This is a genomic window from Chloroflexota bacterium, from assembly GCA_014360825.1.
Taxonomy (GTDB): Bacteria; Chloroflexota; Anaerolineae; order UBA2200; family JACIWT01; genus JACIWT01.
The window spans coordinates 1-57,671 of sequence record JACIWT010000006.1; the positions used below are offsets into that span (position 1 = coordinate 1).

Below are 57,671 nucleotides of genomic sequence, written 5' to 3' on the forward strand. Positions count from 1 at the left end.
CGGGTTGTAACCCAACGCCACCAGCCCTCACGACAGTCGGCAAAAATGTCACTTCTTACACCGACACCAATAATAACAATGGTTTTGGCCCAGGAACTTGGGTTTATGAAATTAGACCGTTTAAAGATGGTGGTGCCGAACTAAATTGTTCTGATTATCCTAATGTGATTGCTACTCCAACCCCAACTTCTACCCCCACTCCCACTCCGGTTCCGGTTTGCACATTGATTCTTTCTCCGGATTCCTTGACCTTGGAAGAGGGGGGAGAAGGGCCGCAGGTAGCCAGTGTCACCACCAGCGGAACAGTTAACCGGGTTTGGTTTTTCTCGGAAAATACCGGGGTGGCAACCGTTGACCCGGCCAATGATTGGAGTAAGAGCAGCAAGGAGAGTCCATGAGCCAGGTATACATTGCACGGTGCACGGACTATACGTCAGAGCGGGTGGAGGCCGCGGTGCGGGCCAGCGTGGACGCATTGGGCGGTATGCGCGCCTTTGTGTCGGCAGGGCAGCAGGTGGTCCTCAAGCCCAACCTGCTGCAGGCCCAACCGCCAGAGCGGGCCATCACCACTCACCCGGCGGTGGTGCGCGCTGTGGCCCGTTTGGTGATTGAGGCTGGTGCCAAGCCCATTATCGCCGACAGCCCTATTGGGCCTCTCACTGTGCCAATTTTGCATCGCACTTACCAGCGCACTGGCCTCGCTCTCGTGGCGGAGGAAACCGGCGCGGAACTGAATTACGATACGAGCGCCGTGCGCCTCTCCCACCCCAATGGTAAGTTGATCAAAATGGCGGACATCCTGCGCGTTGTGGCCGAGGCTGACGCCATCATCTCCCTGCCAAAACTCAAAACCCACAACTTCACCGTCTTCACCGGCGCTACGAAGAACCTTTTCGGCACCATCCCTGGCATTGCCAAGGCTGGTTACCACACGGCTCTGCAAACGGTGGAGCGATTTTCGGATATGCTTCTGGATTTGATGGACCTCTGCCGCCCTGTGCTCACGGTTATGGATGCCGTGGTAGGAATGCACCGTGACGGCCCTTCAGGCGGTGAGCCAATCCAGATTGGCCTTATCCTGGCCTCTGCCGACGGCGTGGCACTGGATGTGGTCGCCACGACCCTGGTTGGTCTCTCACCATTGGATGTGCCGCCACTGCGAGCGGCTGTGGAGCGCGGGCTGACAGCCGGGCGAGTGGAAGACATCGAGGTGTTAGGTCTATCGTTAGAGGAAGCACGCGTGGAGGGCTTTGTTCCATCGCGCACTGGGATAGGAAGTAATGCTCTTGTCGCTCGACTGCCTGCAATAGTTCGCGACCGTGTCAGCCGTCAACTGGTCGCCACGCCCCGCGCTGGGCCGAACTGCATTGGTTGCGGCCTCTGTGCTCAAAACTGCCCGGTGGGGGCTATCACCATGGTGGGTGGCCGGGCGCGTATGAAACTGGACTCCTGCATCCGCTGCTATTGTTGCCACGAGGTTTGTCCCGAAAATGCAGTGGAATTGCATCGGCCCTTCCTGACGCGCGTGCTCAACCGGTAGCGGTGATTTCTTGCACCAGTCCGAGCACCCACTCCATCCCCTCTCGGAAGAAGGACTCGCTGTCGTTGTAAAGGAAATCGGGCTCAAAGACGATTGGGCAGCGCGGATGTATCTCCAAGACGATTCGCAGTACCGTCGGGATATCAATCCAGCCGTCGGCCGGATCGAGGGAGGGATGTACAGGTACATGGCGGAACTTGCGCCAGGCACTTATCCCCCGCGAGTTCCAGAGATGTAGCGCCCTGGTGTGTGGAGCCAGCACTTCGACTTCTTTGAGATAATCTGTGCCGTAGAGATCGGCGTGATGGAACAAGTGGCCAATGTCCAGACATATTCCGAGTGGCGGGAGGTCCTGCGCGATGGCAGCCCAATCCTCTGGTCTTTCGATGTCGGGGTCATAGCCCGCGTATTCCAGCAAAATAGGCACGCCGTATTCTTCCACCATCTCCGCTAACCGCTCGGCACTCCGCATAGCCAGGGACAGCGCTTTCCTGCGGCCTAAGTCGCCAGACACACCACCTCCGAAATGCAACACTACGTACCGCGCCCCCCAATCCTGCGCCAGGCTCAGGTTCTCCTCAATGAGCGCGAGGGCACGCTCGCGCACCTCCCGTTCGGGGTGGATACATAGACCCAGGAGAGGCGGGTGGGGATAATCGGGTGGGCAGGTCAATGGGTGGTGGATGCTAGTGGGCAGATGGTCAGTTCGTACGCGTTGTTCTAATTTTTCCAAAGCGGGAGGACGGAAATTGAAAGCCTCCCAATGATAGAGGCCGGGGTTGAGCACGTCTTCCATCGTGGCTTTGCTGCGGACAAAGGCCGGAAAATCGAAGTCCGGACCAGGCAAGCCGGCACCCAGATCATCGTGAGTGGTCACGGCCATCCCTCTGCCAGCGCCACGCACTCCCTCGCCGTCCCTTCCACCCGCACACCGCGTATCAGGTAGCCATCTTGTACTAGCCGGTTCACTGTAGCCTCGAGATAACTCTGCTCCCAGCCAAATAAGTGCACGAGTACCTGCTCTTCTACTGCCAGTACATTCTCCAGGTACTGCCGTAGGATAGTCTGCATCGCCTCGCGACCGCTGATGCGCTGGGCCTGTTCGACGACCTCGGGGAAGCGGCGAGTGAATAAATCATAGACGTAACAATAACCCCAAGCGTTTGCGTCTGAGATGCCCACTTTCGCGATCTTGAAATCGGCTTGCAATTCGCGGATGGCACGATCGAAGCGACTCATGTTCGTTTTCCCCGCCAGCAGTGCCTCCCGCCGCAACTGGCTGGTGGGCATGGCCCCGCCCTCTAATAGCGCCTCGTAGATCCGCCGCGCCTCGTCGCTCAGCCGGCCGTCGCGGTATTGCTGCAGGTACTCGTAGGGGTCGCCATAGTTCTCGGAGAGGGCGTAGAAATGGGGCAATAAGCGCAGGGAGATGAGCGTGGGTTTCTTGCGCACTACCTTGCCGTAGTAAAAGCACTTGCGCTCCGGCAAAGAATCCTTCCACGTCCAAGTCAGGTCAAGCGCGTAGTCGTTGTGATGGTCCGGCAGAGGCCGTTCGCTGCCGTTGATGGCTTCCCACAGGTTGGGCATAGGGGCGTACTCGTCAGGGAAGAGGGAGCAGAAGCCCACCTCATCCACAAAGCGAACAGCGTCGTCCTCAGTGCGCAGGGCGAGGTCAGGGCGACGGTGAAAACGTCGCTCGCGCCAGGCCGTGATCTGTTCAGCAGTGAGTTTCACGGTCATGACATCAGTCTAGCCGGACCAGGAATTCATACCTGACCTTACTCTTTGCACAAGATTAGGACGGAAAGTTGTGGCAAAACTCAACCTACAAATTCACCGATCAATGTCTTCCCCGCCAGTTCCTCGGGACTCATATCCTTGGCCCGGGAAATGGGCACGCAGGTCTCTTTGAAATGACGCAGCATCCTCGCCGGGGTGGGCAGGTCGTTGCGCCGACCGAACTGGGTGGGGCACGAAGAAAGAACCTCCACAAAGGCGAAGCCCTTATGCAGCAGCGCCTTCTGGAGAGCCTTGATGAGCGGACGGATATGCCAGACGGAATAGCGGGCCACGTAGGAGGCCCCCGCCGCAGCAACCAGTCTTGAGAGGTCGAAAGGTGGCTCGGGATTGCCCTTCGGCGTCGTGGCGGTCATAGCACCGAGGGGTGTAGTGGGTGTCACTTGCCCACCGGTCATACCATAGATACTGTTGTTAGCGCAAATCACAGTCATATCCAGATTGCGCCGTGCGGCGTGGATCAGGTGATTACCGCCAATAGAGGCGATGTCGCCATCACCGCCGATGACTACCACGTTGAGTTTCGGGTTGAACAGCACAGCGCCAGTAGCGAAGGCTACCGGACGGCCGTGGGTGACGTGTAGCGTGTCCGCATTGAAATGGGGGCTGGGTATCCAGCCGCCGCAACCGATGCCGGAGACAAAGAGCATGGAATCCATGTCCAATCCGAGTTCGTCAATGGCACGCAGGATGGCGCCCATCAGGATGCCGTGCCCACAGCCGGGGCAGAAAGGAGTTGGGAAAGATTTAGGGCGAATATACTTGAGAATGGATGCAGTAGAACCTAGTGGTACAACCATTAGCCCAAATTCCCCATTGCCACCAGGATTTCGTCCGACGTAATCACTTCGCCATCGGTTTTGTGATAGCCCACAGCGTTGGGGGCCACGCGCTGGACCTCGCGCAGCACTTGTCCCCGATTCATCTCTGCCACCAATACATAACGCGCTCCTGCGGCCGTCTGGCGCACTTCGTCTTCAGGAAAAGGCCACAGGGTTCGCAGCCGCAAAAGGCCTACTCGCCGCCCAGCCTCCCTTGCTTCCCGTGCCGCACCTAAAGCGCTGCGAGCGGTGAAACCGAAGGAGACGAGTAATACATCCAACTCTCCGTTGCAGAGATAGCGCTCGACGGCGGTTACCTCGTCTAAGTGATTTCGCACTTTACTGACCAATCGTTCTACCAGTGAGGCCTGGGCGTGGGCGTCTGAAGTGCGCCGGTAACCCCACTCGTCATGGGTGGAGCCAGTAACAAGCAACCGAGCCCCCTCGCCGAAAGCAGGCATGGGCGGCACCTCGGAACTCCCAAACGGCGGGCTCCCCACCTCTTTTTCGCGGTGATACACTCGCGTGAGCGGTGGCACCGCGAAATTCTCGCGCAAGTGGCCCACTGCTTCATCGCTCAGCAGGATCACGGGTACGCGGAACCGCTCCGCTAAGTTGAAGGCGCGAATGGTCTCGGTGTACATCTCGCTCACGGACCAAGGAGCCAGGACGATGATCTCGTAGTCGCCATGTGCGCCCCAGCGGGCCTGCATCACGTCACCCTGGGCGGGACGGGTGGCCTGTCCCGTGCTGGGCCCGGCGCGTTGCACATCCACTACCACGCAAGGAGTCTCGGTGATGAGAGCATAGCCGATGTTTTCCAGCATCAGGCTGAGGCCCGGCCCCGACGTGGCAGTCATAGCCTTCGCCCCAGCCCACGCTGCACCGATGACCGAGGCCATAGAGCCGATTTCGTCTTCCATCTGAATGAAGACGCGCCCCTCGAGATCCGCAAATCGGCGGCAGATGTGCTCCATGATTTCGCTGGCTGGGGTGATAGGGTATCCCGCGTAGTAATTGCAGCCGGCGGCGATCGCCCCTTCGGCGCAGGCCTCGTCGCCCTGCATGAAATGAGCGCCCGGCTTCAGAATGCTCGGCACTTCGGTCCAACCCACACTCAAGCCTCCTCAGTTACAGTGATGGCCAGGTCAGGGCAAAGCAGTTCGCACTGCATACAAGCGGTGCAGTCCTCGGGCCGGGCGACGACTACGGGATGGAAGCCGCGCAGGAAAGTTTGCTGGTCGGATTCCAGGACGTGGCGGGGGCAGACCTCGATGCAAATATGACAGCCTTTGCACCAGGCTGAGTTGATTTCGACCTTATTTGGCACTGAATCTACTTCTTCAGGCGTTTACGGAACTCCTCAGTCAGCGCCGGCACAACTTCGAAGAGATCGCCCACAATGCCGTAAGTTGCGACATTGAAAATGGGTGCCTCGGGGTCTTTGTTGATGGCCACGATGACCTTGGAAGTTTGCATACCTGCCAGGTGCTGGATGGCCCCCGAAATGCCACAGGCAATGTATAGGTCCGGGCGCACCGTGCGTCCCGTCTGCCCGACCTGATGGGCGTAGGGTATCCATCCCGCGTCCACTGCCGCACGCGAGGACCCGACGGCTCCACCTAACACCTCTGCCAGTTCACGGATGGGCTTGAATCCCTCGGGGCCGCCCACGCCGCGCCCACCCGACACGATGATCTTGGCGTCGGCCAGGTTGACTTCGCCCTCCTCGACAATGAAGTCCACCACCTTGCTGGCGATCTCCGCCTCAGACATCTTGGGCTTGAGGCGCACGATCTGGCCTTCGCGGGTACTATCCGGCTGGGGCATTTCGAACACGCGGTGGCGCACCGTGGCCATTTGCGGCCGGTGATTGGGACAGATGATGGTGGCCATAATGTTGCCGCCGAAAGCCGGACGGGTCTGTTTGAGCAGGCCGGTCTCGGGGTCAATTTCCAGCCCGGTGCAATCCGCGGTCAAACCGGTGAAAAGTTGCGTGGCTACCGCCCCGGCCAGGTCGCGCCCACGAGAACTGGCACCCAGGATGAAGATCTCTGGCTTGTACTCTTTCACCAGTGAGACCAGGGCGTCCGCGTAAGGCGCAGTGCGGTAAACGGCCAAACTGGGATCGTCCAACAGAAACACGCGGTCTGCGCCGTACCAGATGGCTTCTTTCGCTATGTGTTCTACGTCGCTGCCGAGTACGCAGGCAGTCAGCGCCGTGTTGCGCTGGTCGGCCAATTTGCGTCCCTGGCCCATCATCTCCCATGAGATGCTACCTGCCTGGCCGTTGAATTGCTCCACCCACACCCAGACACCCTGGTAGGCATCTAGCGAGGGAGCAGCGACCTCCGCGCGCTCAGGCAGGCTCAGTGCCTCAACAGGGCACTCTGGAATACAGGCTCCACAAGCCGTGCAGTTCTCGTTGGCTACGGCGACGCCATCTATCACTTTGACTGCCCCGAAGGGGCAAACGACTTCGCAGGCTCCACAGCCAGTGCAAAGGTCAGTATCTACTTTTAACAGGCTGCTCAACGCTGTCCTCCCTAAATGATTTTCTCTGCCAGGAGTTTATCGGCCAGTTTGGCCGCCTTCTCCTGAACGGTTTCGCCCTCAATGATCTGCACCTGCCCCCCGCGTTTGGGCGGGTTGAACACTTTGATCACCCGCGTGGGCGAGCCGTCGAGGCCGAATTTGGTGGTGTCGGCGCCTGGCAGGTCAGCGGCTGTCCAGATGGGTATCTCTGTTTTTGCCGCCCTGCGGATGCCAAGCAAAGTGGGGTAGCGAGGCTGGTTGATGTCCTTCACCACAGTGATGAGAGCGGGCAGGCTGGAGGTAACCACCTCACGACCCTCTTCGAGCAGACGTTCCACGGTGATGGTCTTTGCCGCGGGGTCCATTTCGCGGATCTTGAAGACGTACGTTAGTTGGTTGATGCCCAATTGACAGGCCACACCCGGTCCCACCTGGCCTGTATCGCCATCAATGGCTTGTTTGCCGCAGATGATGATGTCGTAGTCGCCGATCTTGCGGATGGCCTGGGAAAGGGTGTAGGCGGTGGCCCAGGTATCTGATCCGGCGAAAGCGCGGTCTGAGAGCAGGATGGCCTCATCGGCGCCCATCGCCAGTGCCTCTTTGAGTGCTTCGACGGCCTGGGGTGGACCCATAGAGAGCACGGTAACTTTGCCGCCGAATTTCTCCTTGAGCCGCAGCCCCTCTTCGATGGCGTAGGTATCGAAGGGGTTGATGATACTCGGCACACCCTCACGGATCAGCGTGCCGGTTTCCGGGTTGATCTTGACCTCGGTTGTATCAGGCACCTGTTTGATGCAGACAATGGCGTGCAAGTTCTCAGCCTCCTTGTAGATAGTGTGGTGTTCCAAGGCATGTCGGAAGCCCGACGCGGGGCGGATTATACAACGGATTTGGGGGGCGTGCAACTTTTTGGGGTGCCTGTTTGCAGACTATCGACCTTTTGCGTATAATGTTCGCCGTGTGTCTTCCCAAGCCACGGAACGGCAGTCTCATATCCGCCACAACCGAATACCTGGGACGTCTTCGCAGACAATTCTTGTGGAAAGGATCCATCGAGTATGAGCCAAAACGCTGATCAAGCCACTCCACTTGAGGCTACCCGCTCTGAGCCCTCACCACCCTGCGTGGTCGCGTGTCCTGTGCATACCGACGTCAGGGGCTACATCCACGCCATTGCCCGCGGTGATTTCGAGGCTGCGTACGCTATAGCGCGTGCGCCTAACCCCTTCGTGTACGTCTGCGGCCGGATTTGCGCCCAGCCTTGTGAGGAGCAGTGTCGTCGGGGCAAGGTGGATGAGCCCATGGCTATTCGGGCTCTGAAGCGCTTTGCCACCGAGCAACACGATCTGACGACTGGGCATGGTCCCCCACTCCCCCAGGTGGAGCGCAAAGGCGAGCGCATCGCCATCATCGGCGCCGGGCCCGCTGGGCTGACGGCTGCCCACGATCTGGCCCGCATGGGCTATCAGGTGACGGTCTTCGAAGCGCACGATGAGCCGGGGGGTATGTTGCGACTGGGGCTACCCAAATACCGCCTCCCCCGGGAGGTGATTGATCTGGAGGTCACCCATATCCTCCAACTGGGTGTGGAACTGAAAACCGGCGTGCGCATTGGGACGGATTTGACCCTCTCCGATATCAAGGCTCAAGGATACAAAGCCATTTTCATCGCTATAGGAGGGCACAAAGGCCGGGGCTTGCGCGTGGAGGGTGTGGAGTTAGAGGGCGTGCTCAATGGCGTGGATTTCCTACGCGCCATCAATACCGGCCAAGAAGTGAAACTGGGTAAGCGGGTAATCGTGATCGGCGGGGGCAATGTGGCCGTGGACGTGGCTCGCTCCGCAGCGCGATTGGCACCCTTTGGCGAGCGAGAGATCCTGATGATGTGCCTGGAGTGCCGCGAGGAGATGCCCGCCCACGAGTGGGAAATCGAGGAGGCCCTCAAAGAGGGCATTCAGATATATCCCTCCTTAGGGCCCAAGCGCATCCTGGGGCGCAATGGCCGAGTCACCGGCGTGGAAACCATCGTTTGCTGCTCGGTCTTCGATGAGCAAGGCCGTTTCAATCCCGCCTTTACCCCTGGCACGGAGTCCGTCCTGGAGGGTGATACAGTAATCCTCGCCATTGGGCAAGCCTCGGATCTTTCCTTTATCCATAAGGAAGATGGGATAGAGATTTCTCCTCGGGGCACCATCGTGGTGGACAAGACGACCCTGGCCACCACCGCGCCCGGCATCTTCGCCGGCGGAGAGGTAACCACTGGCCCAGATATTGCCATAAGTGCTATAGCCCAGGGCCACCGGGCGGCCAGATCCATTGACGCCTATTTGCGGGGCATAGACTCGGCAACGGTGCAGGTCCCGGAACCAGAGGAATTGGGTGCACTTTCAGACCAGACTATCTCCCACGTCCGGCCTGTGAAGCGAAATGCCATCCCCTCCCTGCCGTTGGAGAAACGCTCCAACAATTTCAATGAAGTGGAACTGGGCTATACAGAGGTCATGGCAGTGCGGGAGGCGTTGCGTTGCCTGACCTGCGGTGCTGGTGCAGTTGTGGACACAGACAAATGCGCCGCCTGCCTGACCTGTGTGCGAGTTTGTCCCTATGAGGTGCCCCGGGTGAAGACCAGCGCTGCAAACATCGCTGTGGAGCAGTGTCAGGCCTGTGGCATCTGCGCCAGTGAGTGCCCAGCCAAGGCGATCACTCTGAGAATCCAGAGCGAAGAGGAGATGGTAGATGGAATCCGCGCGGCTTTGAACACGGTGCCGTTAAACGGCAAGCCGCGGATCTTGGGGTTCGTCTGCCGTTATTGTGTTTACGGTGATGGCCAGCAGCCACAGTCCCTGAAAGTCCAGTTGCCTGACAATGTAGCCCTCTTGGAGGTGCTTTGCACGTGCAAGGTGGACGTGCGTCAACTGTTGAGAGCCTTCGAATTCGGTGCCGATGCGGTGTATGTGGTGGCTTGCCGCGAGGGTGATTGTCATCACACGACCGGCGCTCGCCGCACGCAGAACCACGTCTCCTATGCCAAGAAACTCCTGGGCGAGATCGGACTGGGCAGCGAGCGGCTGGATTTCTTCACTCCGGATAGTTCCCCAGACGTGATTCTGCAGGCAGCGGAGATTATGGCTCAGCGGGTTCTCGAACTGGGGTCCAATTCGCCCGGATTAGACCCTTCCGCTGGGTGAGGGCTAGGCAGGGGATTGGCAACGTGAGCGAGCAGCGGACCACTACAATGTTACCACCTGCCGACCGAGAACTGGACCTGCGTGGTGAGGTCTGCCCGTACACATTTATTAAGACCAAACTGATGCTGGAGCAAATGCAACCCGGTCAAGTGCTGCGGGTCATCGTGGATTATGAACCGGCAGTGCACAATATCCCGCGCAACTTGCGGGCGCAGGGCCAAGATACGATGGATGTTCGCGCGCTGGAAGATGGTCAATGGGCTATCACGGTGCGGGTGATGGCAGAGTGTAATGGTGGGTAGCCTGGCCAGTTGCCCTCGGTGAATGAGGGCGTCCTTATGTGTTGATGCGTGAAAGGGCGAACGCTAGCGATATGACAGTTAACCTTGGCTTCAGTGAGGAGCAGATACACCGCTACAGTCGCCATATTCTCCTGCGCGAAATCGGCGGTAAGGGCCAGCGGAAACTGATGGATTCTAGTGTATTGATCGTCGGCGCAGGGGGCCTGGGCTCATCGTCTGGCTTATATCTGGCAGCGGCAGGGGTAGGGCGGCTAGGCTTCGTGGATAACGACGTGGTGGATATTTCCAATTTGCACCGTCAGATATTGCACCGCACGTCGGATATTGGCCGACCGAAGACCGAATCGGCAGCAGATGCAGTGCGTGCTCTCAACCCAGAAGTGAAAGTAGAGCAGCATCAGGTGAAACTTACTTCCGCCAACGCATTCGATATCATTGCGGGTTACGATCTGGTGGTGGAAGCCAGTGACAATTTCCCCACCAAATACCTGGTGAATGACGCCTGTGTCCTGTTGGGCAAACCGCTGATCCTGGGCGCAGCCGTGCAACTGTTAGGTCAAATCATGGCTATTGCGCCCCGAGAGGGCCCATGTTATCGCTGCCTTTTCCCAGTGCCGCCACCACCGGGCACTGTGCCTACCTGCCAGGAAGCAGGGGTTTTCGGGCCAGTGCCCGGAGTGATCGGTTGTATTCAGGCTGCTGAAGCGATCAAAACCTTAGTGGGCTTTGGCGAACGGTTGGTGGGACACCTGCTGATATACGACGCCCTGACCGCCGAGTTCACAGATGTGAAGATCGAGCGCAATCCATCGTGTGCCGTATGCGGTGACACGCCGACGGTGACGGGGCTGATAGACTACGAGCGTTTTTGTGGAGAGCGATGAGGGTGCTAAATCCCCTTGCTCTGGTGGTTATAGCACGCTTTTCACAGGCACACTATGTCGCTTTCTTGGGTTCTGCGGAAACAACGCAACTTTTCTGAGGATATGGAGGAACACAATGATTGTGGGTGAACAGAAGCCCCTGCAGGAGATCAAAGACATGATCGCCGGGGCGGAGAAAGTATTATTGCTTGGCTGTGGGACCTGTGTCACCATTTGTTTCGCTGGTGGCGAAAAGGAGGTAGGCATCCTGGCCTCTGCGCTGCGCCTGGCCACACGGTTAGATGGCAAAGAAGTGGATATCCGCGAGGCCACTGTCCAGCGTCAGTGCGAGTGGGAATATGTGGACGAGGTGGCCGATCAGATTCAGGAGGCCGATATCGTGGTCTCGCTGGCTTGTGGCATCGGTGTGCAGACCGTTGCCGAGCGCTTTCCTGATGTTTGGGTCGTGCCGGGGTTGAACACCTCGTTCCTGGGCCAGCCCGTAGAACAGGGGGTGTGGTCTGAGCGCTGTGCGGCCTGCGGCAACTGCCTTCTGATGTACACGGGAGGCATCTGTCCCATCGCCCGTTGTTCTAAGAGTTTGCTCAATGGCCCCTGTGGTGGTTCTCAAAACGGCAAGTGCGAGATCAACCCCGAGGTGGATTGCGCCTGGCAGTTGATCTACGATCGGCTTAGTCGACTGGGGCGGCTCGACCTTATCACAGAAAACATGCCAGCGAAAGACTGGTCCACCAGCCGGGATGGGGGGCCGCGCAAGATCGTGCGGGAGGATTTGAGGATATGACCACTGTCAGCAATCTGCAACGCGTCCTCACGAAAGGCCACTTCGCGGTCACGGGTGAAATCGGACCCCCACAAAGCGCCGATGCCTCGGTCATCACCAGGAAGGCGGCTTATCTGAAAGGCAATGTGGATGCAGTGAACATCACGGATTGCCAAACTGCCGTGGTGCGTATGTCCAGCATCTCGGTGGGCAAGATGTTGATTGACTTGGGAATCGAGCCGGTCATACAAATGACCTGCCGGGACCGCAATCGCATCGCTATCCAGAGCGATCTTCTAGGTGCGTGGGCACTGGGAGCGCGCAACCTGCTCTGCCTAACGGGTGACCACCAGAGTTTCGGCAATCATCCTACAGCCAAGAATGTGTTTGACCTAGATTCGATACAGTTGCTCGATATGGTGCGCCGCATGCGCGACGATAAGGTGTTTATGTGCGGCGAAGAAATCAAGGGTACCGAACCGCGTTTCTTCATTGGGGCGGCGTCCAATCCCTTCGCTGATCCCTTTGATTTTCGCCCCCTTCGACTAGCCAAGAAGGTGAAGGCTGGGGCGCAGTTCATCCAGACTCAACTCATCTACAACGTTCCCAAGTTCTCCGAGTTTATGCGTCGCGTGTGTGATCTGGGCCTGCACGAGAAGGTATACATCCTGGGCGGTGTGGGACCCATCAAATCGGCAGGCGCGGCGCGTTATATGGCTACCAAAGTGCCGGGCATGGACGTGCCTGCCGAGGTTGTGGATCGAATGGTGAAGACGCCCAAGGAACGAGCACGTGAGGAAGGCATCCAGATCTGCGTGGAGATCATCCAGCAACTGCGGGAGATACCAGGTGTGGCGGGTGTGCATGTTATGGCCATCGAGTGGGAGGAGGCTGTGCCAGAAATCCTGACCCAGGCTGGGTTACTGCCACGACCAGTTATTCCTCCTGAGATCACTACGGCAGAGCAATGATGCGATGGCGCACTACCGATGGCATAAAAGAAGTGTTCTTGGGGAGTAGCGTTCGCGGCAGAACGAGGATTTGATTATAGAGCCAAAATTTGTTATTATTTTGAACCAGTGTTGACAAGCAACAAGAATTCGTGCGGCGACGAGGCCATTTCACATCCCTAGACAGCCGTGGGAGTGACAAACCGTCCGCCTGCCTTTTTCTAATCCCCGGCTGTTTTACGTGGTTTTCAGTAAACGAAGGAGTGACGAATGTTCACCGAGAAGACGATTAACCAGTTCCTGGACGAACTGGCCTCCAAAGCCCCAGTGCCGGGAGGAGGAAGTGCTGCCGCCTTAGGAGGTGCATTAGCCGCAGCGCTGCTCAGCATGGTGTGCAACCTCACTATTGGGAAGAAGGGTTATGAGGACGTTGAGTCTGATATGAAAGCCCTGCTTTCCGAGTCCGAAGCTTTGCGTGCTCGCTTCCCTCTCCTCCTGGAACGCGATACCCAAGTGTACAGCCAGGTAATGGATGCTTACCGCCTACCCAAAGATACCCCTGAACAGAAGGCGGCCAAGGAAAAAGCAATGCAGACAGCACTGGTGGCTGCCGCCGAAGTCCCTCTTGAAATCGCTGCCGGTTGCGCCCGCGTCGTAGAGTTGGCTATGACCGCCGCCCAAAAGGGCAACAAATGGGCGGTGAGCGATGCGGGTGTGGCCGTGGTGTTGGCGGAGGCTGCCATGCGGGGCGCACTCTTGAACGTTGAGATCAACCTTGCCAGCATTACAGACCGAGAGTACGTTCGGAAGACCCGCGCGAGGATGGATGAGATTACAGCAGGCAAGGCCGAACTGAAAGAGCGTGTGATGGACGTGGTGCTCCAGAGCATACGTGGGTGAGGAGGCAAAGATGAGCGCTGTTATCTTAGATGGCAAGGCATTAGCCAAACAGATGAAGGATGAGGTTGCGGCAGAGGTCGCTGAGTTCAAGGCAAAGCATGGCTTCGCGCCGACCATCGCCGTGGTCCGTGCCGGGGAGGACCCCGCCTCGGTGAGTTATGCGAAGAGCATCGCCAAGAGTTTTGAGAGCGTGGGGATGGGCTTCCAACTTCATGTCCTACCCGAGATGGCTTCACAAGCCGAGATCGTAAGCACCGTGGCCCAGTTAAGCGCCAGTAAGGATGTGCAGGCTATCCTGATTCAGGAACCATTGCCCAAGGGTATTGACCCCGAAGCGGTTATCGGTGCTCTTTCGCCTGACAAAGACGTAGATGGCGTGCACCCCGTTAACGCAGGGCGCCTGGCCCAGGTAGCCCCAGCCGGACGTGCCCCTGGCGTGGGCGAGTTCATCGTTCCGGCCACACCTGCGGGCGGGCTGGAAATCCTGAAGCGCTACCAGGTGCCAATCGCGGGGAAACACGCAGTTGTAGTAGGACGATCGAACATCGTGGGTAAGCCGATGGCGCTCCTTCTCTTGCGCGAAAACGCTACTGTTACCATCTGTCATTCACGTACCGCCGACCTCCCCGCCGTCTGCCGCTTAGGCGATATACTATGTGCTGCGGTGGGACAGGCCAATATGATCAAGAGGGATTGGATCAAGCCAGGTGCAGTTGTAGTGGATTTCGGCGTCAATTTTGTCGATGGTGTAATGACCGGCGATGTGGATTTCGCCGCTGCGTCGGAAGTGGCAGAGATGATCACCCCCGTTCCTGGTGGGACAGGACCCGTTACCAACATCATGCTGCTCAAAAATGCCCTCTCAGCGGCGCGACGGCAGGTGAAATAGCAAATTCGCTGAACCAAATCGCAGTTGAGATGTTTTGTTCATCCAGATCTAAGCAACGAATCACAAAAGGAGGAATCTATGGCAGGCAAGATGCTCGTGAAGGTCAGGAAAGATGTTCCCAGCGACATCGAGATCGCACAGGAAGCCACTTTGCGGCCGATCATCGAGGTTGCCGAAGAGGTTGGTCTGACCGAAGATGAATTGGATTTGTATGGCAAATACAAAGCCAAGGTTCACCTAAGCGTCCTGGAACGGCTGAAGGACCGACCTAATGGCAAGTACATTGATGTAACGGCCATCACACCTACGCCCTTGGGTGAGGGCAAGACCGTCACCACGATCGGCGTGAGTCAGGGCTTAAGTTACCTGGGCAAGCGGGTATTCACCTGCATCCGACAACCCTCGATGGGCCCGACGTTTGGCATTAAGGGCGGTGCGGCAGGTGGCGGCTACTCCCAGATTTTGCCTATGGAGGACTTCAACCTGCACTTGACAGGCGACATCCACGCGGTGGGCGTGGCGCACAATCTACTCGCGGCGGCCATTGACGCCCGCATCATGCACGAAGACGAGATGAGCGACGAGGCGCTAGCAAAATTCTGCCCCGAGATCCCTCGCTTGAACATTGACCCTTATTCTATTCAATGGAACCGGGTGGTGGATGTGAATGACCGTGCACTGCGCAGGGTGATCATTGGTCTGGGCACCTCGGATGATGGCCGCCCCCGCCAGACTGGCTACGACATTACGGTAGCCTCGGAGATCATGGCCATCCTGGCTTTGGTGGACGGGTATAAGGGCATCCGGGACCTGCGTGAACGGTTAGGCCGGATCGTGTGGGGCACGGATAAGAAAGGTAATCCACTCACAGCAGAGCATCTGAAAGTGGCCGGGGCCATGACCGTCCTGATGAAAGACGCCCTAATGCCCAATTTGATGCAAACGCTGATGGGCAGTCCAGCCTTCGTCCATGCGGGCCCCTTTGCCAACATAGCCCATGGCAACAGCTCCATCATAGCCGACCAAATCGCCCTCAAACTGGCAGATTATGTAGTCACGGAGAGCGGATTCGGTGCTGACTGCGGCACAGAGAAATTCATGAACATTAAGTGCCGCTATAGCGGGCTTATACCCAACTGCGTGATCATCGTGGCCTCTGTCCGTGCTCTCAAGATGCACGGTGGAGGCCCAAAGGTCACGCCAGGCCGGCCCTTAGATCCTGCCTACACGGAAAAGAACGTGGCCCTGTTAGAGAAGGGGCTGCCAAACTTGATTCAGCACATCGAGAACGTCCTTAAGTTTGGAGTACCCGTGGTGGTAGCGGTCAACCGCTTTAAGAGTGATACCGACGAGGAAGTCGAGTTGATCCGGAAGGCTGCGGTGGAGGCTGGGGCAGAGGGTGCTTTTATCAGCGAGGTCTGGGCCAAGGGTGGTGAAGGCGGCGCTGAATTGGCGGAGGCCGTGATATCCGCCTGCGAGAGGCCAACCAACTTCAGATTTCTGTATCCGCTGGATTGGCCGATAAAAAAGAAGATCGAAACGATTGCCACGGAGATCTATCGGGCGGAGAAGGTGGATTACTTACCAGAGGCCGAGCGCAAAATCGCGCTCTTCACGAAACTTGGCTACGACAAACTGCCCATCAACATGGCTAAGACACACCTCTCATTTACCCACGATCCGACAATCAAGGGCGCGCCGCGAGGTTGGACCCTGCCTATTCGCGACATCCGAGCCAGCGTGGGTGCCGGGTTCCTGTACCCTCTGTGCGGTGAGATGCGCACCATGCCGGGGTTGCCATCGCGGCCTGTCTTCGTGAACATTGATGTTGACCTGAAGACGGGCAAAGTCATCGGCCTATCCTAAACAGCGTGCGTACGGGGTAAATCTGGGATAGGGTCACAGCGACGTGACACTGTAGTCAAGGGTTTCGGTCAGATAGGGAGGATGTACTATCCTCCCTATCATTGAAATTTGCTGGCATTTGTGCCTGTGCTATAATTTATAAAATATTTGGCAGGAAGCGAGAAGGGTAACGTCTTTACCATCACGGTGCGGGCGCTACAGAACGCTTCTCCTAGCCAAACAAATTGCAAAGGAGCAAGGAGAATGGAAAAAACGACATTTCATATCCCTGCCATATATGCCGATCACCATGTCCTGCGCGTGCGCGATCTATTGGGTGCACTGCCTGGCATCGGGGACGTCCACGCTAGTTCGGCATTCAGACGCATTACTGTGACTTACAACCCTGATGTGGTCCAACCCCAGGATATTGAAAGGGCACTTACTGAAGCGGGTTATGCCCCTGGGAAGGAGCCAGAACTGCCTACTCCCCCTCACAACAAAGAAGATGGCTCGGCTTGGTTTGAGGTTGTAAATCGAGTCACAGAAACCATCTCTGTTGACCGTGAAATGTCAGGCGATTTTCGCAAGTACTAGATGAGCATCATTGGAAAGTCAGGAGAATAGAGACATGGAAGTCGAAAAAAGAACGAAAGACCCCGTAGCACAGACGATCCTCAAGATCGCTGAAGAAAAGGGGTTGAGCACTGCCTTCCAACGCGCTGAAGAGGTTAAACCCTGTCCTATTGGCTCGGAGGGTTTGTGCTGCAAACTCTGCGGCATGGGTCCTTGCCGCCTGGTTGGGAAGACCGAGGTGGGTGTTTGTGGTGCGACCCGGGCCACAGTAGCAGCGCGGAACTTCGCTCGTATGGTGGCGGCCGGTGCAGCCGCTCACTCCGACCACGGCCGCGACCTGGCCTTTACCCTCATCGCTGTGGCCAAGGGTGAGGCCCAAGGTTACCGCATCCGCGATGTACGCAAGTTGTATGAAGTGGCGAAACTGATGGGTGTTCCTACCCAGGGCCGGGAGGTGAACGATATCACTCTGGAAGTGGGCGAGAAAGCACTTGCCGAGTTCGGTCGCCAAGAGGGCGAGTTACTATACGTTCAGCGTGCGCCAAGGAAACGCCAGCAGATCTGGCAGGACCTGAAAATTTACCCCCGCGGCGTGGATCGCGAGATCGTGGAAATTATGCATCGCACCCACACTGGCGTAGATATGGATGCCGAGAACATTCTTAACCAGGCCATGCGTTGTGCCCTTGCGGACGGTTGGGGCGGCTCGATGCTTGCCACGGATCTAAGTGACATCCTCTTCGGCACGCCCAGCCCACTACTGGCCGACATCAACTTAAGTGTACTCAAGGAGGACGAAGTCAACGTCGTCATCCATGGTCACGAACCCACTCTCTCTGAGATGATCGTTGCCGCAGCGGGCGATCCCGAACTGATTGAGTATGCCAAGAGCAAAGGTGCAAAGGGCATCAACTTGGCCGGTATCTGCTGCACGGCGAACGAGGTGTTGATGCGCCACGGTATCCCTCCGGCAGGTAACTACCTGCACCAGGAATTGGCTATCATCACGGGCGCTGTGGATGCAATGGTGGTAGACGTGCAGTGCATCATGCAAGGGTTAGCAAGATTAGCTGAAGAATTCCACACTGTGCTCATTACCACCTCGCCCAAAGCCAAGATCCCAGGCGCAACCCACATCGAATTCGATGAGCACCACGCCTACGACATAGCCAAGGAAATCATCCGCATGGGCATAGACAATTTCCCGAATCGTGGGGCTACCATGATCCCAGACTCGGAGATGGGCAACCATTTGGTGGCTGGTTTTTCACACGAGTACATTGGTTATATGCAAGGTGGCCTCTACCGAGGCTCTTTCCGCCCACTGAATGATGCTATCGCCCAGGGCCGCATCCGTGGTGTGGCAGGGGTAGTGGGTTGCAACAACGCGCGAGTGTGTCAAGACGAGGGCATCACCTCTATCATCGACCGGTTCATCGCCCAAGATGTGTTAGTTGTGGTAACCGGCTGTGCTGGACACGGGGCAGGCAAGTATGGATATCTGACCCCCGAAAGAATGGCCAAAGCCGGCAAGGGTTTGCGAGAAGTGTGCGAAGCCATCGGCGTGCCGCCAGTATTACACATGGGTTCCTGTGTAGATAACTCCCGCATCTTGACGGTGTTGAGCCAGATGGCCACAGAGGGCGGACTGGGCGAGGATATCGCCGATCTCCCCGCTGTTGGTATTTGTCCCGAGTGGATGTCGGAGAAAGCGATCTCCATCGGCGTCTACTGTGTCGCCTCCGGTGCCTATGTGCTGTTCGGCGTCCATTCTCCGGTTGCAGGTTGCGAGGAGGTCACCAAACTGATTTCTGAGGGTTGGGAGACGAAGGTTGGTGGCAAATTAGAATTTGAGCCCGATATCGACAAGATTGTGGAGAAGGCACTGGCTCACATTGACAAGAAGCGCGAGGCATTAGGCTTAGAGAAATACAACCCCGAGCGCTATGGTCAGAGCGGCGACTGGCGCATGGAAGCGGTAGAGGCCGCCATCGCACGCGGAGAAGAGGTGAATCTGCGCAGCTTCAAGGAACTGGTAAAGGCTTGAGGCCGACCAAGGAGATAACGTAAAGGAGGAGCATTATCCCATGTCCCGATACATCGCTACACGTGCCATTCGGGGTGCGAATCTGATCGTCAAGGAAGCCGAACAAATGCTTCAGGCCGCTTTGGCGGAGTACGGCCCTGATCAGCCGGTGGCTTTTACCAACACGGCATACTACCTCCCGGTCATCTTGGGTTTCACCGGCATCGAAGTCGCTAAACTGGGTGATATGGTGCCCGTGTTGGAGCATGCGAAACGATTACTGCATCCGGTTCCACATGGGAGTCTATGGCTACCATATCTGGGCGAAACCTTAGACTGTGGCGTCGCAACTTTGCTGGCCGAGGAGATGATAGAGGGCATCCGCTTCGTGCGCGGCGAGGAACCGCAAAAGATCACCTGGGGTGGAAGTTACGTGCCCAGCACGAGTTTCACTTCGCCCGATGGCACACCCGCTGTGGGCGACCGGCTAAATGGCCCCATTGATGACATCCAGCTTCGCGCCTGGGGTATCCAATTGGTAGACGGGCGCATGCCAGGGTTCGCTGCCATTGTTGGTTGTGCCAAGAGCAACGAGGTGGCAGTACAAATCGTCCGTGAACTCCAGAAGCGCAACATCTTGGTTTTTTTGTGCGGCAATGTAAACGGGCGCAGCATCATCCATCAGTTGATGGAAGAGGGCGTGGAGATGGGCTATGACACCTACATCATACCCTTCGGTACGGATACCATTGCTGCTATCTATCCACTGGGGTTTGCCACCCGCAGCGCACTTACCTTCGGCGGCTTGAAAGGCGGCCAAGCGCGCGAGATCTTGCTATATAACAAATTCCGCGTGTTCGCTTTTGTGCTGGCCTTGGGTGAAGTAGATGATCTGAAATATGCGACTGCTGCTGGGGCCATTACCTATGGCTTCCCAGTGATCGCCGACACCGTGATCCCCGAAATCCTGCCCACGGGCATCACACGCTATGAACACGTCATCTCCATGCCCTTCGATGACATTGAGGCAGAGGACGATCTCGAACGAGCCAAGAAACTGGTGCAACGTTGCATCGAAGTGCGCGGGGTGAAAGTAAAGGTCACAGAGATCCCCATTCCCGTACCTTACGGGAGTGCTTTCGAAGGCGAGCGCGTGCGCAAGGCCGATATGCGTGTCGAGTTCGGGGGTAAGTATTCGCGCTGCTTCGAGTACCTACACATGGCCGACTTCGACAAAGTAGAAGATGGCAAAATCACCGTGGTGGGACCTGGTTTCGATCACGTTGAGCCCGAGGGCGCAATGGACATGGGTATCGTGGTCGAAGTGGCTGGGCGTAAGATGCAGAAAGATTTCGAACCCGTGCTGGAGCGCCAAATCCACTATTTCATCAACGGTGCATCCGGCATCCAGCACATCGGCCAGCGCGACATCGCCTGGATTCGTATAAGCAAGGCAGCAGCCGAGAAGGGCTTCCGATTGGAGCACTTCGGCGAGATACTGGTCGCTCGGTTTAAGGCGGACTTCGGGGCCATTGTAGATAAGGTGCAGGTAACCATTTACACTGACCCAAAGAAGATAGAAGAATGGCTTGCGGTAGCCAGGGAGGCTTATAACTACCGCAACCAGCGTCTGGCCGATATGGTGGATGAGTCAGTGGAGGAGTTCTACAGTTGTACACTATGTCAGAGTTTCGCCCCCAACCACGTGTGCGTTGTCTCGCCGGAGCGGTTAGGACTGTGCGGTGCCTACAACTGGCTGGACTGCAAAGCCTCACATCAGATCAACCCCACTGGTCCTAACCAGCCAATTCAGAAAGGTCAGTGTCTGGACCCGGTATATGGCGTGTTCGCCGGCGTCAACGATTTCGTGTACCAGAACTCGCACCAATCTGTGCAGCAGGTTTCCATGTACTCCATCATGCGCGACCCGATGACGGCCTGCGGCTGCTTCGAGTGCATTGCCATGGTCATCCCAGAAGCCAACGGCATCATGGTGGTCTCCCGCGAAGACCCCAGTATGACTCCGGCAGGTATGACCTTCTCCACTCTCGCTGGCATGGCTGGCGGCGGCTTGCAGACCCCGGGTGTGATGGGTCATGGCAAATACTACCTGTTAAGCAAGAAATTCATCTCGGCAGATGGGGGCTTCAAGCGGGTGGTCTGGATGTCATCTTTCCTAAAAGAGACCATGGCCGAGGAACTAAAGGCTGTGGCCGAGCGCGAAGGTGACCCAGACCTACTGGAGAAGATCGCGGACGAGCGAGTTGCCACCACGGTGGAGGAACTGCTACCCTTCCTGGAGGAAAAGGGTCATCCTGCGCTGACTATGGAACCCCTGTTTTGATAGAGGATTGGCGAGACGTTCCTGCCGATATGCTGTCCAAAAGATCTCCGAACATGACAACAAGGTGCAGGTGCGAAGCCATTGATTCGCACCTGCACCTTGGAGTGAACACGGGTCGGAGTATGTGAAATGGCCAACAAACATGTACGAGACATTATGCATAAGGGCGTCATCGAGTGCAGGCCCGATACCGTGCTCAAAGAAGTCGTTCGTATTATGGCCGACACGGGTGTGCACGCCATCGTGGTTGAGAAGCCTGGTGGTGAAATTGACGGTATCATCTCTCACATGGATTTGCTGAAGGTATACGGTCAAAATCTGTTGAACTATAAAGCCTGCGATATCATGACCAAGAGCGTCATTGAAATCTCCCCCGATGCGACTATCGAGGAAGCAATAAGAATAATGCTGGAGAGAAGAATTCACCGCCTAGTGATTACGGAACCCAGTCCCGGCGGTAGGCGGGCGGTGGGCATTCTCTCCACAACGGATATCATTCGAGATATGCGCGAGCAACCCTGGTTCTGGTAGAGACAGGGGCAATTTTCAACACAATCCTTGGCGAAAGGAGAGCCTGTATGCCAGTTACGGTTGAAATCCCAAAAGAGAAATGGACTGGCGCGGTGCGGGAGGTCAAATTGGGCGCCACGTCAGCCGAAGGAGGTACACGAGCCCGGACTGTGACCGTGGGAGGCGAGACGACCTTACCCTTCCTGCATTACGAGGGTCAAATGCCCCACCCGCCCGTTGTGGCAGTGGAAGTGCAGGACCGTTATCCCGCCGATTGGTCGAAGCAGTTGCTCGATGCCTGGGGCGAGGTGCTCAACGATCCCGCTGCTTGGGCTAAAAAGGCGGAGGAAATCGGTGCGGATCTCATTGCCCTCAAACTCCAAAGCGCTCATCCTGACGGTGCGAACACTGGCGCAAAAGAAGCAGTGGCTACAGTGAAAGCTGTGCTCGCGACCACCGGTTTGCCCCTTATCGTGTATGGCCCTGGTCAGGCAGAGAAAGACAACGAAGTGCTGGTGGCTGCTGCCGAAGCAGCCAAAGGCGAGCGCATCGCTTTGGGTAATTGTGAGGACAAAAACTACCGCACTATCGTCGCTGCTGCTCTCGCCCACGATCAATTAGTCATTGCCAAAACACCCATAGACGTGAATCTGGCGAAACAACTCAATATTCTCATTAGTGATATGCGCCTGGACCTTTCGCGTGTGCTAATGGACCCTACCACTGGCGCACTGGGTTATGGCTTGGAGTACACGTATTCAGTGATGGAGCGGCTGCGCATAGCAGCGCTGACGGGGGATAGCATGACCCAGCAGCCGATGATCTGTACGGTGGGCGAGGAAGCCTGGCGCACGAAGGAAAGCAAAGTCAATCAGGGTGTGCCTGCAGCCTGGGGTGATTGGACTCGTCGCAGCATCAACTGGGAGGTTATAACAGCCGCTACACTTATCCAGGCTGGCGCCGACATCGTGGTGTTGCGTCATCCTGAAAGCGTCGCGTTGATCAAGAAGACCATCGCTGACTTGATGGCCCATTAAACGGAGGTATGTGACCATGGGACTTAGTGGTCTTGAAATCTACAAACTATTGCCTAAGACGAACTGCAAAGAGTGCGGCCAGCCGACTTGCTTAGCCTTTGCTATGAAGTTGGCTGCTAAACAAGCAGAGTTATCTGCCTGTCCATACGTCTCAGAGGAGTCTAAGGCCGCCTTGGCGGCCGCATCTGCGCCACCCATCCGCCTCATCACCCTTGGATCCGACAATTTCAAAATCGAGGTCGGTAACGAGACGGTAATGTTCCGCCACGAGAAGACCTTTTACCACGAACCTGCCTTGATGGTTCGCCTGAAGGATACGCTTCCCCTCAGTGAATTTGAGGCCCATGTGAAATCCATCGCGGGATATCAGGTGGAGCGCGTGGGCATCCAGTTGGCGGTGAATGGTCTTGCCATCGAGAATGCCTCGGGCGACGCGGGCGTGTTTGGCAATTACGTCGCGGCAGCCCGTGCGATTACGCCCAAGCCTTTCGTCTTGATAGCCAAGAGCAAAGCAGCAATGGAGGCGGGATTGAAAGCCAGTGGCACCGGAAACTCACTCCTTTACGCTGCAGACGAGTCTAACTGGCAGGATATGGCCGCGTTGGCCAAGCAGTACAGCGCCCCAGTCGCCGTCCGCGCAGATAAAGGGGATCTCGCTGCCCTGGCAAACTTGGCCGAGCAGGTGAAGAGCGCGGGAGTGGAAGATATTGTCTTGGATCCGGGCGCACGTGGTTTGGGTGATGGATTGGCAGCCTTGACTCATTTGCGCCGGCTCGCGCTCAAGAAGAATTTCCGTGCTCTGGGCTATCCGATCATCACATTCCCGGGCGAAGGAGCTAACTCTGAGACTGAGGAGGCCATCCTGGCCGCCGAGCACATTGCCAAGTATGCTGGGTTCATCGTGCTCGACCATTTCGATCCGGCTAGCATTTACCCGCTGCTCACCTTGCGACAGAACATTTACACCGACCCGCAGAAGCCCATCCAGGTAAGCCCCGGGCTTTACGAGATCGGTGAACCTAAGCCGGAGTCACCGCTCCTCGTCACCACAAACTTCTCCCTTACCTACTTCACTGTATCGGGCGAGGTGGAAGGCAGCGGTGTTCCCAGTTGGCTGCTTGTTGCCGATTCTGAAGGGATGTCGGTGCTAACTGGATGGGCTGCCGGCAAATTTGATGCGGAGAAAATCGCGAAGAGCGTCAAACAGTTCGGCGCAGACCAGAAAACAAAGCACAAGAAGATTGTTATCCCCGGTGCAGTAGCAGCAATTTCTGGTGAGTTGGAGGAAGAACTGCCTGGGTGGGAGGTCCTGGTTGGCCCCCGCGAGGCTATTGACATACCAGCCTATCTGAAAAACTGGAACTAGTGCTGGTATTTGTTCTTAGGGCCTCTTCTCTGCGCCTGGAGAGCGGATGCTCGGATTTACATGAGGGGTTAGGGCCGAAGATCCGTAGGGGTTTCGGTCTATCACTGGGGGTGATAGCCTTTTGCTGAACTTTGTTTCCTCTTATTTGGCTCTGAGCTATCTGACTTTCGCCACTTTGGTTACCCTAGGGGCACTGCAATTCGCTGCCACACACCAGGAGTTGCGGGGTCTGTCGCTATTCGATTATTCGGGGCGCAAGACCACGGGATATGTGCTGGGTGTGACTTTGGCGGTCATAGGTTATGCCTGGTTTTTTCTCACCCGCCGCGAGATCTTCTCCCCGGGGCCGGCTGGTGCCGAGCTAATGGTGTTGTTCGGTGCAGCATCGTTTGTTTCTCTTTTGGTCTCACTGGTGGCAGCCTCTGTTCGGAGGCCGCACTCTCCTGCAGTGTCGGCTAAGGTTCTGGGGAGCACGTTGGAGGTGCAACCAGTTCGCCACGCCCAGGTATCAGGGCTACTGGTCTTGCCCCCATACGGCGATGGATCAGTGCCTGCGATATGCGCTGTACCGGGACCGGGGATGGCGGCAGAGACCCTTTCCTTGATAGCCGCGCGGTTGGCAGAGGAGGGCATCGCTACTTTCGCCATTGACTTGGCGGAGAAGACACTTGGCTACCCAGAGATTCTGGCGCTGTTTCCGTCGGCTCTGAGTTACTTGACCAGTCATCCGGGTATTGATCCCGATCGGCTCGGCGCATTGGGTTTTGATCTGGGTGGTGATGTGGCGATCCGTGCCGCCAGCGGTGACAGGCAGATTGCTGCAGTCGCGGCATTGGCTCCGCTATGGGAGGATGCCGCTACTCGGACGGGGTTGGGGATGTTGCGAGAAATGAGCTACTGGCAGGCATTGCAGTATAGCAGGCAGCATGGAAGAGCGGCTGTTCTCGGGCAACTTGACTCCGTGGGAAGCCTGCCCGCATTGGTTCCACGGCCAGTGCTCTTTCTCTATGGAGAGCGGGATGGCGTAGTGTCATTGAACCACGCCCGTGCTTTGGCAACGAGTGCTGGGGAGAGAGGCACGCTCAGAGTCATACGAGAGGCAGGGCATCTGGATTTGTTGACCCAAGGCGCGACTGCATTCGCCGTGGCGCAGTGGTTCAAGGAGAACCTGTGATGGGCCTGGATTGGCGACTGTTTACCTTGATCAACGGGCTAGCGGGTCGGTATCCGCTGTTAGATGCTATCGCACGCCTTTTTGTGAACGATTACGCTGTACCGACAGCGCTGTCGGCTATTGTGCTCGCTTTATGGTTTGTTGGGCGGTCTCCTCAGGAACGAGGGCGTAATCAGCGTGCTCTATTCTACGCTCTCTTTGCTCTTGTTCTCGCCAACGTGGTTGTGAAAGCCTGCAACTTAGTCTTCTTCCGTCCGCGGCCATTCAGTTTCCATGAGGTAAACCTGCTTTTCTACCATCCCTCCGACTCGTCGATGCCCAGTAACCCAGCGGCCACAGGCTTTGCTTTGGCAGGGGGTGTCTGGCTACGTAATAGACGTGCGGCTGCGCTGATGTTCATTTTGGCCACGATGTGGGCTATTGCTCGCGTCTACTGCGGGGTGCATTACCCATCTGATGTAGTAGTAGGAGCACTGGTAGGATTGGCCGCCGCCCAATTAATAGGGCGTGTCAGCCACCAGATCGAGCCCGTCTTGACGCACTTAATAGACTTTGGGCAGAGGCTGTATTTGGCGTAGGAACTATCTTCTTGGACCATCTGTGTGCAGGGTTCGGTCTCCTCTTCTTTGAGTAGTATAGCAGGAGCAAGCGATTTCTTACCATAAAGTCGTTTTTAAACCACAAGGCAAGACAGTGAAAGTTCCTGCAGGATCGCTGATTGTGGACGCTGCCCAAGAGGCAGGTATTGAATTGAATCTACCTTGCGGTGGGCAGGGGCGCTGTGGGCGATGCAAGGTCGTGGTAGAAAGCGGCACTGTGCGGCGGCGCTCGATCAATCGCATCTCGCGCAGTGAACTCCAGCAAGGCTATGCCCTGGCTTGCCAGACAATCATCGAAAGCGACATTGAGGTCTTCATTCCGCCGCAAGAGGTCGTATTCCGCCGTGCTCCAAGCGAGAAGCAAGTTGATCGGCTGGTACAACTGCCCTTTGAGTGCGATTGGCAGAGCCGGCCTTGGGTACGCAAATACTTTCTCAAAATCGAACCGCCGAGTCTGCAGGATAATACCACCGACTTCGATCGGTTGAAACGCGAATTGGCGCGGCAGCATGGAGTCTCGGATCTAGTGGCATCATTGCCCATGATGCGCCGCCTGGCCCGGGTGTTGCGTCAAGCCAACTGGGAAGTAACCGCTGTCCTGGAGATGGGGACCTGGGCTGACGATGATGCCACGCCTCGGCTGATTGACCTGCGCCCTGGTGATCAGACGGCACGCTCGCTGGCCATCGCTGTGGATATTGGCACGACGAGCAATGTGATCTATCTTGTGGATTTGAAGATGGGCCAGCATTTGGATAGTGCTATCCAATATAACAAGCAGATTTCCTGCGGTGAGGACATCATATCCCGCATCATCTATGCCAAGCAACCGGGTGGGCTAGAGCATTTGCAAAGGCTGGTGGTAACTACCCTCAACGAACTGATCGATGAGTTGGCTGCCCGCAATGACTTCAACCCGCATGAAATCAACTTCGCAACCGTCGCTGGCAATACAACTATGATTCACCTCTTTTTGGCGCTCGATCCAGCCTATATACGCCTGGAGCCCTACATCCCGACTTTCACCCATCCACCGCTCGTGCGTGCCGCTGAATTGGGCTTGAACATAAACCCAGAGGCTACGGTGGACTGTCTGCCGGGCGTAGGTGCTTATGTAGGCGGGGACATTACGGCAGGGGTGCTCAGTTCCGGCATGTTTCGGACCGATAAACTAACCTTATTCATTGACGTGGGGACGAATGGCGAGATTGTATTGGGCAACGCGGACTGGTTGCTCGCCTGCGCTTGCTCTGCGGGGCCGGCTTTCGAAGGTGCGGGCGTGTATTGTGGCATGCGTGCTACCGATGGGGCTATCGAGGAGGTGTGGATTAACCGCGAGACTGCCGAGCCCACCATTCGCACTATTGGAGATAAGCCGCCGCTAGGTATCTGCGGTTCGGGCATGATTTCGTTGCTGGGTGAAATGTTTATCACAGGGGTAGTGGACAAAAGCGGCCACCTGAATCGGCAATTGAACACGCCACGCATTCGGGTCGGTGAACATGGCCCAGAATATGTATTGGTTTGGGCCAAAGAGTCGGGTACCGGAGAGGACATTTACATTACTGAGGTGGACATCTCCAACCTCCTGCGGGCTAAAGCCGCGATTTACGCGGGTTTTTCAGTGCTCACTCAAAGTGTGGGCATCAGTTTGGCCGATGTCGAGGAGGTCATCATTGGAGGCGCCTTCGGCAAGTATATTGACATCGAGAAGGCCGTTCAGATTGGGCTCATGCCTGACATGCCCTGGGAGAGGTTCAAGTATCTGGGCAATACCTCGGCTTGGGGTGCTTTCACGGCGCTCCTTTGCCGAGATATGCGCCATCAGGTCGTGGAAATTGCCAGGAAGATGACCTATCTGGAGCTAAGTGCTGATAACCGCTTCTACGAAGAATTTACCTCGGCATTGTTCTTACCCCATACAGATGCGACAAGTTTTCCATCGGTAATGCGCGTGTTAGAGGGAAAGATATGACGGTCACGATCGCTGTAGCGGGCAAGGGAGGCACGGGCAAGACCACTTTCATAGCACTTCTTATTAAATGGCTCCGTGAGCAGAATGCTGGTACGATCCTCGCCATAGATGGAGACCCGAGCGCCAATCTGCACTGGGCACTGGGGATGCCGATGTACGAAACCATTGGCCACATTCGAGAGGAGACGACCGCTTTGGTTTCCAGCGGCACGTACAACGTCTCTATTCCCAAGACCGACTATCTGGAGTACCGCATCCACGAATCCTTGGTAGAGGGCGATGGCATTGATCTCATTGCTATGGGCCGACCAGAAGGACCAGGATGCTACTGCGCAGCAAACAACATCTTGCGCATGGTCATTGACCGGCTTGGCAATCAATACGACTACGTGGTGATTGATAATGAGGCGGGAATGGAACATATCAGTCGCCAGACGACGCGGTATGTGGATATCCTTTTCATACTTACGGATGTGACTATGCGGGGACTGATGGCGGTTGAAGAAATACTGAAGATGCAGAAGGAGTTGGACACACGCTTCGGGCAGGTCTATTTGGTGTTGAACCGCTCCACTGGGCCACTGCCGGCCGTTCTCGCAAATAAGATCAAGGAACTCGGGGTAGAACTTATTGGGACGCTGCCGAATGACCCCACAGTGAGCGAATTCGATGCGGTGGGGCGTCCGCTGATCGAGATGCCAGAGGATGCCCCTATCGTCCATGCTGTGGGCGATATCGGTCGCAAAGCAGGAGTCGCCAGTAAGGCTGGCTCCCATTAAGAGAGGGAAGAAGGAGGTACAAAATCATGCTTATTATCGGTGAGAACATTCACATTATTTCGCCCAAGGTCAGGGATGCGATCAACAATCGCGACAAGGCATTCATCCAGCAACTGGCGCGGAAGCAGGTCGAGCATGGCGCGGACATGCTGGATCTGAACATTGGACCCCAGAAAAGAACTGGCGTCGAAGTGATGGAGTGGATTGTGGACGCTGTACAGGAGGTGACAGATGTGCCACTGTCATTAGACACCACAAATGCGGCCGCAATCGAAGCCGGGCTGAAGCGCTGCAAGAAACAAGCCATGATCAACTCCACCTCCGCCGATCCCGAGCGATTGGAAGTCGGGATGCCCCTGGCAGCGAAGTATCACGCCAAGATCGTTGCTCTGACGATGGGCAAATCGGGTATCCCTACCACTGCCGATGCCCGAGTGCAACTAGCGATGGAAGTGCTGATACCCAAGGCGATGGAGCTCGGCATCCCTATGTCAGACTTATATCTAGACCCACTGGTGCTGACAGTCAACGGGACGCAGGAACACGCGCCACAAACGCTGGAGGCCGTGCGCTTTTTCAAACAACTAATGGACCCGCCGCCTATGACTGTGGTGGGGCTCTCCAATATTTCGAATAGTGTGCCTGCCGAGAACCGTAGCCTAATCAACCGCACGTATTTAGTGATGCTGATGGCTGCTGGGTTAGATGCGGCCATCGCCGACCCCCTAGATCAGAAACAGAACGAGTTCATTCGTATTGTGGAGCAACGGGATGACAGCACCCCTCTGGGTAAGTTGCTTTTGGCGCTCTATGATGCAACGGCGGCTGGAGAAGACTTGGATCCAGGGGCGGTGGATATGAGGGATCCGGACCAGGTGGCGGTCTGGAAAACGGTGCAAATTCTCAAGAATCGAGTGATCTACGCCCACTCCTATTTGCGTATGTGAATGTGGGTACAGGCAACAAAAGCAGCCAGTATCCGCAAGCGAGACTGGCCGCTTTTGTTATCTTCTAACAAGAGCCTGGCTTCCGACGAAGGCGGCGCACGCGTTGGCATTTGTGTGGGCATTTCGTAGAATAAGTATTATTGTGTGACCACGCCCATAGAGGGGGTCAAATCGAGGCTCCTATGATTTCCCAGAGTTACTGGCGTCTATTTGGCTTTCAGAGCGAAGACGTATGCTCCATTCAATGGCAAGCGTGATAGCAATGCATTATCCTATGCCCATATCTTCTTGGTTGTCCTTGCTTATTGCCATGGATGTTGCTGTGCGCGCTCTAAACCACTGTGATTTGCTTATCTCTGCAGCAAGTGAGGTTCCATGCTGTATGGTAGGTGTGGAACCTCATTTCATTACTCTGACAAGAAGGAGGAAGCGGAAGGCACAATGACATTCGAGCACACTTCACTCTGGGGTGTCCTGCTCACATCTCTCCTAGCGATTCTCTATGCAGGTTTTCTGGTCCGGCAAGTTCTGCATCACGACCAAGGTACGCCTAAGATGCAAGCGATTGCCGACGTCATCCGCACGGGTGCTAATGTGTACCTGCAACGACAGTTTCGGGTTATCCTCATAGTAATTGGCCTGTTGGCCGTTGGTCTGTATTTCTCCGCGGCCCTGGCCGGTCAACGGGTCTCGATCTGCCTGGGGCGCGCTGCTGCTTTCCTACTGGGATCTTTTTCCTCCGCCACGGTTGGCTATATTGGCATGAATATAGCAGTGCAGGGCAACGTCCGTGTCGCTGCTGCTGCCCGCACGAGTTTCACGGATGCGCTGCGTATTGGTTACCAGGCAGGCACGGTCACGGGTATGCTTACCACTGGCCTGGGACTCCTGGGTCCCACGATTATCCTCCTGGTCTATGGCCGAAGCGCGCCTGAGGTACTACTGGGTTTGGGTTTTGGTGGAACGCTGCTCGCGCTTTTCATGCGTGTCGGTGGTGGCATATATACAAAAGCCGCCGATATCGGCGCCGATTTAGTGGGCAAGGTAGAAGTAGGCATTCCCGAAGATGACCCGCGCAATGCTGCCGTCATCGCTGATCTGGTGGGTGACAACGTGGGCGATTGCGCGGGGATGGCTGCTGACATTTTCGAGTCTTATGGAGTGACGATCGTCTCCGTGATGATACTGGGTTTGACACTCCAACCGCCCGATCTTAAGTGGATCGTCTTTCCCCTAATCGCACTGGCCATCGGCATCATGAGTTCGCTCCTTGGGGGTTATGTTATGTCCCTTTGGTCTACACGCAGTGATGCCTTCAAGGCGATGGACCTCTCGTATAGCCTTTCCGCGTTTCTCTCCGCTATTTGCTTCCTCTTGCTAGCGCATTTTTATATTCATGACTTGCGCGCTTTCTGGGCAACAGCGGTAGGTATTTTGCTCGCTATCGGCTTTAACAAATATACAGCGTATTTTACTCTCCCTGAGAAACGTCCGGTCCGGGAACTGGCAGGCGCTTCACGGACAGGCGCAGCAACGAGCATTCTGAGCGGGTTTTCCTTGGGCTCTGAGAGTGCTGCATGTGGCATTCTATTGGTTGCCATGGCTATCTTCTGTTCCATGCTGATTTTCCGCAGCGCGGGCATCACACATGTACTTTATGGCGTAGCATTGTGTGGCATCGGTATGCTCTCCCAGACAGGCAACTACGTCTCAATGGATGCATTCGGTCCCATCGCTGACAATGCCAGTGGAATCGGGGAGATGGCAGGGCTCGAGCCCAAAGCGCGCGAGATCATGGCTGCTCTCGACGCAGCAGGAAACACGACCAAGGCTATCACCAAGGGCATCGCCGCCGCCTCGGCAATCCTTGCCGCTGTCTCGCTCTTCGGTTCTTTTGTGGAGACCGCAGGGCTTCAGACAGAGGGGCTGAATATCGCGAGTCCCTCTGTGTTCATTGGCGCACTCATCGGCGGGTCCATGCCCTTTGTTTTTAGCGCGCTGACCATCCGTGCAGTAGGGCGCGCTGCCTCGCTCGTTATGGACGAAGTGCGGCGCCAGTTTCGGATCCCAGGTCTGATGGAGGGAAAAGTCAAGCCCGATTATGACAGAGTGATAGCCATCTGCACTCAGGCTGCACAGCAGGAATTGGTCAGCCTCGCTCTTCTGGCAATTCTCGTGCCGATCCTAGTTGGATTTCTCCTTGGAGTAGGAGTACTGGGTGGCCTACTAGCCGGCGGAATTCTGACCGGGGCATTGCTCGCCGTGTTTATGATAAATGCCGGAGGGGCTTGGGACAACGCCAAGAAATTCATCGAGGATGGCCATCACGGGGGCAAATACTCTGAACCGCATAGGGCTTCGGTCATCGGTGACACAGTAGGTGACCCATTAAAAGACACTGCTGGGCCCTCGCTAGATATCATGATCAAGGTTATGAACCTCGTCGCATTATTGATCGCGCCCTTGGTGAAGGCTCATGAAAGATGGACCCCTCTAGGACTCACTGTGATGGCAGGCACACTGTTGCTGGTTCTTTTCGCGATTTGGCACAGCAAGAAGGACGCCTATTCGCTGGTTGAAATAGAGGAGGATGATCCAGTTACGGAACCGTAGCGCCGTAGCCAATAATGTCTCGTGTCAGATAATCAACATCGCGTCCCCAAAACTATAGAACCGATACCTGTTTTGGATTGCCTCTTGGTAAGCCCTATCCACTAATTCTTTCCCGGCGAACGCGGAGACGAGCATGAGCAACGTGGAACGAGGCAAGTGAAAATTTGTGATCATTGCGTCCACAGCCCGGAAGCGATAGCCTGGGTAGATAAACAGACTTGTGGAGCCTCGGAACGGGAGAACCACATCCTCCGCGCCCTGGGCTTCTGCTTGGCATGCTGCCGATTCTAACACCCGCACCGAAGTAGAGCCGATAGCAACGATGCGCCGCCCCTCCTGGCGAGCACGATTGACCACATTGGCCGTCTCTTCACCCAGTTCACACCATTCCGAGTGCATACGATGATCCTCAATGCGCTCTTCACTTACCGGGCGGAAGGTGTCCAGGCTGATGTGCAGGACAACGAAAGCAAAGCGTATCCCTCGGTTGGCTAGTTGCTCAACGAGGCGCGGGGTAAAGTGCAAACCCGCAGTCGGCGCTGCCAGAGAGCCGCGGATGCGTGCGTAGATGGTCTGATAACGTTCAGCGTTCGTCAGCGGCGTGTGGATATAAGGGGGCAAGGGCACAGTGCCGAGCCGGTCCAAATGAGGGCCTATGGGCGGTGTGAAGCGAACGAGGCGCCCACCTTCAGGAGTGCGCTCCAACACCTCGGCAGTAACGGAAGGCAAATCTCCCGACGAAGTGGCGGGTTCTATGGCCACGAGAGCGCCAGGTTGAACGCGTCGGCCTGGTTTCACCAGTGTTTCCCAAATACCACCTTCTCGTTCACGAACGAGCAGGAATTCGACCTTGCCGCCCGTGGGCACCTTGCGACCATATAAACGGGCAGCGATCACCCTGCTCTCATTGCCCACAAGAAGGTCTCCTCCCTGCAGATAATCGCCGATGTCGCGAAAGTGACGATGCTCTATGAGGCCATCTCTGCGATGCAGCACCAGCAGCCGCGAGGCATCGCGGGGCTCAATGGGTTGTTGAGCAATCAACTCTGGGGGTAATTCGTAGTCGAACTCGCTCGTTCGCACGGGAATCTCAGCGGTGCAGCCGCAACAGCAGATTCAGCAACAACGTGAGCAGCAGACTGAGCACCAATGAGGTCATCAGCGGAAACATACAGGTGAAATCATCGCGGCGGATAGTAATATCACCAGGCAAGCGCCCTAAGAAGGGAATTTTGCCGGCCAAAAGCAAAAGTAGGCCGAGGGCGAAAATAAGGCCACCAATGAGCAAAAGCATACGGCCCAAATCTTCGAATGGCGACATCTCATCCCCCCCTCTGGCGAGTGGATGCATTTTGGTCATAGCGTTCCCATTCGCTGAAGATACAACCACAGTATGCCTGCCGGTACAAATTATGCTCCTTTGCCAACCGTCCCCGCTCGCTCCAGCCACGGCGGAAATTCTCGAAGAAAAAATCTACCCCAAACTCTGCTGCCGCCTCCTCGCCTACGGCTACAATGAGCTGCTGATCCTGATATGGGCTGATGAGTAACGTGGTGGTAATAACGCCAAAGCCGCGCTCACTGGCCGTGCGGGCGGTGGCTCGCAGGCGTAGGTCATAACAGCGGGCACAACGCTCACCGAATTTCTCGTGCCCCGCCACAGCACGGAAGTAGGCAGGCATATCGTAATCAGGCTCCCAGATCATGGGTAAACCCACAGTGGCAGCGTATTCTTCAAGACAGGACCGCCGACGCTCGTGTTCTGTGTAAGGATGAACATTGGGATTATACCAATAACCCGTAACATCGAATCCCAACTCTCGGAGGCGCTTGATAGTGTAAGTACTGCATGGGCCACAGCAAATGTGCAACAGTAGCCGTCTGCTCACCTCACATTCTTTCTCGACTGGTGCGGGTTGTGGTGGCCGTTCGGTAACATATGAGATCGAGCCGCTCGACGAAGCATCGAGGGAAGATCCCAGCCTACCAACGCGTCTAAATAAACCCTCTTCAACTGTTTGTGGCGGTCCCCACCGACTTTCTAATGCCAAAGTGCAAGAGACCATCGGGTACCCCGCTAGAAAAGTCCCAATTGAGGATGTTGACTCTCAGGGAAAGGCAATCCCAGGTGTTCATAGGCTCGCTGGGTAACGACGCGTCCTCGAGGGGTGCGCTCTAGGAAACCTAACTGCAGCAAGTAGGGCTCGTACACGTCCATGATAGTATCGGCTTCTTCGCTGATGGCGGCGGCGATGGTTTCCAGTCCAACGGGGCCGCCCCCAAATTTCTCAATGATCGTATATAAGACTTTGCGATCAATCTCGTCCAGACCCAGTTCGTCTACTTCGAGCATAGCCAGGGCTGCTCGGGCCACATCGGCGGTGATGATACCCTCGGCCCGGACTTGAGCATAGTCTCGCACCCGCCGAAGAAGTCGATTCGCCACGCGAGGTGTTCCCCGAGCACGCCGAGCGATCTCAGCACCGCCGCCATCGTCGATGTTCACATTTAGAATGCGCGCAGACCGGCTCACGATCTCTCGCATAGCCTTTTCGTCGTAGAAATCCAGCCGATAGACTACACCAAAGCGATCTCGCAGAGGTGATGTCATGAGAGCGATCCGGGTAGTTGCACCAATGACAGTGAAGCGTGGCAGCCGGAGGCGGATGTTGCGTGCATTGGGACCCTTACCAATGATGATATCGAGTGCATAATCCTCCATCGCTGGGTAGAGCACTTCTTCCACCACGTGTCCCAAGCGGTGCACTTCGTCAATGAAGAGGATATCACCCTTGCGGAGGTTTGTGAGAATTGCAGCCAGATCGCCGGGGCGCTCGATGGCCGGGCCAGAAGTAATCTTAATGCTCACTCCCATCTCGTGAGCGATCACGTGGGCCAACGTAGTCTTGCCCAAACCAGGTGGCCCGTAGAGCAAAACGTGATCGAGGGCTTCGTTTCGGTCTTTGGCCGCAGTGATGAAGATGCGTAGGTTCTCTTTTATTTTATCCTGTCCAATATATTCAGACAGGGTACGAGGCCGGAGGTTAGTGTCGAGCGCAACCTCCTCTTCCCTGGGGTTGGGTGACACGATACGATCGTCCATAGCACAGATATTCTACTGTACAAGTGAAGGAAAAGAAAAGTCGATTTGACGCGCCCAAGAAACTTTTAAGGCAAAGTGGGAACACAATTCTGTTCCCACCCTGCGTTTCAGTCTCGCGTTTTCAGGTCGCACGAAATGCCGAATGGCACTCAGATCTCGTAGACGGGTGTGAGCCAGTGCTTGTACTTCGCGACCTTGCCGCGCACGATGTCGAAATATAGGTCGCGTAGTTGCTTGGTGATAGGGCCCGGTGCGCCTCTGCCGATTTTGCGGCCATCTATGCTAGCGATGGCTGCGATCTGGACCCCCGTCCCACAGAAGAAGGCCTCCTCGGCGACGTACAATTCTGTGCGGTCAATGCGACCTTCGCGCACCTTAATACCGAGCTCATTGCGAGCCAACTCCATGATGGTAGCCCGAGTGATGCCCTCCAGAATGTTCTCCTGTCGTGGTGGTGTAATCAACTCGCCGTCGCGTACTATGAAGAGGTTTTCCGCGCTGCCTTCAGAGACGTGTCCGCTACGGGTGAGCACGATGGCTTCATCGAAGCCCTTCATCTCCGCGTCGCTCTTCACCAAGGCCGAATTGACATAGGCTCCTGTGCTCTTGGCTCGGGCTGGCACCTCATTATCATCAATGCGCCGCCAGGAGGACACACAAACACTTGCGCCCTCTTCTTTCTCGATGTACTTACCAAATGGGATAGCGAAGATGGCAAATTCATCTTTGATACCCCACAGTCGTACGCCGATGCCTTCGTCTGCCTTGTAGACCAACGGCCGGATGTACGTGTCCTCGCGATAGCCTTCTCGGCGCAGCAGTTCGACGGTGATCTCGCCTAACTCCTTTACAGAGTAAGGTAGTTCCATCAACAAGATGCGGCACGAGTTATGTAATCGCTCATAATGTTCTGGCATCCGGAAGACATAGAGTTGCTCATCCGCCTGGCTCCAATAAGCACGAATTCCCTCAAAACAGCCTGTGCCGTAGTTGAGGGCATGAGTCATAATGCTGACTTTGGCCTCCCCAATGGGTACGAACCTGCCTTTGAAAAATGCAAATTGTACCAAATCGTTCCCCCTTTCTCGCCCTAATAAGGGCCTGTTCAGTTTTTACAACGTTCTTTTGCCGTTGCTCTGCACGCCGACCATACTAAAAGGGAGGATTGCGGCGAAAATATTATACCGTCCGAAGCGACAGGTGTCAAAGACATCAGGTGATATGCAGGAAGTGCTCCTAACAGGGTACTCAGACCAAAAGAGAGCGAGTTGTTCGGCGCTCAGCAGGAACCCGAACGTTCTGCCTGGTTACTGGTTCAAGAGCGGGCGCACTTTACTAGCGATGTACTCTCGTCTCATCGGCCCGCCGACTACCCGATCGCGGATTATGCCATCACGGTCAATGAAGAACGTGGTTGGGATACCTCGCACCTGGTACAATCTAGCCACCTGACCGCTCGAATCCAGCAGGATGCGAAAAGTCAGGCTATAATGGGTCACGAATTCTTGTACGCCTTCCTTGGGTTCGTTGATATTCGCCGCTAAAATCACCAAACCATCATCTCCGTATTCCTCATGGATGGCCTGAAGGTCTGGCATCTCGGCACGGCAAGGCGAGCACCAAGTGGCCCAAAAATTGAGCAGCACGGCATGGCCCCGCAGATCGCTGAGTCGCACCGGATGGTTATCCAGATCCGTAAGCACGAAATCGGGTGCGCTTCCTGTAGGACCGGGCTCATTCGACTGCGGTGATGATTGACAACCTGCCACTGCGAGCGAGACGACGAGCAAAATAGATATCGTCAAGATAACGCTCTTACCAAGGATCCATCGCGATGTCCCCAATGACTCCTCCTTGCCCATTATCGTTTCTTTGTTGTTATCCCTTCGCGGATCAGGCGTTCGTGCTCTATCTTCATGCAGCGATCCATCACTACCATGAGTCCGGCAGCACGCGCCTTAGCTGCCGCTCCCTCGTGAACTACGCCCAGCTGCATCCAAATAGCCTTCGCACCAATTTGGATGGCCTCTTCGACAACAGGCGGTACGTGTTCTGATCGACGGAAGATGTCTACCACGTCAACTTGTTCTGGTATGGAGAGTAAGTCTGGGTAGCATTTCTGTCCGAGAACTTCAGCCACTGTAGGATTGACAGGTATAACCCGATAACCATGGCGCTGGAGATACTGCGCCACTTGGTGACTATGCCGCCCCGGATTATCAGATAGTCCGACTATAGCGATGGTATGGCTTTCCCTGATGATACGCTCGATGTCCGCCGCGCTGTTCATTTCATCATCTCGGTCAACGCTATCTCAATTTCCTCGCGGTTGTTGGCGAAGCCGAAGAACACTCGGTCAGCGATGAATATAGTAGGTGTAGCCACGCGGTTAACCCGTGTGTGGAGTTCGTGAAAGGATTCCGGATCCTCAATATTGTGCTCCACATACTCGATTCCGCGCTGTTGGAAATATGCTTTCGCTGTTTGACAGTCCACACAAGTGGGTTGGGTGAAGATCTCAATTTGGGTTTTCATGTTCTTGTATCCTTCGTCGGCATTCCTGGCAAAGCAAAGCCGCGCAATCGCAGCGAGTTGGTGACCACAAAAATCGAACTGAAAGCCATGGCCGCCGCGGCGATCATAGGGTTCAGAAACCCCAAGGCAGCAATGGGAATACCGATCATATTATAGAAAAACGCCCAAAAGTAGTTCTGTTTGATGGTGCGCATCGTGCCTTTGGATAAAGCGATGGCCCGGGAGACGCCGATGAGATCGCCGCTCATCAAGGTGATGTCCGCTGCCTCCATAGCGATATCTGTGCCCGTTCCGATGGCGATGCCCACGTCAGCCTGGGTCAGTGCAGGCGCGTCGTTGATGCCATCACCTACCATCGCCACCACTTTACCCTGATCTTGAATTGCCTTTATCTGCGCGATTTTAGTCTGGGGCAGCACTTCAGCCAGCACATGTTCGACACCGACTTGCGAAGCGATGGCTCGGGCTGTGCGTTCGTTATCGCCGGTCAGCATCACCACCTCCAGACCCATTGCCTGGAGTGCCTTAATGGCCTCCACAGAACCGGGCTTAATGACGTCGGCGATGCCGATGATGCCCAATGGGACACCATCTACCGCCACTACGCTGGTGGTCTTGCCATCGTCCTGCAGTCGCTTTACCTCGGCTTCTAGTTCTACCACAGCGATGCCTTGCTCCTCCATGAGTGGTAGACTACCTATGAGCACACGATGGCCGTCTACCGTGGCTCGAATGCCACGTCCGGCAATGGCCTCAAAGTCATCAATTGGAGCCAGTTCTATGCCCTCCTTGCGGGCTGCCTCGACGATGGCCTGGCCCAGTGGATGCTCGGAACCCTGCTCAGCAGAAGCGGCGTACCGTAGTAACTCGTTACGCCCTGGTGTTCCTGCGACCACGACCACGTCAGTCACTGCCGGTTCACCGCGGGTGATGGTGCCGGTCTTATCCAGCACCACTACCTCAACATCGCCAGTTCGCTCCAGGCTTTCACTATTTTTCACGAGGATACCCATCTCTGCGCCCTTGCCAGTGCCGACCATGATAGCCGTAGGCGTAGCCAACCCCAGTGCACACGGGCAGGCAATGACTAGCACCGCGACCATATTCAACAAAGAGTGGGTGAAACCGGCCCCGCCTACAATATACCACCCCAAGAACGTCAGGACGGCGATGATGATCACGACTGGCACGAAGACCGCCGAAATACGATCAGCATAGCGCTGGATAGGTGCTTTCGACCCTTGCGCTTGCTCTACCAGGCGGATAATTTGCGCCAAGGTCGTCCCCGCGCCAACGGCGGTAGCCTTGAATTTGAGGAGGCCTTGCTTATTCACCGTCGCACCGATAACTTTGTCACCCGGTTTTTTGTTCACTGGGAGACTCTCGCCAGTGAGCATGGATTCATCTACGGTAGAGTGCCCCTCCAATACCACGCCGTCTACTGGGATTTTTTCGCCCGGGCGGACTACCACAACGTCGCCCACTACAACCTCATCCAGTGGGACCTCCACCTCTTCCCCATTGTGAATGATGTGCGCCGTCTTGGGAGCCAAGCCCATTAGTTTGCGAATGGCTTCGGATGTGCGACCTTTGGCTATTGCCTCCAAATACTTGCCCAGGATGATGAGGGTGATGATCACCGCCGCCGTGTCATAATAAACCGGTCCCTCGACCAGAAATGTGGTGGCGGCACTGTAGAAATAGGCCGCTGAGGTGCCCAGGGCGATGAGCACGTCCATGTTGGCCGTCCCGCTGCGCAGTGCTTTATAGGCGCCAACATAGAATTGCCTACCAATGAGGAATTGTACTGGCGTGGTGAGCGCTAGTAGCAGAAACTTGCGGCCCGAAAAATCGGGAAGCAGGCCGAAGTCCACGCCCATAGTCAGAGCCACGATGATGCCACTGAGAGCAGCCCCCCAGATCAGTTTGGTGCGTTGGGTGCGTATCTCGCCCTGGCGAGCGGCGCGTTCCGCATCTTCTGCAACTTCCTCGCCGCCCTCTATGACTTGGTAACCAGCGGCGGCCACCGCGCGCACCAGATCTGAGCGGCGAGCCATCGTTGGTAGATACGCGACCGAGGCCTTTTCGGTTGCGAAATTCACCACTGCCTCGATCACGCCATCCACTTTTTCTAACGAACGCTCGATGCTAAGAGCACAACTTGCACAATCCATGCCACTGATTGGCAGTTCCGCTCTTTCTACTGCCACGCGGTAGCCGGCGTCCTCAACCGCAGCGATGAGTGCCTTCACATCACTCACCGTCGGGTCATAGGTCACTGTGGCCCGCTCCGAGGCGAAGTTCACACTAGCGTCGGAAACCCCCGGCACTTTCTTGAGCGCTCGCTCGTTGTTGATTGCGCAATTGGCGCAAGTCATACCCAGAATAGGCAGTGTTACTGTTCGAATTGTCATAACATCTCGCTTTTGCGGACGCGGATTTTATTCCGTCGCCGGATAGCCAATTTCTTCCAACTTTCGTTTCGCAGCGGCCAGAGCCGCGTCAGATTCGTACTCGACAACGATGGTTTTGGTTGCTACGTCGCCCTGCACTACCTTCACACCCGGTACCCTGTCCAGTTCCCGGGTGATCGTCATTACACAATGGTTGCAAGAAATGTTGGGAACGTGGAACCTCTTAGTCATTTCTCTTTTTCTCCTTTGGCGCCGATGCCACGCTCAGAGTCTACGTGAGGTCTCGAACACGTCAAGCAACTCTCTGATCACCCGCTCGCGTTCGGCCGTGTCATCACTGCGGATGGCTGTCGTAACGCAGGTGCCGAGGTGGCTTTCTAGGATCAGGGCGTTGACTTTGCCCATTGCTGCCTGTACAGCCAGCCCCTGTTTGATAATGTCCACGCAATAGGCATCCTCTTCGACCATACGCTCTATACCGCGGATGTGGCCCTCGATGCTCTTGAGTCGGCGCAGCGCCTCTTGTTTCGTTTCGTCTTTCATCAGCCTATCCCCACCCCCCAGGGAGGGGGTAATCCGGAAATAGTATAGCATATTTGGCCATTTTTGTCAAAGGCAACGCGTACTGCGCCAATAGATTCTTACCAGATGTAAAAGTGATTTTGACAAAGGGAGTGCTCCTCTGGTCAAAACAGTCGTGACAGCAACTTTACCGGAGGAGCACCATCCCGCGACTGATATGACGCTTAGAGAATATATGTTATAAACCGAGATGGACTACCTCAACACTTCCTGCCGCGGGGTAAAATCTGTGAAGGAGCGCCCTTCTAGATAATCCGGGAAGGTATGCACGCCGGTGATCTGCAAATAGCAGCGGTTGGGGAACTTCTCCCAACCACGGGCCAGCCCGATGCGTAGAAAGACGGTTGCACTGTGCAATTGCCGTTTAATCTCTGCCCTGATCTCCTCGGGCTTTTGTCCCTGTTCTCGTTTTCGTCTTGACACGAGGTCACAAGTGCACTGCGGCCCTATTTTCCACCTTTAAGTATGGCAATGCAAATCCCTATGTCAGATCCCGTTCCCCGGAGTAGAGAGATTTTATCTAGAACGCTCACCTTTCCAACGCCTTCAACACCATCGCTGTCGCCTCCTCGGGCGCGGCTTTACCCGTCAGGACGTCGTGTAGAACTATTTGTAATGCGTGCGAAAGGGTTGGATACTCTGGATGTATGGGTGCCGGATAGGCAACTTCCAGCAACCTCTGAAGAAAAACTGCGTAGTCAGTATCCGCCACGGTCTGTAGTAGTGACGAGCGCCGCGTGGGGAGGTAGTATGCTGCTGCACACCAGCGCGACAAATTCTCCGGGTGCATCATGTGCTCGATGAACGCCGCTGCAATTTTCTGTCGCTCTGGATCCTGCGTCACGATCGCCCACCCCCACCCCCAAGCAACCGTCGCTGTATTGCCGGCGCGAGTGGGTATTGGCGCGTACTCCGTGTTCTGGGGCACATCCCGATCAGCAGCGATGCGCGACGCCCGCACATGGGTTAGTGCTGCTTTCCCAGCCTCGTAGACCGGCCAGCAGTCATCGGCTGATACCATCTCGAGAACAGAGGCAGGCGCGATTCCCAGGGCGACGAGGTTATGGTAATATTGAAAAACCTCCGTCAATGTGCTAGGGTCTGGAGTCAGAGCGCCATTTGCGCTCGTCAGCGTGTCTGTGATGGCGAAATATTGGATCAATAGCGCCTCGGTTACTGCCCCATCACCTGGGCCAGCAGGAAACAGGTAAGTTGCCGCATGGCTAATCACGTTGGTCCAGGTCTGCGGGGGCCGTGGCATTTGAGTTGCGTTGTAGGCCAGGAAGGTGAGATCACATTCGTAGGGCAAAGCCACCAGGTACTCACCTATTTTCCCGGCCTCGAGTGCGAACGGATAGAGGTCGTCCAGTAGGTCCGCGGAAATCAAGTTATCCAGGGGCTGCAATAGACCCTTCTGTGCTAATGGAAAGATCTCTCGCCAATCCACAGCCACCAAGTCTGGCAAGGCTTCAGGCACGACGGCTTGTGCAGTGAGCAGGAAATCCTGAATGCCGCCCACGCCATAGGGCTTCTTCACGAGATACTCGAGATCCACTGTTGGGTGTTGAACGGCAAAAGCATTCAGTTGGGCGGTTACAATCTCTCCCGCAAGCCCTGGTGCGACCGGTGATGTGAAATCAGGCAACCAAACAGTCAGAGTGACTCCCTGGTCCCGTGGTGATCGCATTGGAGTGGGCGAGGGCGTTAGAATCGGCGATGGTGACGGGGTTGGCTTGATGGTAGGGGTCATAGGCCCCTCTGAGGGGAGTAGCGCGCGGCAGCCGATGGCGAGCGTGAGAGCCACCCACAAGAATAGCACGGCCATGCGATGTTGTGGCCTGTTGGTCGATGTGATATCCGAATGACGCATTTTGTACTCCCAACGGATGTGCATATTATAACACAAGTGCACTGAGAACCACTTGCGCGACAGGGGCCTTTCCGCCTAGAGCGTGACGGTTGCATATACGGCTCCTTAACACTATAATCGTCTCCAATAGGGGATCCTATGCGCATCATCGGTGGAACAGCGAAAGGTACACGCCTGTATTCTGTGCCCGGTCTCACTACACGACCCATCACCGACCGGGTGAAAGAGGCCCTCTTCAATATCCTGGGGGTGGCAGTGCAAGGAGCACGTTTCCTGGACCTGTTTGCAGGGACAGGGAGCGTCGGCATCGAAGCACTAAGCCGGGGGGCAGCCCTGGCAGTCTTTGTGGAGCGCGACAAACGGGCTATCAAAACCATCCAACGCAACCTGAGAGCCACCCACCTCGAACAGAAAGGACGTCTCATACGCCGCGATGTGTTCGATTACCTATCTGACCCCTGTGATGAGCCTTTTGATTTTATCTACATCGCCCCGCCTCAATACCGTGGTTTGTGGACCCAAACACTCATGGCGCTAGATAATAGAGATTGGCTGGCTCCCACCGGCTGGGCGATTGTGCAAATCTACCCCAAAGAATACGAGGCTTTGAATCTGCATGCGCTAGTCCTGAGTGACCAACGCCGATACGGCAGCACACTCCTGTGCTTTTACACCTTGTCAACCTGAGTACATCACGTTATACTCTTTAGAAGAAGATTGCGGTAAGCATGTCTTGGCTTCCACGACGCGGAGGAATTTACATTTTACGTCCCACCACCCAGGAAACAGAGAATGCCCTGAGCCACTCCCTGAGCCAATGCATCCTGATGGTTGAGGAGCATGTCCCGGTCCTCGCTCATAAATCCCAGTTCGATGATCGCTCCCGGCGTCTCAGGGTCAATCTTGCGGAAGGCATGATACCACTGCATATCAGGAGTGATGCTGTTCTCATGCCGGGCCAGCCCAGTGGCTCGCTCATACTTGCGCCACAGGCACTCTACCAGACGATCTTCGGCTTCGGGAACAGCGCTATTGGATACACGGGCTACTTTAAAACCTGATACGCCCCACCACTCGCACGAATCACTATGGATGGCAACAAAGGCATCGGCCCTATAACCTTGAATAGCCTCATCGAACTCAGCCAGCAGATCCACGTCGTAACCGTGGGCTTGGAGGATGGCGACCACGCGGCGGGCTACAGCCAAATTGATATCCACCTCCCGCAATCCGTCCGGGCATACAGCCCCAGAGTCATACTGCCAGTGTCCAGCAACGATGCCAATGCGCGGCCCACTGTGGGTGGGGATAGCCATCGGGGAGGGTCGTGGTGTCGGACCCGAGGCAACCGGTCGGGGTGTACTGGATGCGGTGAGAAGAGGGTTCTGGGTACTGCTGTTAGTTGCTGTCTTAACCACGCCGCTCCGAGAGAGGGCGAGCAGTCCCACAATGAGCAACGCAAGACCCAGTACGCTCAGGCGCAGAAGCCCGAGCACTTGCGCCAAGGTGTGGCGGCGCAATGTACCTTTCGGGCTTTGTGGCGACATTACGCTCTTCTTCCTTCTCGCAGCATTTCTCTTATTAAACCAATCATACCTCAACTGCTATATGTGGTCAACTTACCCGTGAAAGAGCAAAAGGTGTGCGGATGAGCAAAGTCCTCGTTTTCGTACACGGTGCAGGCATAACATCTCCTAATTACTACGAGCAATTATTGGTCGCCTTGGAGCAATTAACCCGTACATCCTGGCCTTATCGAGCGGTGCGCTACAGCCCAGAATGCATGAGCCCTGACCGATTGGCAAGCCTGACAACGCAGAAGGCACGTGAGAAGACCCGCGCTGAGCGCCAACTACAACTGGAATTGCTCCGCGGTGTGCCTCGCCTCACGAGGCGACTTGTTCGAGAACAAGGGGTATTCGATGGTCTGCGGCTTCTGAGGCAAACGTTGCGTGGTATTTGGCAAGCAACACGAGATCTTATGAACTACGAGTTCTGTCCCGCAGTCCGAGCCTGCGTACGCGGCAGACTCCTTACAGCACTGCAAACCGCCCCCCGGGGTGACATTGTACTAATCAGCCACAGTTTGGGAACGGTTATCTGTTTCGATTTGTTGCGGCAACGGGGCGATGAATTCAAGATAGCCACCTGGTTCACCACCGGCTCACCGCTGGGGAAATTCGTGCGGCTGCGTCGCCGGAGTCACCACGCCGGTGAGATCGCGCATGTTGGGGCCTGGCAGAATCTTTACGACCCCACCGATCTAATTGCCGGGCCGCTCGCCCACACCTTCCGAGATTGCCCCGTCCGAGATCGGCCAGTGGATGTAGGGATACTGTGGGGCGCCCACAACTACTGGCCAGACCCGAAAGTGCATCGCATAATAGCCGGGGCTCTGCGGAGACCTTAAAGACAGAAGTGAGAAGCCCACAATGACCCTATTGCACCTCTCTCTCGCGTGGCTTATCGGTATCTGGATTGGTTCACGACTATGCCTGCCGCCCCAATACTTGGCAGCAATTGCCGTCTTTGTGTTATTGGTTACCGTGTTCCTGCGGCGGCACACCCGCCTTCAACTCTCGTCTCTTTGCGCCCTAACGCTACTGCTAGGGGCATTACGCTACTCTACCGCTGTCCCCCACTTCGGCCCCGGCGATCTCGCCACCTACAACGATGTTGGTCGCGTGTCCTTGCGTGGAGTCGTCTGCGCGTACCCTGACTTGCGTGACCGCTACACGAACCTGCGTGTATCTGCCTCCCGCCTGAAAATAAACGATATGTGGCTTGATGTTCGGGGTCATGCGTTGGTGAGGGCTTCACGGTTCCTGGCGGTGCGTTACGGTGACGAGGTAGAGGTTTTCGGCACTTTGGAGACGCCACCAGTTTTTGCTGATTTTTCCTACCAGGATTACCTGGCCCATCAGGGCATTCACTCACTGGTACAGTACGCCCAAGTGTCTGTGATTGGACATGACAAAGGCAACCCACTTGTAGCCGCCATCTACCGTCTGCGGGACCGTGCTCGAGAAACAATTGCCCTGATGTTGCCGGAGCCGGAGGCCTCACTTCTGAGCGGTATCCTGCTCGGGCTGGATAAGGGCATCCCCAAAAGCGTTGCAGATGCTTTCCGTGCAACTGGTACCTCTCACATCATTGCTATTTCTGGCTTCAACCTCACCATAATCGCTGGCTTCCTGGCATTAGCCACTCGCAATACTATTGGTCAGCGCTACGTGCCACATATATCCGTAATGGGAATCGCCTTGTACACTTTCTTGGTGGGTGCAGACCCTCCTGTCTTACGGGCAGCCATTATGGCTATTCTCGTGGCCATAGCCGCTTACACGGGGCGCTGGACGGAGGCGCTGACTTCATTGGCAGTAGCCGCATTTCTAATGACCCTCTGGAATCCGTATAACCTTTGGGACGTGGGTTTCCAACTCTCTTTTGCTGCCACAATTGGCATCTTGATATTCCACTCCCCGCTGCAAAGCGCGATGCTCAGGGTGTTGGACCGGTTTCCAATCAAAGGATGGCTCAAGGCATTGGGGCGATTCTTTGATGAAGCCATTGTTGTTACTTTCGCCGCTCAAATCACGACCTGGCCCATTATCGTACACAATTTCCACAATTTCTCGGTCGTTTCGCCCCTGACAAATGCCCTCATTCTCCCTGTTCAGTCCATTCTTATGATCTGGGGTGGCGCGGCCACCCCCTTGGGAATGATTTTTCTTCCCGCAGGGCAGATCTTGGCCTGGGTAGCCTGGCTTTTCCTCACCTATACCACCCATATCGTGGGTTGGTTTGCCCGGGTTCCTGGCGCTGCCATAGAGGGAGTCGAAATACCCCCCGCTTTCCTCGCAGGTTATTACGCATTCCTGATCATCATCGCCCTACATGACAAGGTGAATTTGCCCACACTGCGCGTTTTTCTCACGCGCAATTTTCGCCTGCGCATGCTCTTCACTGGTCTAGCGGTCATACTCATTCTCACCTGGTTGGCTGTGTTCTCACTGCCGGACGGCAAACTACACGTGGTTTTCCTCGATGTTGGGCAAGGTGACGCCATTTTCGTACAAACGCCCACGGGCCGGCAGATGATGATAGATGGCGGTCCAGCCCCCTCGGTGGTGCTCGCGGGACTGGGTAAACGCATACCCTTTTGGGATCGGGACATTGATCTCCTCGTGCTCACCCACCCCGACGAAGATCATTTGGCCGGCTTAGTGTCCATCCTGGAACGTTACAAGGTAGGAGCAGTTTTGGATACGCCATTGCCACACCAATCTCCCTCCAGTGCGCGTTGGCAGGAACTGTTAGCAAAGGAGCAAACGCAAGTCGTGATGGCAGAACGGGGAATGACAATAGACCTGGGCGACGGAGTGACAGCCGAGGTGCTAAACCCCCAGCGACCTATTATCACGGGCACATCCTCCGACGAGAACAACAACTCCGTTGTTTTGCGCCTGACCTACGGACAGACCACTTTCCTTTTCTCAGCCGATGTGGAACAGGAAGCAGAGAGGCGATTACTCACGGATGCGGATGCATTGTCCGCGTTAATCCTTAAGGTGTCTCACCATGGTGCAGCCACAGCAACCAGTGAAGCATTCCTACAGGCAGTGCATCCGGAAGTGGCCGTTATCTCCGTGGGCGCGGAGAACACGTTCGGCCACCCATCGCCAGAAACGTTACAGCGATTGCGGGAGCAGGTATCAGAGATCCTGCGTACTGACGAAAGAGGAACTGTGGAGATAATCTCCGATGGAAAACAGTACCGCGTACGAACGGAGAAATAATCCCAGTTACGATTCACCCATCCTTTCGCGCCCAATCATACGGTATTTGGTCCGTGTGCGCTGGTAGGCGGTACTCATCAGGTTCGTCATAGTTATATAATTCCGTCGGGGTATTTACGATCAGGGCCATTCCCTCGCCAACGCCCTTGAACCCGTGCATCACCCCGGCTGGTATTTTGACCATGATGGGGTTCAGTGGCCCCATAAAGAACTCATTGATCTCTCCATAAGTAGGCGAACCTTCTCGCCGATCATAAAGGACCACCTTGGCCATCCCTGCTACACAAACGAAGTGGTCTGTCTGCACTTTGTGGTAATGCCAAGCCTTAACCACACCAGGGTAAACAGCAGTGACGTAGACCTGCCCGAACTTCTCAAACTCCTCCCAGTCGCTACGCATCAACTCCATCAAGAAACCCCGCTCATCGGGTATCAGGCGCAGTTTACGCACTTTCACTCCTTCAATCACTTCGTGCTCCTTTCGTAGATAGTCTGATGATCTCCGATCTCCGCAGCGATCATGCCTGTTAATATCAGTCCGCAACCCCACCATGCTCGTGCGGTTAGTACGTCTCCGGCTAACAAAACGCCGAATAGCGCTGCGAAAACCGGTTCGGCGGTGAAAATGAGCGCTGTGTGGACAGCCGTGGTAAATGTCTGCGCCACATTTTGGACACTGAAGGCAAAAGCGGTGGCCAATACACCGGTGAACGCTGCGGCGCCCAACACGCTGGGGGGAAAAACAGTCGGCAACGGTTCTGTCACCAAGGAGGCCAGCCCGCTCAGCACAGTCACCGTCACCAGTTGTACGATGGCTAGGCTAAGGGCATCGGCCCACCGAACAAATGCGCTCACGGCAGTTATTTGGAGGGCGAAAGAAAAGGCACAGCCCAGCACCAACAGGTCACCACGTGAGACAGATAAGTTCTCGTTTAGACTGAGCAACCCGAGCCCAATCGTCGCCAAAGCAACACCGGCTAGCACTCCCAGGCTTGGCTTTTGCCGCAGCCAGAGTGTTGAGAGCACCGGGACGATGACCACCGAGAGCCCAGTGATAAACCCAGCCTTGGAGGCCGTCGTATCACGTAGACCCCAGGTCTGAAAAGCATAACCAGCGAACAGAAAAAGCCCGATCAACACCCCGGCTGCCATGCCTCGCCTGCCTAGGGCTAAAAGCCGCCCATGGAAAAAGACCGCCAAGACAACAGAGGCTAACAGGAAGCGTAGAGCCAGGAACGGAAAGACTGGGAAGTTCGCTACGGCATTTTTCACCATAACGAAAGTGCTACCCCACACCAATGTGATGGTCAGCAAAGCCAAATCGGCCCACAATTGGCGACGTGAGATTAGCATAGTTGCGCTTTGTATGCAACAGCGCGCAATTCGTCGCGCACCGTTTGGTAAAGTTCCTGAGCCTTCAATTCACTTAAAGTGTAACATGGTGCGCCCATCTGGTCCGCCAGGGCCTGGGCCAGCCCCCGATCGAGTGATTCGTGTTCAGTGTTGATAACCACAGCGCGAAAGCCCTCGTGTTTGATAAGGCTGGCCACACGCAGAGCCTCTTCCTGAGGCGGCAGCCCCGTCACGGAGACGTTACCTGCCCCGTCTGTTAACAGGATAAGCAGAGGCATCACTTCTGGATCTTTTCGTCGTTCACGAACCAAAACTTGATGCGCCAACCACAATCCTGCCGAGAGGGGTGTTTTTCCACCCACATCCATGTCTACCAGCAACCGTTTTGCCAGTTCAACACTAGAAGTGGGTGGTAAAATCAGACGCGCCTCTTCTTTCTGAAAGGTGATCATCCCTACACGGTCACGCTTCTGATAGGCATCCGTAAGCAACGACATGATGGCTCCTTTGGTAGCAACCATGCGATCAGCAGCAGCCATAGACCAACTGGCATCCACCACGAATAAGATCAGATTAGAGGCGCGGCGCACACGCACTTTGCATTGCAAATCCTGGCTTTCGATGGCCAATGCAGTATCAGTATGTTTGCGTTCCATCTGATGAGGAGCAGCCTGGCGCAGGGTGGCATCGAAGGCTATGTCATTGCTTGTGCCATCGGCTGGACGACTGATCACATATCGCCCACGTTTACGGCGGGTGCGTGTGAAACTCCGCTTGCCGGATGTGGTGCGAGTCAACCGATCCAGAGGGGTGCTTAACCTGCGCGGAGGAAAAGTCTCTCCTACTGGAACCGGCATATTCGGTTGGCGGATGTAAGAGAGTGGCAGTGCGTCGGCTTGATGGCCCCGCAGGGGAGTGTTATGAGTGCCGGGAGGAAGCGGCTCTGCTTGTGCGGGCTCATTAGGTGGAGGTGATATTCCTTCGCTTTCCGAGGCCGAGGAGGGCGTGGAAACGGAAGTCATCTTCGCGCGCACTTCACTTAGGCGGGTCTCCAGTCGATCCAGTTGTTCTCCTGCCTCGTCGAAGGGTTTCTTCTTAAGGCGATGGGGTAGCGCCAACCCGGCAGCGATGAGAATATCCGCCTCTTCGACTACAGCACGGCCTTCAAAGGCAGCGTTTGCCAGAGCCGTCTTGAGAATCACGATATCTGCACGATGCCCATCCACGCCAAATTCTGCAGTGATCTTGGCGATAGCATAGATGTCATCTTCCGTGTAAGTAACCTGTGGCAGAGAGCGCTTGGCTCGAGCGATCTGCCGGGAAAGAGCCTCCTCTTCGGCCCGCCATGCTTCGTAAAAGGCGATGGGATCAGACTCATATGCCACGCGCCGTTGGACGATGGCTACGCGAGCATCTGGCTCTGGAATGCCTCGGATTTCCACACATAAAGCGAAGCGGTCAAGCAGCTGTGGCCGTAACTCCCCTTCTTCCGGGTTCATTGTACCTACCAAGATAAAATGGGCGGGGTGGCTGAAAGAGATGCCTTCGCGCTCAACCACGTTTACACCCATCGCAGCGGAGTCAAGCAGGAGATCTACCACGTGGTCGTCCAGCAAATTCACCTCATCCACGTAGAGTAGCCCCCGGTTGGCAGCAGCCAGCACGCCTGGCTCGAAGTGCCGTTCGCCCTTCTTAATGGCGCGCTCGATATCCAAAGTGCCCACCACCCGATCCTCTGTAGCGCTGACTGGCAGGTCAATGAAACGCGTACGACGACGGACACGAGGCAATATCTCCCCACCAGTCACGCGAGCACGACAATTGTCACACTGATTCTGTGAGTTATCGGGATCGCAGTTAAACGGACAGTCGGCGACAACCTCGATCTCAGGCAAAAGAGCAGCCAGGGCACGAGCGGCAGTGGACTTGGCAGTGCCGCGCTCACCGCGGATGAGAACACCGCCAATCCCTGGACTAATGGCGTTGAGAATCAACGCCCTTTTCATTTTGTCTTGTCCGACGATAGCCGTGAAAGGGAATACAATAGTCATTGTTTTCTGCCCACACCTTACCCAAGCAAAGTTCTGCAATCAAAGTATAGCGCAGCAGCAAAGGAGCGTCAAGCAATCCCGCTGAAGCGCTGAGAAACAAAAGACTTGTCCTGCAAAGGGATTCGATTACAATTCGTAAGGAGGCCTATCCAGAATCACTTTGGGCTTCAAATGCAGTGAATGCCAGTGAGCAGGGGATGTCGAACCCGAGGGGGGTCAAATTGAACGAAACGGATATTACTTTCCTGAAATCCATCGTGGGTGAGAAAGCAATCTCTACAAGGGGTGCTGACTTGGACGCTCACGCGTCCGATGAATCTGCCCACCCACCTCACCGGCCGGAGGTCGTGGTCTGGCCGCAGGATGTCGAACAAATCAGCGAAATACTTCGCTATGCTAATCACCGGCGAATCCCTGTCACAGCGCGAGGAGGCGGTTCCAGCCTCGAGGGAAACCCCATCCCCATATTTGGCGGCGTTGTTTTGGCTATGTACCATTGGAATAAGGTCCTAGAAATAGTGCCTGAAGACTTGCGTGTACGTGTCCAACCTGGCGTGGTTTATCAAACGTTAAATGAACAACTGCGTCCATACAGCCTCTTTTTTCCACCGGCCCCAGGGAGCGCGGAGGTGGCCACAATCGGCGGTATGGTCGCCAACGGTTCCAGCGGCATGCACAGCGTCAAGTACGGCGTTACGGGTGATTATGTCTTACGCCTACAAATAGTGTTGCCGACAGGAAAAATCATCACTGTCGGTTCCAATGCGGTCAAGAGCGCCAGTGGATACAACCTGGTGCGGCTTTTCGTCGGTTCAGAAGGGACATTGGGCATCATCACAGAGATCACCTTGCGCCTACGCGGGTTACCAGAGAAGATCGTTGCGGCAGTGGGGCGTTTTGCCACAGTCCGCCAAGTGACCAACACCGTCTCCGAGATCATCCGCTATGGTCTGCTACCAGCAGCGATGGAATTGCTAGACCCAGTCATCATCCGCACGATTAATAGTTATCTCCAGATGAACCTGGATGAGGTGCCGACGTTATTCCTGGAATTCCATGGCACAGCAGGTGGTGTCGCCGAGGAAACAGAACTGGCACGAGAAATCTGCATGGATAACGGTTGTGTCTCATTCATCAGGGCGGAGGACCCAGAGGAGCGAGCCCGACTGTGGAAGGCACGAAGCGAGGCCCATAACGCAGTGAAATTCTCTAATGTCAATTTCAGGGTTGAGATCGGGGATATCGTAGTCCCCATCTCCAGGTATCCGGAGGCAGTAGATCACATTTACCAACTGGCCCAGCAGCACAATGTGCAGATAGCCACATTCGGGCACGCTGGCGACGGCAACCTGCATGTGGAGATACTGGCTCAGAAAGGCAATATAGAGGAGCGCGCCCAGGTTGATGCTTTCAACGCGGCCATGGTCCGCTACGCGATCCAATTAGGTGGGACAGCAACCGGAGAGCACGGGGTGGGAATTGGCAAACGCGAGTTCATGCCGCTTGAACATGGTCCCAGTCTAGAATTGATGCGGGATATCAAACGACTCATTGACCCGAACGGCATCCTGAACCCTGGGAAGATTTTCCCTCCCCTTGTCAATGGGGAGCAAATATACCAAGCTGACATTGCATTGCCAGACTAAGCACCCAACAATCGCAATAACACGGTCATCGTCAAACCACTAACCAACGTGGAAATCAAGATAACACTTGTTACAAACTCTGGTCGGGCATCAAACTCCACGGCTAACACTGCTGTCATCACGGCTGTTGGCGTCCCAGACTCCGCGATACATGCCTGTCGTGTCACATCATCCATTCTGAAGAGATGGGATAGCGGAAAGGCGACCAGGGGTTCAACAATTAGTTTCAAGACGGTTGCCAGTCCCACAATCCACCACTCATTGGAAAGTCTAGTCCGCGAGAGTTGGGCACCCAGCAGAAGGAGCATCAAAGGGATGGCAGAGGTGCTCACCAATTTGATGGCTCTCCAGCCAGGTTGTGGTACAGTCCAACCCAACGCCCGAAATAATATGGCTGCCACAATGGCATAGGTCAAGGGAAAGAGGAACACGTTACGCAACGCTTGGGAGGCGCTCGCTTTCCTCCTGGAGGCGAAGTACACACCGATCGTGTACGTCAATAATGAACTTATGGTGAAGAAAATCAGCGCCCGCTCAAACGCCGCTTGGCCAAAAGCAGACATTACTACAGAGAGACCATAATTGCCCGTATTCAAAAACAGAGTGCCTAAGAGAAAAGCATTAGTGCGGCTTTCATCAAAGCGGAGTATGACAGAGGCAGAGCGCGAAATTAGCCACATGCATATGGTAATCAAGGGAACAAAAAGTGCTATCTGGATGAACTCTGCGCCACTGAGCGAGGACTCCAGCATCGTGGAGAATGCGAGACAAGGACTGACTACATAAAGGATAAGTTTGGAGAGCGATTTCACCTCCAAGGGCAGAACACGGTCTAACACGAATCCAAATCCAATCACAATGTATGTAGGCAAGATATAGTCTGTGAATGTGCTTAGGAACGCAGTGAGTGGCAAAGCATTCATTTAGGAAGATTCCTGGCAAATCCTTTTATAACCCGCTGATGGCAAGTATAATAGCACGGGCATAGACCGCCGTCAATTCCACAATATCCCAGATCTGAGAGGTCTTTTTACCCACGACCAATCAGAAATAGGAGACCAAAGATCATCATGAATAAAGGCGATCAAGAGAAACACACCTCGCGGTTCCCCAGAATGGCCCTGGTGCGACAACGCCTGAGCGTCGATCGGATAGAAAATGTGCCTGGTGTTGTCAAAGACCAACTAGCCCGTCTACATCTCGATGAACTCATCCAGCCAGGCATGCGTGTAGCAGTAACTGCGGGAAGTCGTGGCATTGCGAATATTGCCACAGTCTTGGCGACCACCATCTCGCAACTCAAAGCACACGGAGCAGAGCCCTTCGTTATCCCTGCAATGGGCTGTCATGGTGGCGCGGTCGCGGGGGTTCAGGCCGAGATCCTGCACTCGCTCGGCATTACAGAGGCCGCTGTGGGTTGCCCTATCATCTCATCGCTCGACGTTGTGTGCATCGGCGAGACCCCTCAGGGGATCCCTGTGTTCATAGATCGCACTGCAGCCCAGGCAGATGGCATCGTAGTGATCAACCGCATTAAGCCACATACAGACTTTGTGGGAGAGATCGAGAGTGGTTTGATGAAAATGATGGCCATCGGGCTGGGTAAATACGTTGGCGCGTTGAATGTGCACTCGCATGGGATACGCCTGGGCCTTGCCGTAGCCATCCCTGCCGTGGCACGGGTTGTGCTTAGCAGATGCCGCATTCTGTTCGGTATAGCGCTGATAGAAAACGCCTACCACCAACTCGCGCAGGTTGTTGCCATCCCAAGCACGGCGATCGAGGAGACCGAGAAAACACTGTTACCGGAGGCGCGGCGGATGATGGGGCATCTGCCATTTGATGAGTTGGACATCTTGATTGTGGATGAGATGGGCAAAGAGATCAGCGGCACTGGGATGGATACCAAGGTCATCGGACGTATCCGCATGGCTGGCAGTGCAGAACCAGATGCACCCCGCATCAGGCGCATCGTCGTGCGGGATTTGACAGACGCAACACACGGAAACGCCATAGGCATTGGACTGGCAGATTTCACTACGCGCCGCTTGGTGGATAAAATTGATTACCACTCCACATACATCAACGCGGTAACGGCAATGTGTCCTGAGCGTGGGTATCTGCCCGTCGTCGCAGAGACAGACCGAGAGGCTATCGAGTACGCGCTTATCACCATCGGCGCAGTCGACCCCCAGAAAAGCCGTGTGGTGCGCGTTGCGAATACGCTGGAATTGGAGCACTTCTACGTTTCGGAAAGCCTGCTGGCCCAGATAGGGGATCGAATCGACATGGAACAGATCAGCGAACTCGAACCACTGTCATTCGATGAAAAGGGAATGCTCCTCTCAGGTCCAGGGCATACCGGCTTCTGAAAGAGGCTAGACTATGCACATCAAGTCTGTTCGTGTTCTCATTACTCTGGCTCTTATGGCTACCATGATGGCATGTACTGCCCCAACAGCGCCATTGCCTTCGTCCACACCGAGCATCAACATCGGTGTGCTTCTCACTGCTGTGCCTTTGCCCACAGCAACGATTACTCCTACCCCCTGGCCTGCCGAAATCCAACCTCACTACAACGATGTCGAAATGGTAGGTATTCTTTACCAACATGACAGTGCGCTCATTTTTCTGGGCGGGTCCGACGAACTGAACGCGCACGGTATCGGAGGGACGCTCTACTCAGTAGATCCTGCGGATGAAACTGCAAGCGAGGCTATCGCTGCCCTGCAGTTAAACATTTATCCCGATCGCATTGTTCGTGTGCGCGGCGACATTGACCTCGATTTCCAGACGCGCCAGGGCCGATTGAACTTGCGCACGGTGCAACCCATCCCCCTACCCTTTGATGAGGATACCCCGCTGGCAAACGAATTACCCACAGTGGCAGGGCTAATCCTACGTTACCCGCCTGATTGGACAGTTATTCATCGGCCAGGCGGCAATGGGGTGTGCAACTTCAATCCTCTGGTATTACGCTACAGCGGGAGGCGGGCGGCAGACCCCACCGCGTTCTGTGTTACCGTAGATGGACCGAGTCCAGATGGTCCAAAAACATTGGATGAATGGCGTACCACAACGAGAAAAGATGCGCTACGTGCCGATCAAATCCTCATCGACGGCCAGATGGCCATACGTTATCGCCTCGAGACCTATGGCCGTGTCGAGGGCGTTGTTATCCAGACCGACACGGGGCTAATCAATGTATATGCCTTATCTGGCGACGCAGCCATGTTTGACCGAATAGTAGCAGCGCTTAAATTCGCCCCATAACTCCCCGCACACAGCGGGATGCGCAATGTGGAACTCAACTTTAAGGTTTCGGGATAGCGAGGCCCTTCGCACCGGGTTCCGACATCGTGGCTTCAGGGAAATTTTCCTGGATCAACTCGTGGATAATCTGGGCATACTTCACTTTCTCCCGCACCAAAAACGATAGGCTATCAATGCTCGTCCACGGCTTGTATAGTGCCCCTGGGCCAGCAGCGCACGCGGGGCCGGGCTCGATCTTGAAATAACACGGCGCACATACGCGAGCCATTTCTGGAGCCTCGTAGAAGCGGTTGTATCCACCAAAGGATTCCGCAAGATAGATGTGCAGATCTAGTGGGATATCCACCGCCTGGCGAATGGAAGCCATTTGTGGTAGTGAGAGATCACCTACAGGGTTGAACGTACCTGCACCGAGCATCTGGAGCAATCTGCCACCAGCGGCTGAGCCATGACCAGCATAGATAGACACCTTGAAAGTCACATCCTGAGGGATCGTACCGTCCTTCCTCAGTTCGTTGAGCAGCCAGAGCAGGCCCTCGTCTATGCATAGGAAGCCACGGAACCCCAATTCGATACAGTGCATAATGTCAGCGATAACGTAACGCAGTTGATCCGAGCCGCGGTAGCGCAGGCCAGAAAGTCCACCCTCTGGGGTCACGAGTTGGCGACCCGTGTCCCACGCCGAACGAGGGCCAGGAGTCAAGATCACCTCCATTTTCGCTTCGGCAGCCATTTGGGCGAAGGCACGCAATTCCGCATCATCGAGCAGAGTGGCTCCCATCACGACGGAGATCAGGCGGTGAATAGGCATCTTGCGCTTCTCCGCCTCATCAATCAATGCCTCCAGCACCTGGGGCCGTTCTACACCGGAAATCTCCATCCGATACCACGCCCCATCCGGGAAGCGCTTGGTGCTGGTAGGTAGATCGTAAGCATCGCGCCCAGGGATACCATGCCGCTCCATAGCGGTGGAAACATCTTCTAATTTCATGGCTATTCCTCCTTTGGAATCGTTTATTGCGTCATTCAAACGCTCAAACCCGCGTCACTGTGACTGCTTTTTTATCTGCGCCCAATCGGCCAGGAATCGCTCTACTCCTACATCGGTAAGCGGATGCCTGATGGCCTGCATAAGCACTTTGTACGGCACGGTTGCGATATGCGCGCCAGCCAGTGCTGCCTGGGTTATGTGCAATGGGTGGCGAATGCTAGCAGCGATCACTTGCGTGTCATAACCGTAAAAATCGAGGATGTCCACGATGTCACGCACCACTTGCATCCCATCGTGGCCCGCGTCGTCCAAACGGCCAACGAAAGGCGAGACAAACGCAGCCCCACCCAATGCAGCGAAGAGGGCCTGGTTTGGAGAGAAAACCAGCGTGGCATTGACACGGATGCCCCAGGTGGATGCCAAATCCTTCGCCTCTTCGAGCGGGGTATCGCACCTACCCAGATACTCACAGCCCTGACACAGCCGGTCTAAGTCCACCTCGCAATCCCGGACGGTCTTGAGGGCTTGTAACCCCTGTTCTGTGAGCGGGATTTTCACCACTACATGAGGTGACCATGTGGCAATCTCCCGAGCCTCAGCGATCATATCCTCGACGCTGGTGCTCGTCACTTCCGCGCTGATGCAATTCTGGACAATGTAGCAGATCTCACGGGTTACCTTCTGGTAATCACCG

55 protein-coding genes (1 of these 55 running past the window's edge) are annotated in these 57,671 nt (G+C 55.6%); 28 read left to right on the forward strand and 27 right to left on the reverse strand.

Going from position 1 to position 57,671, the window contains the following annotated elements; genetic code table 11:
* Together H5T64_05195 and H5T64_05200 are read left to right on the forward strand one after the other, a co-directional pair.
* On the forward strand, window positions 1-398 hold a 398-nt coding region (locus H5T64_05195; GenBank protein ID MBC7263739.1), incomplete at its 5' end, for a hypothetical protein.
* A complete protein-coding gene (locus H5T64_05200; protein MBC7263740.1) occupies window positions 395-1,540 on the forward strand; it encodes a DUF362 domain-containing protein in 1,146 nt (381 codons plus the stop codon). The genes H5T64_05195 and H5T64_05200, both read left to right, overlap by 4 nt.
* Here the strand turns inward: H5T64_05200 and H5T64_05205 are convergent.
* From H5T64_05205 to H5T64_05235, 7 genes are all read right to left on the reverse strand, one after another.
* Window positions 1,530-2,417: a sugar phosphate isomerase/epimerase gene (locus H5T64_05205; GenBank protein MBC7263741.1), complete on the reverse strand. Its 888-nt coding sequence runs from the start codon at window positions 2,415-2,417 to the stop codon at window positions 1,530-1,532. The two genes, H5T64_05200 and H5T64_05205, sit on opposite strands and share 11 nt — an antisense overlap.
* On the reverse strand, window positions 2,414-3,280 hold the full coding sequence (locus tag H5T64_05210; protein MBC7263742.1) for a winged helix DNA-binding domain-containing protein: 867 nt from the start codon (window positions 3,278-3,280) through the stop codon (window positions 2,414-2,416). Before H5T64_05210 ends, H5T64_05205 begins: the two co-directional genes overlap by 4 nt.
* 80 nt (window positions 3,281-3,360) lie before the next feature.
* On the reverse strand, window positions 3,361-4,137 hold the full coding sequence (locus H5T64_05215; protein ID MBC7263743.1) for a hypothetical protein: 777 nt from the start codon (window positions 4,135-4,137) through the stop codon (window positions 3,361-3,363).
* Complete coding sequence (locus tag H5T64_05220) at window positions 4,137-5,225, reverse strand: 2-oxoacid:acceptor oxidoreductase subunit alpha (protein MBC7263744.1); 1,089 nt, start codon at window positions 5,223-5,225, stop codon at window positions 4,137-4,139. The genes H5T64_05215 and H5T64_05220 overlap by 1 nt, the downstream gene beginning before the upstream one ends.
* A 50-nt stretch (window positions 5,226-5,275) precedes the next feature.
* A complete protein-coding gene (locus H5T64_05225) occupies window positions 5,276-5,488 on the reverse strand; it encodes a 4Fe-4S binding protein (GenBank protein MBC7263745.1) in 213 nt (70 codons plus the stop codon).
* A gap of 5 nt (window positions 5,489-5,493) precedes the next feature.
* On the reverse strand, window positions 5,494-6,684 hold the full coding sequence (locus H5T64_05230; GenBank protein MBC7263746.1) for a 4Fe-4S binding protein: 1,191 nt from the start codon (window positions 6,682-6,684) through the stop codon (window positions 5,494-5,496).
* A gap of 20 nt (window positions 6,685-6,704) precedes the next feature.
* Entirely contained in the window at window positions 6,705-7,505 is an 801-nt protein-coding gene (locus tag H5T64_05235; GenBank protein ID MBC7263747.1) for an electron transfer flavoprotein subunit beta/FixA family protein, read from the reverse strand.
* Window positions 7,506-7,751: 246 nt separating this feature from the next.
* On the opposite strand from H5T64_05235, the gene H5T64_05240 reads away from it, so the two are divergent.
* The 20 genes from H5T64_05240 (at window position 7,752) to H5T64_05335 (ending at window position 32,360) form a co-directional block, all read left to right on the forward strand.
* Complete coding sequence (locus H5T64_05240) at window positions 7,752-9,881, forward strand: FAD-dependent oxidoreductase (GenBank protein MBC7263748.1); 2,130 nt, start codon at window positions 7,752-7,754, stop codon at window positions 9,879-9,881.
* A gap of 47 nt (window positions 9,882-9,928) precedes the next feature.
* A complete protein-coding gene (locus tag H5T64_05245) occupies window positions 9,929-10,183 on the forward strand; it encodes a sulfurtransferase TusA family protein (protein MBC7263749.1) in 255 nt (84 codons plus the stop codon).
* Between the two features lie 44 nt (window positions 10,184-10,227).
* Entirely contained in the window at window positions 10,228-11,067 is an 840-nt protein-coding gene (gene moeB, locus H5T64_05250; GenBank protein ID MBC7263750.1) for a molybdopterin-synthase adenylyltransferase MoeB, read from the forward strand.
* Between the two features lie 115 nt (window positions 11,068-11,182).
* On the forward strand, window positions 11,183-11,851 hold the full coding sequence (locus H5T64_05255; GenBank protein ID MBC7263751.1) for a methylenetetrahydrofolate reductase C-terminal domain-containing protein: 669 nt from the start codon (window positions 11,183-11,185) through the stop codon (window positions 11,849-11,851).
* On the forward strand, window positions 11,848-12,801 hold the full coding sequence (locus H5T64_05260; GenBank protein MBC7263752.1) for a methylenetetrahydrofolate reductase: 954 nt from the start codon (window positions 11,848-11,850) through the stop codon (window positions 12,799-12,801). The genes H5T64_05255 and H5T64_05260 overlap by 4 nt, the downstream gene beginning before the upstream one ends.
* 249 nt (window positions 12,802-13,050) lie before the next feature.
* Complete coding sequence (locus H5T64_05265) at window positions 13,051-13,680, forward strand: cyclodeaminase/cyclohydrolase family protein (GenBank protein MBC7263753.1); 630 nt, start codon at window positions 13,051-13,053, stop codon at window positions 13,678-13,680.
* A 10-nt stretch (window positions 13,681-13,690) separates the two neighbouring features.
* The gene (locus tag H5T64_05270) at window positions 13,691-14,569 is read left to right on the forward strand and encodes a bifunctional 5,10-methylenetetrahydrofolate dehydrogenase/5,10-methenyltetrahydrofolate cyclohydrolase (protein ID MBC7263754.1); all 879 of its coding nucleotides are present in this window, start codon (window positions 13,691-13,693) and stop codon (window positions 14,567-14,569) included.
* 90 nt (window positions 14,570-14,659) lie between these two features.
* Window positions 14,660-16,435 carry a formate--tetrahydrofolate ligase gene (locus H5T64_05275; protein MBC7263755.1) on the forward strand — a complete coding sequence of 592 codons (1,776 nt, stop codon included), beginning with the start codon at window positions 14,660-14,662 and terminating at the stop codon, window positions 16,433-16,435.
* 243 nt (window positions 16,436-16,678) lie between these two features.
* Window positions 16,679-17,011, forward strand: a complete 333-nt coding sequence (locus tag H5T64_05280; protein ID MBC7263756.1) for a heavy-metal-associated domain-containing protein — start codon at window positions 16,679-16,681, stop codon at window positions 17,009-17,011.
* Between the two features lie 34 nt (window positions 17,012-17,045).
* Window positions 17,046-19,037, forward strand: a complete 1,992-nt coding sequence (gene cooS / locus H5T64_05285; GenBank protein ID MBC7263757.1) for an anaerobic carbon-monoxide dehydrogenase catalytic subunit — start codon at window positions 17,046-17,048, stop codon at window positions 19,035-19,037.
* A 40-nt stretch (window positions 19,038-19,077) separates the two neighbouring features.
* Window positions 19,078-21,360, forward strand: coding sequence for a CO dehydrogenase/CO-methylating acetyl-CoA synthase complex subunit beta (cdhC, locus tag H5T64_05290; protein MBC7263758.1), 2,283 nt, complete (start codon window positions 19,078-19,080; stop codon window positions 21,358-21,360).
* 129 nt (window positions 21,361-21,489) lie between these two features.
* The gene (locus tag H5T64_05295; protein ID MBC7263759.1) at window positions 21,490-21,891 is read left to right on the forward strand and encodes a CBS domain-containing protein; all 402 of its coding nucleotides are present in this window, start codon (window positions 21,490-21,492) and stop codon (window positions 21,889-21,891) included.
* 47 nt (window positions 21,892-21,938) lie between these two features.
* Window positions 21,939-22,907: an acetyl-CoA decarbonylase/synthase complex subunit delta gene (locus H5T64_05300; protein MBC7263760.1), complete on the forward strand. Its 969-nt coding sequence runs from the start codon at window positions 21,939-21,941 to the stop codon at window positions 22,905-22,907.
* Window positions 22,908-22,923: 16 nt separating this feature from the next.
* The gene (locus H5T64_05305) at window positions 22,924-24,273 is read left to right on the forward strand and encodes an acetyl-CoA decarbonylase/synthase complex subunit gamma (protein MBC7263761.1); all 1,350 of its coding nucleotides are present in this window, start codon (window positions 22,924-22,926) and stop codon (window positions 24,271-24,273) included.
* Between the two features lie 121 nt (window positions 24,274-24,394).
* The gene (locus tag H5T64_05310; protein MBC7263762.1) at window positions 24,395-25,447 is read left to right on the forward strand and encodes an alpha/beta hydrolase; all 1,053 of its coding nucleotides are present in this window, start codon (window positions 24,395-24,397) and stop codon (window positions 25,445-25,447) included.
* The gene (locus tag H5T64_05315; protein MBC7263763.1) at window positions 25,447-26,025 is read left to right on the forward strand and encodes a phosphatase PAP2 family protein; all 579 of its coding nucleotides are present in this window, start codon (window positions 25,447-25,449) and stop codon (window positions 26,023-26,025) included. The genes H5T64_05310 and H5T64_05315 overlap by 1 nt, the downstream gene beginning before the upstream one ends.
* A 115-nt stretch (window positions 26,026-26,140) precedes the next feature.
* On the forward strand, window positions 26,141-28,021 hold the full coding sequence (locus H5T64_05320) for a DUF4445 domain-containing protein (GenBank protein ID MBC7263764.1): 1,881 nt from the start codon (window positions 26,141-26,143) through the stop codon (window positions 28,019-28,021).
* Window positions 28,018-28,800 (forward strand): AAA family ATPase, encoded by a 783-nt coding sequence (locus tag H5T64_05325; protein MBC7263765.1) that lies wholly within the window; start codon window positions 28,018-28,020, stop codon window positions 28,798-28,800. Before H5T64_05320 ends, H5T64_05325 begins: the two co-directional genes overlap by 4 nt.
* Window positions 28,801-28,826: 26 nt before the next feature.
* Entirely contained in the window at window positions 28,827-29,747 is a 921-nt protein-coding gene (locus H5T64_05330; GenBank protein ID MBC7263766.1) for a dihydropteroate synthase, read from the forward strand.
* A gap of 441 nt (window positions 29,748-30,188) precedes the next feature.
* A complete protein-coding gene (locus tag H5T64_05335) occupies window positions 30,189-32,360 on the forward strand; it encodes a sodium-translocating pyrophosphatase (GenBank protein ID MBC7263767.1) in 2,172 nt (723 codons plus the stop codon).
* Window positions 32,361-32,384: 24 nt separating this feature from the next.
* Here the strand turns inward: H5T64_05335 and queA are convergent, their stop codons facing one another.
* The 13 genes from queA to H5T64_05400 all read right to left on the reverse strand — a co-directional run bounded on the left by queA (window position 32,385) and on the right by H5T64_05400 (window position 42,864).
* Window positions 32,385-33,443 (reverse strand): tRNA preQ1(34) S-adenosylmethionine ribosyltransferase-isomerase QueA, encoded by a 1,059-nt coding sequence (queA, locus tag H5T64_05340; GenBank protein ID MBC7263768.1) that lies wholly within the window; start codon window positions 33,441-33,443, stop codon window positions 32,385-32,387.
* Window positions 33,444-33,450: 7 nt separating this feature from the next.
* A complete protein-coding gene (locus H5T64_05345; protein MBC7263769.1) occupies window positions 33,451-33,681 on the reverse strand; it encodes a DUF2905 domain-containing protein in 231 nt (76 codons plus the stop codon).
* 1 nt (window position 33,682) lies between these two features.
* Entirely contained in the window at window positions 33,683-34,426 is a 744-nt protein-coding gene (locus H5T64_05350) for an epoxyqueuosine reductase QueH (protein ID MBC7263770.1), read from the reverse strand.
* 11 nt (window positions 34,427-34,437) lie between these two features.
* Window positions 34,438-35,463, reverse strand: a complete 1,026-nt coding sequence (gene ruvB / locus H5T64_05355) for a Holliday junction branch migration DNA helicase RuvB (GenBank protein ID MBC7263771.1) — start codon at window positions 35,461-35,463, stop codon at window positions 34,438-34,440.
* Between the two features lie 149 nt (window positions 35,464-35,612).
* A complete protein-coding gene (locus H5T64_05360; GenBank protein ID MBC7263772.1) occupies window positions 35,613-36,533 on the reverse strand; it encodes a branched-chain amino acid transaminase in 921 nt (306 codons plus the stop codon).
* 237 nt (window positions 36,534-36,770) lie between these two features.
* Window positions 36,771-37,268 carry a TlpA family protein disulfide reductase gene (locus tag H5T64_05365; protein MBC7263773.1) on the reverse strand — a complete coding sequence of 166 codons (498 nt, stop codon included), beginning with the start codon at window positions 37,266-37,268 and terminating at the stop codon, window positions 36,771-36,773.
* A gap of 56 nt (window positions 37,269-37,324) precedes the next feature.
* Window positions 37,325-37,753, reverse strand: coding sequence for a CoA-binding protein (locus tag H5T64_05370; protein ID MBC7263774.1), 429 nt, complete (start codon window positions 37,751-37,753; stop codon window positions 37,325-37,327).
* Window positions 37,750-37,998 (reverse strand): glutaredoxin family protein, encoded by a 249-nt coding sequence (locus H5T64_05375; GenBank protein ID MBC7263775.1) that lies wholly within the window; start codon window positions 37,996-37,998, stop codon window positions 37,750-37,752. Before H5T64_05375 ends, H5T64_05370 begins: the two co-directional genes overlap by 4 nt.
* Window positions 37,995-40,412 (reverse strand): copper-translocating P-type ATPase, encoded by a 2,418-nt coding sequence (locus H5T64_05380; GenBank protein MBC7263776.1) that lies wholly within the window; start codon window positions 40,410-40,412, stop codon window positions 37,995-37,997. The genes H5T64_05375 and H5T64_05380 overlap by 4 nt, the downstream gene beginning before the upstream one ends.
* A 27-nt stretch (window positions 40,413-40,439) precedes the next feature.
* Window positions 40,440-40,643 carry a heavy-metal-associated domain-containing protein gene (locus H5T64_05385; protein MBC7263777.1) on the reverse strand — a complete coding sequence of 68 codons (204 nt, stop codon included), beginning with the start codon at window positions 40,641-40,643 and terminating at the stop codon, window positions 40,440-40,442.
* A gap of 33 nt (window positions 40,644-40,676) precedes the next feature.
* Window positions 40,677-40,955 (reverse strand): metal-sensitive transcriptional regulator, encoded by a 279-nt coding sequence (locus tag H5T64_05390; protein MBC7263778.1) that lies wholly within the window; start codon window positions 40,953-40,955, stop codon window positions 40,677-40,679.
* 234 nt (window positions 40,956-41,189) lie between these two features.
* Window positions 41,190-41,417: a hypothetical protein gene (locus H5T64_05395; GenBank protein ID MBC7263779.1), complete on the reverse strand. Its 228-nt coding sequence runs from the start codon at window positions 41,415-41,417 to the stop codon at window positions 41,190-41,192.
* A gap of 106 nt (window positions 41,418-41,523) precedes the next feature.
* Window positions 41,524-42,864: an extracellular solute-binding protein gene (locus H5T64_05400; protein ID MBC7263780.1), complete on the reverse strand. Its 1,341-nt coding sequence runs from the start codon at window positions 42,862-42,864 to the stop codon at window positions 41,524-41,526.
* Between the two features lie 138 nt (window positions 42,865-43,002).
* On the opposite strand from H5T64_05400, the gene rsmD reads away from it, so the two are divergent.
* On the forward strand, window positions 43,003-43,551 hold the full coding sequence (gene rsmD / locus H5T64_05405) for a 16S rRNA (guanine(966)-N(2))-methyltransferase RsmD (protein ID MBC7263781.1): 549 nt from the start codon (window positions 43,003-43,005) through the stop codon (window positions 43,549-43,551).
* A gap of 77 nt (window positions 43,552-43,628) precedes the next feature.
* Here rsmD and H5T64_05410 read toward each other — a convergent pair whose 3' ends face one another.
* Window positions 43,629-44,411: an N-acetylmuramoyl-L-alanine amidase gene (locus H5T64_05410; protein MBC7263782.1), complete on the reverse strand. Its 783-nt coding sequence runs from the start codon at window positions 44,409-44,411 to the stop codon at window positions 43,629-43,631.
* A 101-nt stretch (window positions 44,412-44,512) separates the two neighbouring features.
* Here H5T64_05410 and H5T64_05415 point away from each other — a divergent pair, with 101 nt between their 5' ends.
* Together H5T64_05415 and H5T64_05420 are read left to right on the forward strand one after the other, a co-directional pair.
* Window positions 44,513-45,274, forward strand: coding sequence for a hypothetical protein (locus H5T64_05415; protein ID MBC7263783.1), 762 nt, complete (start codon window positions 44,513-44,515; stop codon window positions 45,272-45,274).
* A 22-nt stretch (window positions 45,275-45,296) separates the two neighbouring features.
* Window positions 45,297-47,663, forward strand: a complete 2,367-nt coding sequence (locus H5T64_05420; GenBank protein MBC7263784.1) for a DNA internalization-related competence protein ComEC/Rec2 — start codon at window positions 45,297-45,299, stop codon at window positions 47,661-47,663.
* A 13-nt stretch (window positions 47,664-47,676) separates the two neighbouring features.
* Here H5T64_05420 and H5T64_05425 read toward each other — a convergent pair whose 3' ends face one another.
* From H5T64_05425 to H5T64_05435, 3 genes are read right to left on the reverse strand one after another with little or no spacing between them, the layout of a single operon-like run.
* Window positions 47,677-48,216 carry a dTDP-4-dehydrorhamnose 3,5-epimerase family protein gene (locus H5T64_05425; GenBank protein MBC7263785.1) on the reverse strand — a complete coding sequence of 180 codons (540 nt, stop codon included), beginning with the start codon at window positions 48,214-48,216 and terminating at the stop codon, window positions 47,677-47,679.
* Window positions 48,129-49,016: a DMT family transporter gene (locus H5T64_05430; GenBank protein MBC7263786.1), complete on the reverse strand. Its 888-nt coding sequence runs from the start codon at window positions 49,014-49,016 to the stop codon at window positions 48,129-48,131. Before H5T64_05430 ends, H5T64_05425 begins: the two co-directional genes overlap by 88 nt.
* Entirely contained in the window at window positions 49,010-51,067 is a 2,058-nt protein-coding gene (locus H5T64_05435) for a putative cobaltochelatase (GenBank protein MBC7263787.1), read from the reverse strand. The genes H5T64_05430 and H5T64_05435 overlap by 7 nt, the downstream gene beginning before the upstream one ends.
* Window positions 51,068-51,288: 221 nt before the next feature.
* On the opposite strand from H5T64_05435, the gene H5T64_05440 reads away from it, so the two are divergent.
* On the forward strand, window positions 51,289-52,713 hold the full coding sequence (locus H5T64_05440) for an FAD-binding oxidoreductase (GenBank protein MBC7263788.1): 1,425 nt from the start codon (window positions 51,289-51,291) through the stop codon (window positions 52,711-52,713).
* On the opposite strand, the gene H5T64_05445 is transcribed toward H5T64_05440, so the two are convergent.
* Window positions 52,710-53,636, reverse strand: coding sequence for an AEC family transporter (locus tag H5T64_05445; GenBank protein ID MBC7263789.1), 927 nt, complete (start codon window positions 53,634-53,636; stop codon window positions 52,710-52,712). The genes H5T64_05440 and H5T64_05445 overlap by 4 nt on opposite strands.
* A 147-nt stretch (window positions 53,637-53,783) precedes the next feature.
* Between H5T64_05445 and H5T64_05450 the strand changes: the two genes are divergently transcribed.
* Window positions 53,784-55,085: a DUF2088 domain-containing protein gene (locus H5T64_05450; GenBank protein MBC7263790.1), complete on the forward strand. Its 1,302-nt coding sequence runs from the start codon at window positions 53,784-53,786 to the stop codon at window positions 55,083-55,085.
* 13 nt (window positions 55,086-55,098) lie between these two features.
* Window positions 55,099-55,986, forward strand: coding sequence for a hypothetical protein (locus H5T64_05455; GenBank protein MBC7263791.1), 888 nt, complete (start codon window positions 55,099-55,101; stop codon window positions 55,984-55,986).
* A 40-nt stretch (window positions 55,987-56,026) separates the two neighbouring features.
* Here H5T64_05455 and H5T64_05460 read toward each other — a convergent pair whose 3' ends face one another.
* On the reverse strand, window positions 56,027-56,977 hold the full coding sequence (locus H5T64_05460; protein MBC7263792.1) for a hypothetical protein: 951 nt from the start codon (window positions 56,975-56,977) through the stop codon (window positions 56,027-56,029).
* Between the two features lie 54 nt (window positions 56,978-57,031).
* On the reverse strand, window positions 57,032-57,671 hold the 3' portion of the coding sequence (locus H5T64_05465) for a transaldolase family protein (protein MBC7263793.1). Its footprint extends 110 nt past the window's final position; 640 of the gene's 750 nt are visible here — the last part of the coding sequence; the start codon falls outside the window, past its right edge — the gene reads right to left on this strand; the stop codon is at window positions 57,032-57,034.

Excerpts from the sequence above, each read along its gene's own strand:
- H5T64_05200 (MBC7263740.1), top strand. The coding sequence starts at position 395 with ATGAGCCAGGTATACATTGCACGGTGCACGGACTATACGTCAGAGCGG.
- H5T64_05210 (MBC7263742.1), bottom strand. The coding sequence starts at position 3,280 with ATGACCGTGAAACTCACTGCTGAACAGATCACGGCCTGGCGCGAGCGA.
- H5T64_05215 (MBC7263743.1), bottom strand. The coding sequence starts at position 4,137 with ATGGTTGTACCACTAGGTTCTACTGCATCCATTCTCAAGTATATTCGC.
- H5T64_05220 (MBC7263744.1), bottom strand. The coding sequence starts at position 5,225 with ATGCAGGGCGACGAGGCCTGCGCCGAAGGGGCGATCGCCGCCGGCTGC.
- H5T64_05240 (MBC7263748.1), top strand. The coding sequence starts at position 7,752 with ATGAGCCAAAACGCTGATCAAGCCACTCCACTTGAGGCTACCCGCTCT.
- H5T64_05245 (MBC7263749.1), top strand. The coding sequence starts at position 9,929 with ATGTTACCACCTGCCGACCGAGAACTGGACCTGCGTGGTGAGGTCTGC.
- moeB (MBC7263750.1), top strand. The coding sequence starts at position 10,228 with ATGCGTGAAAGGGCGAACGCTAGCGATATGACAGTTAACCTTGGCTTC.
- H5T64_05255 (MBC7263751.1), top strand. The coding sequence starts at position 11,183 with ATGATTGTGGGTGAACAGAAGCCCCTGCAGGAGATCAAAGACATGATC.
- H5T64_05260 (MBC7263752.1), top strand. The coding sequence starts at position 11,848 with ATGACCACTGTCAGCAATCTGCAACGCGTCCTCACGAAAGGCCACTTC.
- H5T64_05265 (MBC7263753.1), top strand. The coding sequence starts at position 13,051 with ATGTTCACCGAGAAGACGATTAACCAGTTCCTGGACGAACTGGCCTCC.
- H5T64_05270 (MBC7263754.1), top strand. The coding sequence starts at position 13,691 with ATGAGCGCTGTTATCTTAGATGGCAAGGCATTAGCCAAACAGATGAAG.
- H5T64_05275 (MBC7263755.1), top strand. The coding sequence starts at position 14,660 with ATGCTCGTGAAGGTCAGGAAAGATGTTCCCAGCGACATCGAGATCGCA.
- H5T64_05280 (MBC7263756.1), top strand. The coding sequence starts at position 16,679 with ATGGAAAAAACGACATTTCATATCCCTGCCATATATGCCGATCACCAT.
- cooS (MBC7263757.1), top strand. The coding sequence starts at position 17,046 with ATGGAAGTCGAAAAAAGAACGAAAGACCCCGTAGCACAGACGATCCTC.
- cdhC (MBC7263758.1), top strand. The coding sequence starts at position 19,078 with ATGTCCCGATACATCGCTACACGTGCCATTCGGGGTGCGAATCTGATC.
- H5T64_05295 (MBC7263759.1), top strand. The coding sequence starts at position 21,490 with ATGGCCAACAAACATGTACGAGACATTATGCATAAGGGCGTCATCGAG.
- H5T64_05300 (MBC7263760.1), top strand. The coding sequence starts at position 21,939 with ATGCCAGTTACGGTTGAAATCCCAAAAGAGAAATGGACTGGCGCGGTG.
- H5T64_05305 (MBC7263761.1), top strand. The coding sequence starts at position 22,924 with ATGGGACTTAGTGGTCTTGAAATCTACAAACTATTGCCTAAGACGAAC.
- H5T64_05315 (MBC7263763.1), top strand. The coding sequence starts at position 25,447 with ATGGGCCTGGATTGGCGACTGTTTACCTTGATCAACGGGCTAGCGGGT.
- H5T64_05325 (MBC7263765.1), top strand. The coding sequence starts at position 28,018 with ATGACGGTCACGATCGCTGTAGCGGGCAAGGGAGGCACGGGCAAGACC.
- H5T64_05330 (MBC7263766.1), top strand. The coding sequence starts at position 28,827 with ATGCTTATTATCGGTGAGAACATTCACATTATTTCGCCCAAGGTCAGG.
- H5T64_05335 (MBC7263767.1), top strand. The coding sequence starts at position 30,189 with ATGACATTCGAGCACACTTCACTCTGGGGTGTCCTGCTCACATCTCTC.
- H5T64_05345 (MBC7263769.1), bottom strand. The coding sequence starts at position 33,681 with ATGTCGCCATTCGAAGATTTGGGCCGTATGCTTTTGCTCATTGGTGGC.
- H5T64_05350 (MBC7263770.1), bottom strand. The coding sequence starts at position 34,426 with ATGGTCTCTTGCACTTTGGCATTAGAAAGTCGGTGGGGACCGCCACAA.
- ruvB (MBC7263771.1), bottom strand. The coding sequence starts at position 35,463 with ATGGACGATCGTATCGTGTCACCCAACCCCAGGGAAGAGGAGGTTGCG.
- H5T64_05370 (MBC7263774.1), bottom strand. The coding sequence starts at position 37,753 with ATGAACAGCGCGGCGGACATCGAGCGTATCATCAGGGAAAGCCATACC.
- H5T64_05375 (MBC7263775.1), bottom strand. The coding sequence starts at position 37,998 with ATGAAAACCCAAATTGAGATCTTCACCCAACCCACTTGTGTGGACTGT.
- H5T64_05380 (MBC7263776.1), bottom strand. The coding sequence starts at position 40,412 with ATGACAATTCGAACAGTAACACTGCCTATTCTGGGTATGACTTGCGCC.
- H5T64_05385 (MBC7263777.1), bottom strand. The coding sequence starts at position 40,643 with ATGACTAAGAGGTTCCACGTTCCCAACATTTCTTGCAACCATTGTGTA.
- H5T64_05390 (MBC7263778.1), bottom strand. The coding sequence starts at position 40,955 with ATGAAAGACGAAACGAAACAAGAGGCGCTGCGCCGACTCAAGAGCATC.
- H5T64_05400 (MBC7263780.1), bottom strand. The coding sequence starts at position 42,864 with ATGCGTCATTCGGATATCACATCGACCAACAGGCCACAACATCGCATG.
- rsmD (MBC7263781.1), top strand. The coding sequence starts at position 43,003 with ATGCGCATCATCGGTGGAACAGCGAAAGGTACACGCCTGTATTCTGTG.
- H5T64_05410 (MBC7263782.1), bottom strand. The coding sequence starts at position 44,411 with ATGTCGCCACAAAGCCCGAAAGGTACATTGCGCCGCCACACCTTGGCG.
- H5T64_05415 (MBC7263783.1), top strand. The coding sequence starts at position 44,513 with ATGAGCAAAGTCCTCGTTTTCGTACACGGTGCAGGCATAACATCTCCT.
- H5T64_05420 (MBC7263784.1), top strand. The coding sequence starts at position 45,297 with ATGACCCTATTGCACCTCTCTCTCGCGTGGCTTATCGGTATCTGGATT.
- H5T64_05425 (MBC7263785.1), bottom strand. The coding sequence starts at position 48,216 with ATGGTGGGGTTGCGGACTGATATTAACAGGCATGATCGCTGCGGAGAT.
- H5T64_05430 (MBC7263786.1), bottom strand. The coding sequence starts at position 49,016 with ATGCTAATCTCACGTCGCCAATTGTGGGCCGATTTGGCTTTGCTGACC.
- H5T64_05435 (MBC7263787.1), bottom strand. The coding sequence starts at position 51,067 with ATGACTATTGTATTCCCTTTCACGGCTATCGTCGGACAAGACAAAATG.
- H5T64_05445 (MBC7263789.1), bottom strand. The coding sequence starts at position 53,636 with ATGAATGCTTTGCCACTCACTGCGTTCCTAAGCACATTCACAGACTAT.
- H5T64_05450 (MBC7263790.1), top strand. The coding sequence starts at position 53,784 with ATGAATAAAGGCGATCAAGAGAAACACACCTCGCGGTTCCCCAGAATG.
- H5T64_05455 (MBC7263791.1), top strand. The coding sequence starts at position 55,099 with ATGCACATCAAGTCTGTTCGTGTTCTCATTACTCTGGCTCTTATGGCT.
- H5T64_05460 (MBC7263792.1), bottom strand. The coding sequence starts at position 56,977 with ATGAAATTAGAAGATGTTTCCACCGCTATGGAGCGGCATGGTATCCCT.